Here is a 56,661-nt window from a genome sequence, read left to right on the forward strand (position 1 = left end):
GGCTACACTGCATACAAGTAGTGCACCAACGACGATCGACCGTATTATCGATGTATTTCCACCGCATCAGCAGAGTCAAATTCGTGTGCAGCTTGCGAATGTACTACAAGGGATTGTTTCTCAGCGTTTATTTGTACGTAAGGATGTAAAAGGGCGTATTGCTGCGACAGAAATTTTAGTACAGGCACCTGCTATTTCAAATTTAATTCGTAACGAAAAAATTCACCAAATTCCAAGTGTGATGCAGACAAGTAAAGCTTTGGGTATGCACACATTGGAATATTCGATGCAGCACCTAATTACGACAGGTAAGATTTCACTAGAGGATGCAAGACCATATATGAACGCTGGTGATTATAGTTGACGATATTTCGTTATAGTGGTCGTACCAAAACAGGAGCACCTAAAAAGGGCATTATCGAGGCACCGAATAAAAAGGTGGCCATGGAAAAGCTTCGAGCACAAGGAATTAATGCAAGAGAACTTCAAGAATCAAATAGCATTTTACATAAAGATATTGCTTTTGGGACAAAAGTGAAGCACCAGGAATTTGTTATTTATTGTCGGCAATATGCGACATTAATTCGTGCGGGCGTTCCTGTCGTTGAAGCAACCCATATTTTGGGTGAGCAAACACGGAGTAAACCACTAAAGCGAGCATTAATGCAGGTTGAAGAGGATATTCGAAATGGTATGGCATTTTCAGATGCAGCAGGCAAACACCCCAAAGTGTTCCCATTGCTATTTGTCAATATGATGCGTGCTGGTGAGGCTACAGGGAATGTCGACGATACATTAGATCGTCTTGCAAGCACACTTGAGAAGCAATACAACATTAAGAAAAAAATTCAATCTGCGATGACCTATCCAGCGATTTTATCGCTTTTAACACTAGTGGTTGGTATGTTTTTAATGGTGTTCATTGTGCCAACCTTTATGGATGCATTTAAGGAAATGAATTTGGAAATGCCGTTAATAACGGTCATTGTAGTGGGTATTAGTGATTGGCTCATTCAGTTTTGGTACCTTGTGATTTTAGGGCTATTGGTATTAGTAGTGGGTCTACACTATTTCTATAAAAATAATAAAGAGTTTCATTATGCCGTCAATGTATTTTTACTGCGTATGCCAATCTTTGGACAGCTTTTGCAAAAGGATATTATCGCGAGAATGACAAGAACCTTGTCAACACTCTTTAGCAGCTCCGTACCAATCTTACAAGCCCTAACGATTGTCGAAAAGGTTGGTGGTAATCCTGTAATGGGGAAAGTAGTACTGGAAGCGCGCGATAATTTAGAAAAGGGTGGCACATTATCAGAGCCACTTGAAAAAAGCTGGCTATTTCCACCACTCGTTACACAAATGACCTCAATTGGTGAGAAAACAGGCTCCTTGGATTACATGCTTGAAAAGATCGCTGATTTTTATGAAGAGGAAGTAAACCGTGCTGTCGATACCATGAAGTCACTCATTGAGCCTTTAATGATTGTGGTACTGGCTCTAGTTGTAGGAGTGATCGTTGCGGCTATATTCTTACCAATGTTCCAACTATATGAAAATATGTAATGTTTACAATATTGATATGGATGCCCTTTTGTTCCGCTTAATGGGAAATATCTACTTAGATTTGCTAACAAAAGGAAGCGGCAAGTAGGTATCTTCATGGTTAAGTATTAAAGGAGAGACTGGACATGGAAATGAGGGTAATGAACGAAAAGGGCTTGACATTAGTCGAGTTATTGGCAGTCATTGTTATTCTAGCTATCATTGCTGCCATTGCAATTCCAGCTATAAGTAATGTCATTGATAATTCACGTTATAAGGCATTAAAGGCAGATGCTATCAATGTCATTCATGCCGCGCAGTTCTATTTTATGGAGCATCCAACCGCCGATCAATGGCAGATGGTTGAAGTGGGAAAATTAGTATCTGATGGTTATTTAGACAGTGCAGGCAAAATATTAGAGGCAGATAAAGAAGGTCAGAATGCCAATGTCCAATTTATCGAGGGCACCTACTATTTCAATGCACATGCGATTTATTACAGCAATGGCAAATATATTAATTTTGATAATGCCACCTTACAGCATATTGCAGACGATATTCGTAAGGGCAGCAAGGGAACTGGTGGCAAATGTATTGGGCGAGATTGTGCAGCTTCGCCATAATGTTCAGAAGCGCGTGTACACACACTTCATATAAAACTATTAAGGAGGATTTCATTATGTTAAAAAAATGGAAAAATAAAAAACTATTGAAAAATGAGAAAGGTTTAACATTAGTTGAACTATTAGCTGTAATTGTTATCCTAGCAATTATCGCAGCAATCGCTGTACCTGCAATTGGTAATATTATTAATAAGTCGAAGGACCGTGCAATTTTAGCGGAGGCATCAAATATTCTAGCAGGTGCTAAAATTGCTTATATTGATGGGGCATGTACTGATGGGAAATGTAATGCAAAGGCATTAGAACCATTTGTAGACGGTATTGATTTGAAAGATTCAGCAGCTGCATATGACGGTAAGGATTGGACTATAACTTATGATAGATTCGAAGAACTGAAAACAAAAGAGTTCCAAATTACTGGGAAAGAAATAACGGAAAAAGATCTAAATAAATTATTAACAAGCGCAGGAGAAAAGCCTGCAACTACTCCAGATACAACAACGCCATAATCAGTCCTCCCAACCCACTCAGAAGCGCAAGAAAATTTGCGTTTCTGGCTGGGAAATGGATGACTAATTGAAAAAATCATTTATACTGAATAGGATAAGGAGGTCTTTTCACATGTTTAAGAGAAAAAGAAAGTCGCATGTTTCGATTGAACTGAAGGATTATGTGCTACGTGCGATTGTGGCGAAAGGACCAGAGCCTAATCAGTGGCAGGGCTATGAATACCCCTTAGCAGCTGGAATCGTTGAAAATGGGACAATAATCGACGAGGTAGCTCTTTTTGAGGTGATTAAAGAGCAAGTAATGAAATGGACAGGGAAAAAACAGGCTGTTCGCATGTTTGTCCCTGATACGACGGTTCTATTAAAAAACTTTGAGCACCCTAAAGATGTAAAGCCTCAGGAATTAAGAGGATATGCTGAAATGGAATTGGGACATTCCATTCATTTACCATTTCAGGACCCTTTAATTGATGTGTATGATGCAGATGCCGAGGATGGCAAGGCTATCTTATTTGCTGCGCCTTCTGAAGAGATTACGAAACTAGTAGGGATGCTGTTAGATGTTTCATTAGAACCCGAAGCTGCCGATATTCGTGCGCTTTGTAATATACGCTTATTAGAGCACATGTCCTTATTAATGCCTAATAAAACATATTTAATAGCAGAATGGTCGATTAATGAACTCTCTATCAGTATTTTTTCCAATGGCCAAGTGGAGTTTTTGCGCTATCAAACCATTGAAGTAGATATGACGCAATGGCAGGGGAAGAAGGAGAATGAGTTTAGCTATCAATTTATTTATAATGGCGAATCAGAGAATTATCAAATGGTCGTAATGGATCAGGTTCTAGAGATTGATCGGATGATGAATTTCTTTAAGTTTTCTTTACATAAAGGTGAAAAAACAGTGGATGAAATTATCATGCTTGGCGATAACCCACTATTGAAATCAATTGGGAACTTACTCGCTTCTAATTTAGAACCACCACTGAGGGTTGTCGATGGGAAAAAAATTGAGAAATCGTTTCCTCGCTTTAAGCGAGAATTTTCAACGTTGCTTGGCTTAGCTTTGAAGGAGGTTCGTTAATGGTTCCAGATATAAACCTCTTACCACAACTTGAAAAAAGAACAACCTCTCCCAAGCTTTTTTATAGCTTGGTGATTGTCATTGTGGGACTTATTGTAGCTTATTTCCTTTTTTTATTTTTTACATCCAAAAGTGAATTGTCTCGATTGACTGCAGAGGAACAGGCATTAACAACACAGCTTGATCAATTGCAGCAAGAGCTAGACGCACGACAAAGTGTCGATCAGGGTTCGTTGGAAGAGTCTGTGACTTTTATTCAAAGCGTTTCTTATCCTGTAACACCGTTAATTGATGAAACAAAAACTTTATTACCAACTCATTCCTATTTACGTAGCTACGTTTTCGGAGAGAACACAGTGAATATTGAAGTGGATTTTGAAACGATGACAGATATATCGAAATATGTGGAGCGACTTTTAATGAGTAGCTATTTTACAGATGCTCAAATTAACACTGTCTCAAACTTTGAAATAGAGCTAGGTGAACAAAGGGCGCTAACACCCCAACAAAAATTTAAAGAAGTACCGCGATATTCAGTGTCCATCACAGCAACAATCGATTTTATGTATTTAGCTGGAGGACGACGCTCATGAATAAATTAACGAGTAGTAAAAATTCATCTATGATCTTGTTACTGGCGTTGATAGCTGCTATTTTATTTGCGCTGTATTATTATTTGCTGTCACCAAAATTGGATGAGGTGAATGAAAAAGAGAGTAATGTATTGCAGGTGCAGCAAGAATTAGCTAATGTCAAAGAACAACTAGCACAATTAGACAAGGAGCAGGGACAGCCTACTATCAATATATTAGCCTTAAGAAAAAAGCTACCTGCAACAAGAGCCGTTGAAAAGATTATTCTTGATTTAGCTGAGATTGAAGAGGTGACAGGAACTCGTATACTGTCTTTAACGGTTCAAGGTGAAGACGGCACTGTGACACCTTCTGATGTATCGAATGATCTCAATATGTTGGAGCAGGCTGAAGCAGAGGTCAATGGTCATCAGCAGAACAAGGAGAGTACTACACCGATTGCATCTCTTTCGGAGGACTCTTTACCAACTAATCTAAAGCTTATTACTTTTATATTAGAGGTGGGTGCGCTTGATTTTAATTCTCTTGAAAGCTTTTTACAGGAGGTTGAACAATTAGAGCGTGTCATGAAAACCGATAAGATTGAATTTAAATTGCCAGGAGAGCAGGCACAGCTTGAGAAAGATGCAGATCTTACGTTAAAGGCAACAGTGCAAGTGACGACGTTCTATTACGAAGAACAACAATAAAACTTTATTGATAGGCGCACCATACTTCATTTGTATGGGCGCCTATTGGTTTAGGAGGACATAAAATTGGAAATGGCTTATACGATCTTTATTTTTTTATTTGGACTTGTCTTTGGCTCTTTTTATAATGTAGTTGGCTTACGTGTACCACAGAAGGAGTCGATTGTACATCCTCCTTCACATTGTCCAAAATGCCAGAGACGACTAACGGCGCTTGATTTAGTACCAGTTTTGTCTTATGTATTTTTAGGAGGAAAATGTCGGGGTTGTGGCAATAAAATTTCTTGGGTTTACCCAGTCATAGAATTAATGACAGGTGTATTATTTGCCTTTGCTTATTGGCAGCTAGGCTTGGGCATAGAATTGATAGTAGCGTTCCTTTTTATCTCCTTATTAGTTATTATCGTTGTGTCAGATTTGGCCTATATGCTAATTCCAGATAAGGTGTTAGTATTCTTTTTACCTTTGCTAGCTATTGGACGAGTGCTGTCACCATTAACACCGTGGTGGGACTCTCTTGTGGGTGCAGTGATTGGTTTTGGCATATTATATATCATAGCTGTGCTATCAAACGGTGGCATGGGTGGAGGCGATATTAAATTATTCTTTTTAATTGGTCTCGTTCTGGGTACGATTGATACACTGTTAACGCTATTTTTAGCAGCAGTGATTGGTATGATTGTCGGGATTACCATGTTATCGAAAAACAAACAGGGGAGAAAAACACCCATTCCGTTTGGGCCATCTATTGCATTGGCCGCAGTTATTGTTTATTTCTATGGCGATCGATTAATCAATTGGTATCTAGGCTTTTGGTAATTGTTCAATTTTCAAGAATGTGGAGGGAAGCAAGTGAAACCTATTATTGGTATTACAGCCTTTGTTGAAGATGATTTGTCCTCTCGATTAAATGCCGCTTACAGCAAAAGCATCATTGAAGCAGGTGGTATTCCACTGATTATTCCAATGGGAGTAGAAGAAGAGGCAGCACAGATATTAGCCCTTACGGACGGTTTATTATTATCTGGTGGTCATGATGTGCACCCATTTCTATTCGGGGCTGAGCCTTCATTAAAACTTGGAAAAATTCATCCAGCGCGAGATACGGTCGAGTTAGCATTAATTGAAGCCGCATTCCAACGGAAGATGCCTATTTTCGGGATCTGTCGAGGAATTCAAATATTAAATGTTGCTTTAGGCGGTACTTTATATCAGGATATTGATAGTGATCATTTTAGCACTAAATTACTTCAACATATGCAGCAATCAGGTCGAGCTGTAGCTACCCATTCTGTTCAGGTTATTGCTGACAATCTATTAGCGACTATCGTTGAACAAGAGAAGATTGCAGTGAATTCATTTCATCATCAAGCGGTGAATGTGTTAGCAGAAAAATTAAAAGTAGCAGCAAAATCCAGCGACGGTATTATCGAAGCGGTAGTTCATGAGGAGATGCCATTTTGCTTAGCTGTTCAGTGGCATCCTGAGGAACTAGCCATAGCAGGAGATGAGAGTGCTCAAAAGCTATTTTCAGCCTTTATTGAAGCGAGCTTAAAATTTAAGAAGGAAGCTTAGAAGGGGCATTATACAAAGAATCCAATCGTATATGGATTCTTTTTTGCGTAAAAAAGAGGATACATGCTCTTAGAAGGAACATAATCCTCAAAACCTGCTTTAATCGTTAATGTACACGTCTGTAAAGACCTACAACTTGTCCTAAAATAGAAACTTGATCGACAATAATAGGTTCCATAGAAGAATTTTCAGGTTGTAAACGGAAATGGTTTTTCTCTTTAAAGAAACGTTTTACAGTTGCTTCATCCTCAGCTGTCATAGCTACAACAATATCCCCATTATTAGCTGTTGCCTTTTGTTTGACAATGACTAAATCTCCATCTAAAATCCCAGCTTCAATCATTGATTCCCCCATGATTTCTAGCATGAACAATTGATCTTCACTTGTGCCATACGTATCGGGTAATGGGAAGTATTCTTCAATATTTTCAATTGCTGTAATTGGAGAACCAGCTGTAACCTTCCCGACAAGTGGGACATGGATCACCTGTTGCTTTTGAATGGATTCTTCAGGCTCTAAAATTTCAATTGCGCGTGGCTTTGTTGGATCTCGACGAATAAAGCCTTTTTGTTCTAATCGAGCTAAATGTCCATGAACAGTTGAACTGGAAGCAAGTCCAACTGCTTCACCAATTTCACGTACTGATGGTGGATATCCTTTAGCTCGTACCTCTTCCTTAATGAAAGCTAAAATGTCCTCTTGTCTTTTCGAAACTTTTTTCATGAGTGCTCACCTCTTTTTTCTAATATCATTCTTCTTATTTGATAGTATAACAGAATGCGAACATGTATGCAAACATAGGTTCGAAAAGTGTTTGACAAAAACGTTTGTTCGCTTTATTATGGGAACATACATTCCGAACAAACATTCTTAAAAAGGGGTAATGATTATGACATGGTTGAAGAAAAACACACATATCTCAATTTTAATAGGAGCTTGTTTACTATTTGCAGCATACCTTTACATTACTGATCCAGGAAAAGTTAGTTACGCAGAAATTCAAATTGAACATGGAGATAGCTTGTGGTCGTTAGCTGAGCAATATCGTGGTAAAATGAGTACTGATGATTGGATAAAGCTTGTAAAAACGGAAAATGAACTAGCAGATATTAAAATTGTAGCGGGAAAATCTCTAGTTATTCCTGTAGTGAGTGATCAAGCCAGTCCCATCAATACTATCGAAATTGCGAGAAATGAACAATGATAAATAATCAACTATCGGCTGTTGTCTATTGTCGCGTAAGTACTGAAAAAGAAACACAAAGCTCCTCATTAGAGCGCCAGCAGGAAGAGTTGCTGCGCTATGCTAAAGAGCAAGGCTATGCGGTGAAGGGCGTGTTTAAAGATCAACATAGTGGCTATGATGTAGAACGTGAAGGCTTACTAGAAATGCTTGATTTTATAAAAGATAAGAACATTAATGCTCTTTTTGTCCAAGATGAAACTCGTTTAGGACGAGGCAATGCAAGGATGGCTGTATTACATTTATTACAAAAGTCAGCAACTGACGTTTTTTCGATGCGTGATGCAGGCCCAGTTCAATTAAATGAAATGGATACGATGCTGCTTGAAATTTTAGCGATTGTAGAGGAGTATCAGCGTAGAATCCATAATGCTAAAATTCGACGAGGTATGCGACGTGCTGTAGAAAACGGCTATCGTCCAGAAAATAATTTATCGAACCGAGGTAATCCGCAGGGGCAGGAGCGAAAAGATCTACCTGTAGAGGAAATTGTGAAGCTCCGCAAACGTGGATTTACCTTTGAAGAAATTTCTATAACGCTTAGAGGGTTAGGCTTTGAGGTAAGTAAGGCGACTGTACATCGTCGTTTCCAAGAGCACCAAGAAAGATTAGCAGGAAAATAATATTCCTGCTAATTTTTTTTCTGTAAAAAACTACTGAAGCGAAGAAAAGCTTTCGATGATAACATGATTAGGCAGTTGGAAAGGGTGCTCTTTATTTATTCGATCATAAAACATGATGCCATTTAAATGATCGATTTCATGCTGTACAACGATGGCCCCATAGCCCTGTAACTGTACAATGATTTCATGTCCATCGATGTCGTAAGCTTTGACTTTAATTCTCTCATATCTCGGTACAAAACCAGGGACAGGTCGATTTACAGATAGACAGCCTTCTCCCTCCGGTAGATAAATCATATTAAGGGAATGACTCATTATTTTAGGGTTAATCAGCATCATTTCTTGGTCATCAAAGAGTACAGCAAACATTCGTTTATCTACGCCAATTTGATTAGCAGAGAGCCCACTCCCAGGGCGAAGCTTATATTTTTTTGCTAGCGTTGGATTTTGGCTATTTTTCAGATATTGTAGCATGGCTAGGAGGGTATTTCGGTCCTCATTGGTCACGGGTATCGATACTTCTTGAGTTTGTTTTCTTAAAATTGCTGAGTGTTCTTTCACGAAGTCCTTCATTGTAATCATATAATTTGGGTGAAATTTAGTCATAGATAAACACCTCATCAATTCGGCTATTGAGAACCTTAGCAATCTTAAAAGCTAATTCTAGGGTCGGATCATATTTATCATTTTCAATACTATTAATGGTCTGTCTCACAACTCCACACTCTTTTGCAAGAGCAGCTTGTGTTATGCCTAATTTTTTTCTTAAAATTTTGATGATGTTCTTCAGAATTATCCCTCCATTTTGTCCAAAGTATTAGACATATATCGTAAGATAAGAATTAAAAAATGTCCAACTAATTGGACATCTTTTGGTGTGAAAAACAAAACAGTCAATTGAAGGGGAGAAATGGATTTCCGTTGCAGGCTGCTTGCTTTCTTGTAGCACACTGACGGAACGGAAATCACCCTACAGCCTTGTTAAAAATTCTCATTCTACTAATGACATCATCTTTTTCAACAACATGAAATGCCCGATTAATTGGACATTTGGGTTTTAAATCATCACTTAATACCAATTTTCATCAAAATTTAGCTTTAACGCATGCCCGAAACAAATACCGAAAGGAATAAAACCTCTTCCTCTTGCTGTAATGATATTTCCATCTTGTACCACTAGTTCATCTGAATAGTTATGAAGTTCAAAGCATCCTAACTGCTCCATACCATCTAAAGGTAGTCCTACTGTATATTTTTTGTTCTTTAAGACCCCTGCTTTTGCTAATAGGTAAGGGGAGCTAGAAATACTTGCAATCATTCCTCCTTTTGCAGATAGAAGATGAATGAAGTCTAGTAAGCTCTCTTCAAGTTGTAATGTAGAAATATCCATACAGCCTGGTAATAGTAGACTATCAATATCGTCAAGCTCTACCTCATTCACGGATAAATCAGCTATACAATTTAAACCAGATTCTCCTCTGATAGGTTTGGTATTCGATGCAAGTGTGATGATGGGTTTACCGCCTTGCATTAATATGGACAAAGCAACACTCAATTCATATTCACTAAATTGTGGGTATAATAACACCGCAGTTTTCTTCATTTCATACACCTCTTACCTTTTGAGTGTTCCATTCTTCCTCTAAAATAGCGTAATAGTATTCATCCCACCAAGTCTCTCCATGAGGAATGCATTTTTTGAAAAATCCTTCTTGGCGCATTCCGATTTTTTCCATGACTCGGTAAGAAGCGATATTTTCTGGCTGGCATGTGGCAATAATTCGATGAAGTTTCATTTTATTAAAGCCGTGATCTAATAGGGCCTTAGCAGCTTCAGAAGCATAGCCATGATTGTGATAGGCAGGATTCATAACCCATCCAATTTCATACGTATGATCGCCAAAGTATTTGTGGAAAACAAGATGACCAATGACTCGCTGTTGTTCACGTAAAACAATGGCGAAATGTTTTGCTTGCTCGTTGCTATTCTCTGTTATGAAATTTTGAACCTGATCTTCATTCAACACACCCTCTGGCATATAGTGCATGACCGTTTTGTCGGACATATAGCTATAAACGGCCTGCCAATCTGAGGCTTCAAATGTTCGAATAAGTAATCTAGGTGTTGTGATGTTCATGATAGCTCCTCCTAATATCTATCAAATTTTTCCTTTTATTATTAGTTATACACCTCTAACTTCTGGAAGTCATGTAAATAATGGCTAAGAAGTGTTTTTAAGGGTTGGTATAACTGCATTTTAAGGGAAACCATGCTATACTTTGCATACTGAGGTCATTAAGCTAGGTACTGAAAGGTGTGTAACCATGTTATCAAAGGAAAAAATTAACCGAATTAATGAATTATCTGCTAAAGCAAAAAGCGGACAATTAACAGAGGAAGAAGCAAAGGAGCGAACAGCGCTTCGCAAGGAGTATTTAGATACGTTTAGAGCAACTATGCGAGATACGATTGAAAACGTTAAAGTGGTAGATGCAGAAGGAAATGATGTAACTCCTGAGAAGGTAAAACAAGCACAAAAAAATAAATTTCTAAATTAATGTGACACAATTCAATAAAGTATGTATGAAAACGCAAATAGTATAACAAAAAGCATTGTTTTCTAAAGCAATGTTGACTAAACTGTAAAAGAACAATATATAGGACGAGAAAGGATGTCACAATATAATGACTCAACACGCGGATCTTTTAGCAATTAATGCTATCCGAACTTTGTCAATCGATGCTATTGAAAAAGCAAATTCTGGTCACCCAGGTTTACCAATGGGAGCAGCGCCAATGGCTTATACGCTTTGGACAAAACAATTACGCCATAATCCAGCAAATCCAAAATGGTTTAACCGTGATCGTTTTGTACTATCAGCAGGTCATGGTTCAATGCTTTTATACAGCTTACTTCACCTTGGAGGCTATGGTTTACCAATGGAAGAAATTCAAAACTTCCGCCAATGGGATTCATTAACACCAGGACATCCTGAATATGGTCATACAGTAGGGGTAGAGGCAACAACTGGTCCTCTTGGACAAGGAATCGCTATGACTGTTGGTATGGCAATGGCTGAGCGCCATTTAGCCGCTACTTACAATAAACCAGGTCATGACATTGTTGACCACTACACATTTGCGTTATGTGGCGATGGGGACTTAATGGAAGGTGTAGCAGCAGAGGCGATTTCATTAGCTGGTCACTTAAAACTTGAAAAATTAATCGTACTTTACGATTCTAATGATATTTCTTTAGATGGTGACTTAGAAAAGTCATTTTCAGAAAACGTTCAAAAACGCTTTGAATCTTATGGTTGGAATTATTTAAAAGTGGCAGATGGTACAGATGTAGATGCTATTAATGCAGCCATTGAAGAAGCCAAAAAATCTACTGGCAAGCCAACATTAATTGAAGTGAAAACAGTGATTGGTTTTGGTTCTCCAAATAAATCTGGTAAAGCAGATTCTCACGGTGCACCACTTGGTACAGATGAAGTTGTCTTAACGAAGGCTGCCTATGAGTGGGCACATGAACCATTCCAAATTCCTGCAGAAGTTTACGATACATTTAATGCGGCTGCTGAAGTGCAAGGCGCACAACCAGAGGAAGCTTGGAATGCAAAATTTGCTGCATACAAAGAAGAATTCCCAGCGTTAGCAGCTCAATTCGAGAAAGCGATGAATGGTGAATTACCAGAAGACTTTGCTTCTGAGTTACCTGTATATGAAGCTGGTAAATCTGTAGCAACTCGTTCTTCTTCAGGCGATGCAATTAATGCTATTGCGAAGAAAACACCTTCATTCTTTGGGGGTTCAGCTGACCTTGCTGGCTCCAATAAAACAACGATGAAGGGTGCAGGAGATTTCTCAGCAGACGACTATGCTGGACGTAACATCTGGTTCGGTGTTCGTGAATTTGCAATGGGTGCTGCTATGAACGGAATGGCTCTTCACGGTGGTTTAAATGTATTCGGTGGTACATTCTTCGTATTCTCTGATTACGTTCGTCCTGCAATTCGTCTATCTGCATTAATGGGTCTTCCTGTAACATATGTATTCACACATGATTCGATTGCAGTAGGGGAAGATGGTCCAACACATGAACCAATCGAACACCTTGCATCATTACGTGCAATGCCAAACCTATCTGTTATTCGCCCTGCGGATGCAAATGAATCAGCAGTTGCGTGGGAGCTTGCAGTAGCAGCAGAAAAAACACCAACTGTTCTTGTATTATCTCGTCAAAACTTACCTGTTCTTGACGCTTCTATTGAAACAGTACGTGAGGGCGTAGCAAAGGGTGCTTACACAGTGTCTCCAGCTACAAAAGAAGTGGCAGATGCTATTTTAATTGCAACAGGCTCTGAGGTTTCCCTTGCTGTCGAAGCACAAAAAGCATTAAAAGCAGACGGTATAGATGTAGCAGTTGTTTCTATGCCATCTATGGATCGCTTCGAAAAACAAGACGCCGCTTACAAAGAATCTGTTCTACCAAAAGCTGTTACAAAACGTCTTGCAATTGAAATGGGGGCATCTTTCGGCTGGCATAAATATACTGGCTTTGAAGGCGATGTTCTAGCAATTGATAAGTTCGGTGCATCTGCTCCAGGTGAATTAGTAATGGAAAAATACGGCTTCACTGTTGAAAACGTAGTAGCAAAAGTGAAAGCATTATAATTTATAATAAATACCACAACACTCAGCGAAATAAACATCGCATGAGTGTTGTGGTACTTTTTTTAGCGGCAAACACAATATGTAAAAACTTCATAAAAAGGGTGAGTAAATGAAGAACTATAAAGTTGTGTTATTTGACTTAGATGGAACATTATCTGATCCTAAAATAGGAATCACTAAATCAGTGCAGTATGCTTTACAGAAAGCGGACGTCATGGTGAATGATTTGGATGAACTGGAACCATTCATCGGACCACCATTACAAGTATCTTTTCAAGAAATCTATGGATTCAATGATGCACAAATAACGCAAGCAATTGGTGATTACCGAGAACGATTTACGGAAAGGGGAATGTTTGAAAATAAACTCTATGAAGATATTCCAGCTTTGTTAGCTCATTTAAAGCAACAAGGATATATACTAATTATTGCCACCTCAAAACCAACTGTCTTTGCGGAACAAATCATAAAGTATTTTCAGCTAGAGTCCTATTTCGATCTTGTCGTAGGAAGTCACTTAGATGGTTCCCGTTCTGCCAAAGGTGAGATTATTGCAGAGGTGCTTCAACAGTTTGATTCCTATCCAAAAGAGCAATTTATTATGATTGGGGATCGAAAATATGATTTGATTGGCGCTCGTGAAAATCAAATCGATGCCATCGGTGTGACATATGGTTTTGGGTCGCTAGAAGAATTAAAAAATGAAGAGCCTACATATATTGTGGACCATGTAAATGATCTCCTAAAATACCTCTAAAAACACGAAAAACTGCATGTCAGCATGCAGTTTTTTTATGTAGGATTATTTAGCAAGCCCATTTTGGAAGGCGTAGACGACGGCTTGAGTACGATCTTGAACTTCTAGCTTTGCTAAAATATTACTAACATGTGTTTTTACTGTTTTCAAGGCAATATATAGCTCATCAGCGATTTCCTGATTGGCTTTACCCTGGGCCATTAGCAATAATACTTCCATTTCACGTTCAGTCAATTGTTCGTATAGTGGCGTACTATTGCCGTGGCGCATGCGGTGCATCATTTTGGAAGTGACCTCTGGCTCTAATACCGTTTCGCCACCCATCGTTTTTCGAATAGCATCTGCAATTTGTTTGGCATTAGATGTTTTTAAAATATAGCTTACCGCGCCAGCCTCTAAGGCAGGATATACTTTATCATCATCTAAAAAGCTAGTCACCATCATGATTTTTGCCTCAGGCCATGCTGCTAATATTTCCACTGTTGCCTCTGCTCCTGTCATAACAGGCATCACATTATCCATTAAAATAATATCAGGCCTTAGCGCTAGGGCACGTTCCACTGCCTCTTTACCGTTCTCAGCCTCACCTACAACCGTAATATCCGGCTGTGCTGAAAGATAGGCTGACACACCAATCCGTACCATTTCATGATCATCCACTATGAGCACTTGTATCATCGACATTGACCTCCTCCTTTTGTAAAGGAATTTTAACCTCTACAATTGTTCCTTCACCAGGCACTGATACAATTTTATAGGTGCAGCCAATTTCAACTGCTCGTTCAGCTATATTTTGTAAACCGTATGATGTGGATTTATCTTCCTCCACATCAAAGCCTAAACCATTATCTTGAATTCGTAAAATAGCTAAGTCGTCTCGTGCCACAAGAAGTAATTCCACCTCACTTGCTTTGGCATGACGCAGCGTATTGGAGAGTGCTTCCTGTGCAATACGAAATAAATGATCTTCCTCTGCTTTAGTTAAGGCCATTTCTTCTAATTCATATTCTATATGGAAATAAACTTTTTGCTGAAGTTCAATAATCAATTCCTCTAAGCCTTGTGCCAATGTTTTATTGTGTAAAGCTACAGGCCGTAAGTGTAGCAGTAATGCACGCATTTCTAGCTGGGCCTGCTGAACGATTTTCTCAACCTGTTTTAAGCTAGTAGCATGTTCGTCATTTTCAGTTAATGCAGATAGTAACATAGAGGCAGCAAATAGTTGCTGTGACACAGAATCATGGAGTTCTCTAGCTAGTCGTTGGCGTTCAGCAATAATACGCTCCTGAATAATTTTATCATTGGCCTCAGCCCGTTCATTGGACAAACGCTGTAAACTTTTACGTTGCGTATCAATTAATTCACTCGTTTGGACAAGTGCCTTTTTTAACGATTTCGGAAGAGCTTGTTTTTTAGGAAAAACAAAATCAGGCTCGATCAGTTGTTTCACTATTCGTGTTGCCTGCGCTTCTCGTGCCCTTGCAGTCATACTGATCCAGCTGGCAAACAGGAAGCTAAGTATAAACAGGCTAACTATGATGATGCCACCTAGAGGGATATTATCGTAATTCTGCTGCCATAAGGGCTCCCATGTTTTTTCATCAGGATTGCCCCATAGTGCAACAAGAAGACCGAAAACAGCACTCATTAAAATAAAAAATAATGTAAATAATCTTGAGATAAAGGCAATCATTTTCGTAGCACCTCCAAATCTCCAAGCCAGGTTGCGACATGAATAATCAGTACACGTTTAGCATCCTCAGGGTTGCCGTCTGAGAAAGTAATACTTTCATTTACTATACGTTGCGGCCCTACATGTAAGCAGGAGAGCTCACCAAATAACGTCGTATACTGTAAACGGAATGGAATTTCATAAGGAATATAAATTTGAACTTTACCAATACCTTGTCGAATTGTAATAAGACTAGTGCCAGCTGGTAAAATCGTTTGCGTTGTATCGATGGTAATATCTCCAGCGAGGCGCTGAATTTGTACATCTTGCCATTTATAAGCTTCTATAGGCGCTGGCATTGTACCAATTAGGTCATTTTTAATCGCAGGGAGTTTTTCAAAAAGCTCTGCGCCAACTACTTTTGGCTCGTTTTCTCTTTGCAAGTATTGATAGAGCATATATAAGAGCATGATGACGATAAATAAACGTAAGCTCCACATCGTGAACAAAGCAATGGCAATAAAGAAAATTCCTGTCCATTTAAAAAATCGAACTTTTTTGGAAAAACTCAAATAAAGAAGTACAGCCCCAATCAATAAACAGAAGGCACCACCATTATTAAATATAGTTAGCTCCACAAAGACGAGTAAAAAGAAGCAAAGAACCCAAAATGTGAGCTTATTTGTTGTGAAATTTTGCATGAGGGTCACCCTTCCTTCTAGAAATTGATGTGAGAAGCTAAACTTCTCTACATGCTTTAATACCTTTCAAGCATTTTTTTCAATGTGTCATTTATTAGTGTGACATCAAGTTTGTTTGGATAGTGAGCAGAGTGTTGTAATGTGATAAACTCCTTGCCATTTGGTGCATCTAAAATCTCGTAATATTGTTTAGATAATTCATAATTTGCCTGTTTATCATATATTCCATGAATAAGATAAACAGGGATTTCTATAGTTTTAACAGTTTCAAAAAAATTAGTAAGGATAATTTCTTTTTTTAATTCCTTGCTTTCGATAAGACTAAATTGGGGACCAGAAATAAATGCATGATAAATATCTTGTAAAGAATAGTCAGGTGAAATGAAAGCCCCTTTGATTAAATTAAAAAGGTTCACCTTTTCTATGGTATCATCAGAATAATTCATTCCTTTATATTGATTGATAAGTTTACTAAACTGGTCTTCATCTTCTTCAAGATAGGGTTTTTTATCAAAACTCTCCAAAATTCTAAGAGTTTTCTCATCGTCAATTGCTTGGGCTTCGTTCTTTAGCCACTCATAACCAAGTTCCTGTCCCTTTGTTGGATTCGTTAATTGAGAAATGCCTAAATAAGCGTGAAACTTTTCGGGATATTTAGCTATTAATTGTGTTCCGATTACTGTTCCAAAAGATTGCCCAATGATAAAGATCTTTTCCTGTTTGTAATGTACTCTTATAAAATCCACAATACTATTTGCATCTTCTGTGAATTGAGCTAAGTTCATTGTGTTTAATGATAAGTTTTTATTATAACTTTTACCAGACCCCCGTTGATCATAAAATACAGCTACGCAGTTCTCTGTAATCTCAGGAAACAGCGTTCTAGCACTTACCCCATATGGAAATGGAGAGCCAGGGCCACCATGAAGGAATAAACAAAATGGTCTTTCTTTATCTTGCCCCTCTACTAGTATAAATTGTTTATCTCCATTGACAGTTATTTCTTTTAGTTCACTAATACCACCATTTTCAATAATGGCCGTACTTTGTTGCTTTATCTGCTGTTGAACAATGGAACGATAACACAATAAACAGATTGAAAGTACGAGGAGAAAAATTAAAACAAAAAGGCAGATTTTAATCATATGATGGACCCACTTTTTAATTTTCATCTTAGTTAATTCCTTTTCCAGTATTAATCGCCAGTAAAATCACATATTAAGGATTTGGAAGAGAAAAGCTCCTATAAACTAAACTGTTTTTCTTCAAAGAAATGGGATGCTTCCTAAATAGAGGCATCCCTTATCTGTTTATATTATACCATGTTATTTATTTTCAATTAGCAGTGGTGAGCTTTCTTCTACTGCTTTTTTTTCTAATTCTGCCAGTCTTGCCTCAAAAGTTGTAAGCTCATGGTCTTTATCGATTTGATAAGCTAATTTATCGATATATGCTTCTAAATCTTCAAAGTTTGTTTTATTATTTTTGGCAATCATTCCATCCATTTGATGATGGGCACGAGTTACATTTTCTTTCCCCATCAGCTGTAATTGACGCACTTTCATATCTTTAATTTTATGCTTCATTGTTTCAAATTTACGCTCGAGCTCGAAGTATTCACGAGTACTTGCTTCAATGCTAGCTTGTAATGTAAGGTTACGAGCTGAATAAGCTGTTACTTCATCCGTAGCGAAATCAATTAAGTCCTGCTCTCCGCTAGATTTTGCTAATGCTAATTGAGATTCACGTTTCGCTAGTAAATCTGCGTTTTCTTTATATTCTTGCTCTAGCTTTTCTTTTAATTGCCCTTGTCGCTCTAATAATTTGCCTGTTTGTTCTGTTTGTTTTTCTGCTTCACGAATGTATTGATTTAACATCGCAATCGGATTTTTTTGTTCCTTCTTATCAAATAATTGGTGTAAGTCTGCCTCTATTGTATATCTAAAACGTTGAAATAAGTTCATTTAAAATCGCTCCTTTTATTTTGTTAAATTTGACCATTCTTTTTCAAAGTTTGTAAACGGATCTTCTTCTTTTTTTCCTTCAATTGTAGGGATTTTTACATCTTCGCCATTCCATTTTTTATAGATAACATAGATAATGGCGATGGCAGCAAGACCTACCATTGCTGGAATGTTAGACACTGCTGATAGGACACCGATTAGACCAACTGTAAACCAGAAAATTTTACCGAAAGATGACTTACTAGCAATGTAGAAGTGCATGCCCAGTGCTACAAATAATCCAGAGAATAATAACCCCGCCAGTGGTCCAATTAACGCTAGTGCAACACATGCTGCAATGACGCCTCCAGTTAATAAAAGAAATTTTTTCATTTGTTTTAGCTCCTTTCGTTTGTACCTTTATGTTACCTATTTACAAGATTGTCTAAAACGGACTCGAAATTGATTTTGAACTAGGTCTTGAGGCTGAGATTCATCTAAGCAGCCAAAATAGAAGCTTTTTAGCCGTGTTTAATAAGACTTTTTCTTGTTTTTGGAAAAATATTAATTATTTTTGGTTGGAAATACCATTTGTCATAAAGTCATTTATAGACCCGAAACTAGAATTTTTTCGACAAAAATAGAAGAGAGATCCCTCCTTCGTTTGACAAATAAACAAGATTGAATGAGCTATACTTATGAAAAAGAAACTGAGCGAAGGAGGATTTCTGGTGAGAACCTATTCTATATATAAGATAAAAGAAGAGCATTTAACGTTTATTTTTGGCAGAGAGCGTAAGTTGTTAGAGATGATGCAAGGTTGTGAAGATGCCAATGAGAAATCCTTAAAAGAGCTTGCATATATATGTGAATCCGTTCGTTTTGAGGAGATTGCAGCCATGTTAGAGCATCAACTTGATTCCAAATATGCACACCTAGAAAGAGCTCGTAATGCTTTGTTTTTAGAACATCCGATCAAAGGTAAAATGGCTATTTATTTAGTAGATCGTAAAATTTGTGTTTACTGTGAAGGTTCGCGAATGCTAGATTTAGATTTATTTCAAATGCTTGCTAAAATGAGTGAACGTTTTATTGCTTTTAATAAACAGGATAATGAGTGTGGGTGGTTAAAGCCGATGAAGTATACAATGCACTAGGAAAATTCACTACAATATATAGTAACACGCTATTATTTGGTGTATAATGGAGCGTGGAGAGTTTTTCTCGGTATATTGTAGTGGAGGAGGTTGGTTGTATGCCTACATGGGGCTGGATTATTATCGTAATTATCGCATTAGCAGCGGGCGCAGCACTTGGTTTCTATTTCGCTCGTCAAGCTATGATGAAATATTTGAAAGAAAACCCACCTATTAATGAGCAAATGATTCGTATGATGATGGCGCAAATGGGTCGTACGCCGTCTGAAAAGCAAGTACGTCAAATGATGGCGCAAATGAATAAATTCCAGAAGTAATTTGGAATGTTCCGAGCAACTAGTTCAAGCTTAACTAGTTGTTTTTTTATTTTTAATAGTATTTAAATAATTCTTAAAAATCATACAACTCTATCGGGAAACTATGTATAATGGAGTTACTATACGGAAGGGAGTAGTGTATATTGCAAAAAGAAAAAACAAATGTAGAAAGTTTTGATCTAGATCATACAAAAGTAAAGGCACCTTATGTTCGTTTAGCAGGTGTGAAAACGGGCAAAAATGGCGATGAGGTATATAAATACGATATTCGCTTTAAACAGCCAAATAAGGAGCATATGGAAATGCCTGCATTGCATTCTTTGGAGCATTTATCTGCTGACATTATCCGTAATTACTCTGATCATATTGTTGATTTCAGTCCAATGGGTTGTCAAACAGGCTTCTATGTGTCCTTGATCAATCATAATGATTATGAGGATTTATTAGCTATTTTAGAGAACACATTTACAGATGTGACAAAGGCAACCGCAGTGCCTGCCTGCAATGAAGTGCAATGTGGCTGGGCTGCTAGCCATAGTTTAGAAGGGGCCCAAGCATTAGCGAAAGAGTTTTTAGCGAAACGTGATGAATGGCATATTATTTTTGAAGATTAAATAAAATAAAAACCTTGCGAGTAAAATAACGCAAGGTTTTTCATTGCCCTAAAAATGGAATGGAATGACATTCGAAGAAGAGGAATCCCGATTGATTTTTTGATAAATAAAATTGTCTAAAAAATCATGAATTAAATCCTCATATTCATCCATATTTTCATTAAAGGATTGTGCATGTGCCCCCGTATCAAAAAGTTTTAATTTTTTTGGACCGGTTTTTTTATTGTAGAGATCGAGTGACATGGAAGCTGGAATAAACGTATCTGGAATACTATGGATAAAGAGCACAGGTTTTTCAATATGTGTGACGGCTTCGGCAGGTGTTACACTTTTAAATGAGTAACCATCTCTGAGACGAACAAAAAAGTCAGCAAAACGAATAGGAATAATGGAGCCATATTTAAATTCAGTTTTTGCAATTTGTTTGAGTAACATAGAAAAGTCGGAGAACGCGCAATCTGAGATATAAAAATCAGCGCCATCCTCGACTGTTCCTGCATAGAGGAGCATGGTTGCAGCACCCATCGATTCACCGTGAATGCCAAGTATAGCATCCTCTCCAATCATGGCTTTGACTGTTTTCACCACGGCATCAAGATCGTTTTTCTCATAGTAGCCATAGCTTGTAGTCTTGCCTCCAGATTCACCATGGCGACGGTGGTCAAATATAACAGAATTATAGCCAAGTCTTTCAAAAAGGCGAGCATATTTCACGGAATTTATTTTATTTTCGGTGACACCGTGGCAAATGATGATCGTGTTATTTGTTTGCAATGGCTGAAACATAATGCCTCGAATTGTATAGCCATTTGGAGAATCAATATTCAGTTTACATTTCAAGTTTTTATTGTACCAAGCCTCATCAAAGCGTTTTGCGGTCGTTTCTCGTTCCCGTATAAATTCAGGGTCTTTTTGTTGGATATACATTAATTTATTGGAAAGCGCGAAGCCGAACAGACCTGTTGCAGCGGCGGCTAGCGTTGTTGTAATACCAGAGAATAAAAGCATCTTCTTTTTCATCATAAAACACCTCCACATGCTGTTTCTTATTTGTAATGTTCCCAACTAAGATTGTTTAAAACACGTCAACATTTTACAATATCTTTGGCAAAACTGCGATTATTTCTATTATCGAAAATCGTCATAATATTTGTTAAAATATACATATCTGCTAGTAGCATATGCATGCAGTGTTGATTCTTGAACGGGGAAAAGGGGAGAATGATTATGACAAACGAGGTAGTAATCGTGAGCGCGGTGCGTACTGCAATCGGCTCATTTCAGGGGACATTAAAAGATGTACCAGCGACAACGTTAGGTAGCATTGTCATTAAAGAAGCATTAGCGCGTGCTGGCGTAGCAGGAGAACAGGTTGATGAGGTCATTATGGGGAATGTTTTATCGGCTGGACTTGGACAAAATCCAGCGCGACAAGCGGCAATTAAAGCGGGGTTACCTCAAGAGGTATCAGCCTTAACAATTAATAAAGTATGTGGATCGGGTTTAAAGGCTGTTCATTTAGCAACACAGGCGATTTTAGCGGGAGATGCAGAGATTGTTGTTGCAGGTGGATTTGAAAATATGAGCCAGGCTCCATACGTATTAAAAAATGCACGAGAAGGCTTCCGAATGGGCGACCAAAAGATAGTAGATACAATGATTCATGATGGCCTATGGTGTGCTTTTAACGATTATCATATGGGCATTACAGCTGAGAATTTATGTGATATGTATCAAATTTCTCGAGAAGAGCAGGATGCTTTTGCAGCTCGTTCTCAGCAACGCGCAGAGGCAGCAATTGCAGCGGGCAAGTTTGAAAATGAAATCGTTGCTGTTGAGATTCCACAGCGCAAGGGAGAGCCACTGCTTTTCAATAAAGATGAATTTCCACGAGCAGGTGTGACAGCAGAATCATTAGGTAAGCTACGACCAGCATTTAAAAAGGATGGCTCTGTCACAGCAGCGAACGCGTCTGGTATTAATGATGGTGCGGCAGCGGTAGTGGTGATGTCAAAGGAAAAAGCACAAGAGCTAGGCATTCAACCAATGGCGATCATTTCAGCGAATGCTAGTGCTGGTGTAGATCCTGCAATTATGGGTACAGGTCCTGTAAAAGCAGTACAAAAAGCGCTGACAAAGGCTGAGATTACTTTAAACGATATCGATTTAATTGAAGCAAATGAAGCATTTGCAGCACAATCAATTGCTGTAGATCGTGAATTAAGCTTTAATCATGATAAACTAAATGTTAACGGGGGTGCCATTGCTCTTGGTCACCCAATCGGTGCTAGTGGTGCTCGGATTTTGGTAACGCTATTACATGAGATGGAAAAGCGTGATGTGAAAACGGGCTTAGCCACATTATGTATCGGCGGTGGACAAGGCGTAGCAACAGTTGTGAAGCGCCCTTGATGTCAATAAGAAGGTGATTAGAAATGGGAAAGAAACGAAAACAGCAACAACATACCGACAATAGTGTAACAGCTAGTCTACCTAAGCAAGAGGCCGTTACATTAGCAGATCAGCTAGGTGGCGATGTGCTAGCAAAATTAAAAGCAGCGAAGCAAGATTTAACTGCTAAAGAGCAGGCGGCAGAAGAAGAACGTCAAGCAAAACTGGCCTTTGAACGTAAACAACGAGAAAAAAACAAATCGTTTGAAGAACTTTTGAACGAATACGGCGATAAAGGTACTAAATATTAAGAGAGAACAGTGAATTCACATAGGTGGGTTCACTGTTTTATATTTACAGCATAAAATTTATACGGTTGTGGTCGATATATAAGGAGAGATTTTTGAAATTAATGGAACGGGAGACGCTGCCAATAACATATACCTAATTGTAATTTAGTATCAATTAAATTATGTTAGGAGACCAACATGGTAGAATTACAAACAGAAAGAATAAGATTAATTCCTTTAAACGCTAAGTATCTTAATTTACTAATAGCGCATGAGGAGCAAATGGCGGCGGAGTTGTCATTAAGTAAAGGTGTAGGGAGTTTAGATGACGAGCTTAAACAAGCGTTGTATTTTAGACTTTCCAAAGTATTAAAAGACGAGCAAAATTATCTGTGGCACACGAATTGGTTACTTGTCTTAAAAGAAAAAAATTGTGCTGTTGGTGGCATAATGCTAAAAGGTACGCCAAATGAGCAAGAGGAAGTGGTGATCGGGTATTATACTTTGCCTCCTTATTGGAGGCAGGGCTATATGACAGAATCAATCATAGCTCTTAAAGACTGGTTACTCCATCAGCCAAATGTAAAATACGTTATCGCTGACACGGAAAAAGAAAATATGGCTTCCCATCGAGTTTTGGAAAAAGCAGGGGCTGTCTTGTTTAAAGAAACGAAGTCCCTCTATTTTTGGCGGTTCCACCTTTAAAATAAAAGACAAAAGGCTATAATTGAGCCTTTTGTCTTTTATTTTTGAGTATTTTTCTTACTGCAACAATGAGACTAACAAAAACAATGGCTCCAGCTGTATCGACAAGCACATCTTGAGCACTCATTGTACGACCTGGCGTAAAGCCTTGACGAAATTCATCAAGCACCGCAATTATAGCTGTTCCACCGATAGCAATACTTGCTGCAAAACGTCTTTTTCCCCAGGCAAAGTAAAGGCCAAGTGCGATGCATCCAAATCCCATGAAGTGTGTCAATTTACGAATTAAAAACTCTACAAATGGAAAATAACCTCGCTCTTCCACTGAAACGATGTTTCCCCAATAGGGAATTTTTAAAATAGATAGTTGTTCTTCGAAAGGTTTATTGGCGAGCAAATCTTCTAATTCTGGTAGTATACTTTGTTGCTCATAGGTCATACTAGAGGAGATTACTAGTACAACTAGACAAATGAGTAAAATTAGCCATTTTTTCATCGATGTTCTTGATAGTACTCATTTTTTGTTAGCACATTAGCTACCTTGAAATCTGTTATTGAATTAATTTTCTCGTAGGAAGCAAGCGTTTGTGCTAGTTGTTGTTGTGAGCTTGCACCAATGACCGTAGAAGCGATTGTTGGCTCTTTCAGATTAAAAGCGATAGCCAAAGCATGCAAATCATCATAGTGTATAGCTAAGTCTGTTAACGTTGATGTTAACTCCTCAGCAGTATAGGTGTTAAAACCATTTACATGTTGTAAACGTTGTTGCCAGCTATTCGTTAATAAGCCCTTTGCCACTGTGCCACGTGTTACAACAGAAGCACCCTGTTTCGCAATAAAGTTAAACCATTCTTCAGGGCGGCGATCGAGGGCACTGTATTGCATCATGACGCTTCTAGCGGAGCTTGCAGGTAAAAATCGCTGCAATACATTAGGACGTATGGAGGATATACCATATTCACGAATAAGCCCTTCTTTTTTCAGTCCTTCAAATGTGTCAATTATCCCGTCCCAATCATCTTCGATTGTGCCACCGTGTAATTGATATACATCAATGTAGTCTGTTCCTAAACGTCGTAAGCTAGCATGGACAGCTTCTTTTATATAGGATGGTGATGCATCCCAATGCCAGCCATCTATCCCTTCTGCCCACCGATTACCTACCTTTGTTGCTAGAATGATATCATGACGACGCTTACCTAACGTTGTACCGATAATCTCTTCATTTGCACCATAATCATATAAATCCGCTGTATCAATATAGTTAATGCCAGCATCTAATGCCATATCGACAATGGCAGCTGCTTGTGTTTTATCTGTCGAAAGAGACATGCCTCCTAAACTAATCTCTGAAATAAACAATTCACTTGTACCAAGCTGTCTTTTTTTCATACGAATGACCTCCTTCGATTTCTCTACTTGTAATGGTACAATGAACATATCTGAAGAACAAGCGAGGTTATCGTCAATGAAAAAGTTTGAGGAAAAAACAACGAAAACGACACCGATCTATGACGGTAGAATAATAAAACTACAAATTGATGATGTCACTTTACCAAATGGACAGGATGCAAAACGTGAAATAATAAAGCATCCAGGTGCAGTAGCAGTGATTGCTGTTACGGACGAGGGTAAACTAGTGTTAGTAGAGCAATATCGCAAAGCACTGGAGCGTTCTATTATTGAAATTCCGGCTGGAAAGCTTGAGCCAGGTGAGGAGCCAGTGATGACAGCACGTCGAGAATTAGAGGAAGAGACAGGTTATGGCGCACATCAACTTACTTTTTTACAAACATTTGCAACATCACCAGGCTTTGCGGATGAAGTTATTCATTTGTTTGTGGCGAAGGGATTATATACAATAGACAATAAAGCAGATTTAGATGAGGATGAATTTGTCGAACTATTAGAAGTTTCGTTGGAAGAAGCACAAGTAATGGTGGCTGACCAGCGTATATATGATGCTAAAACAGCATTCGCAGTGCTATGGCTAGCTGCAAATTTAGAAAATAATCTTTTAGCATAATAGAGACGGACGAGCATAAGCTGTACAAACCTTGATAGAAAAGGAGCATGTTTATGTCTCGTACGGTGTCTATTTTTTATCACGCTTCCATCATTGCAGTAAGTTTTGTTTGTGGCGTTATTTTCTTTCATATTATTGGTGGACCGAAAGCGGAACCCTTTCTATTATTTATAGAGCCTCGTTTAGCAGATGGGGACAGGCAATCCATTTTTCGTTTAGTACTGCCTGTTGCTATTTCCATAGGTCTTATATTATTACTAGCAACACATAGCGTCTTAAAGGTGTTAGTGCGTGTGACGGTAGCCATGCGTGCCACTTTTTTTGGCTTTAGTTCGGTTTTTTTATTACAAAAACTTGAAGCTTTTTGGCTTTATACGATTTGGTGGTTTCCATTTCAGCTCATCTATTGTATATTGTTGCTAGTCCTATGCAATTTACTTGTACCCGCTTGGTCAAAGCGAAAAATCGGGAAACAAGTATCTGGTCGGACAATTTTGTTGAATTTTATCGCATTTTTCATCATAATAGTTGCTGAGTTTATTGTTATTTCTTATGTGTTAAAATGATGGATTGAATAGATCAAAATTGTGATCAGATAAAAAAGTAGAAGCATGTTAGAAATCTATTCACTATCTTGTAATAGGATTTACTCCTTTGGTATAATGGAAAGAGTTTAGGGGGGCGTCACATGGAGAGCCGAATTGATCGTATAAAAAAACAGTTGCATAGTGCTAGTTACAAGCTGACGCCGCAGCGAGAAGCGACAGTTGCTGTTTTGCTTGAGCACGAAGAGGACCACCTAAGTGCTGAAGATGTTTATCTTTTAGTAAAAGAAAAAGCACCTGAGATTGGTCTAGCTACTGTTTATAGAACGTTAGAATTATTAACTGAGCTCAAAATTGTCGACAAAATCAACTTTGGCGATGGCGTATCGCGCTATGATTTACGCCAAGAGGGAGCTGCCCATTTCCACCATCATCTTGTTTGTATCGAATGTGGTGCTGTTGATGAAATTCAAGAAGATTTACTTGAAGATGTGGAAGCCGTTGTTGAAAAACGTTGGAACTTTATCATAAAAGATCACCGACTAACTTTCCACGGCATATGCTGGCGCTGTCATGATAAAAACGACGAATCGAATGAAGAAAAATAACGAAAAACTGTCTGTTTTAATCTTTGGTATAGATTGAATCGGGCAGTTTTTTGTTATTTTATTGAAGTATAGACACCATTAGGGTTGGTGGTTTATGTCGAATGGAGGGTCCTTTAGCACATTTCTTAAGGCCATGCTAAAATAGAGAATAATTGACAGTGAGGGGGCGTTGTGATGAATGAATTTCAATATGCAGTAGAGGACTATATCCATTTTATTCAGGTGGAAAGGCAGTTATCTGTTAATACATTAGCATCCTATCGCCGAGATTTAGAAAGCTATGTACATTTTTTAAAGGAAGCAGAAGGTATGTCTGATTTTAGTGTGGTAGAACGGACAACTATATTACGCCATTTAGAGCAATTGCGGGCACAGGGAAAGACAAGTCGTACCGTTGCCCGTCATATTTCTTCGATTCGGAGTTTCCACCAATTTTTACTACGAGAAAAGCGCGCAGAAACTGATCCGACAGTCCATTTGGAGATGCCGACAATTGAGCAAAAGTTGCCTAATATTTTATCTATCCAAGAGATTGAAGCTTTACTAACAGCTCCTAATAAAAGTAAGCCACAAGGTATACGTGATCTTGCCATGCTGGAGTTATTATATGGCTCTGGTATGCGCATCAGTGAACTTATTGCACTGGATTTAGCTGATATTCATATAACAATGGGTTTTGTACGTGTATTTGGGAAGGGTGGCAAGGAGCGAATCATTCCACTCGGCAAAAGCGCACTTTCGGCAATAAATGCCTATTTAAATGGTGCTCGTAGTCAATTACAGGGAAAGTACCCCAAAACAGATGCGTTTTTTATTAATCAAAGAGGGAAACGTTTAACAAGGCAGGGTTGTTGGAAATTAATGAAGGAGCATGCGCTAAAGGCAGGCATCCAACATGAATTAACACCACATACATTGCGTCATTCCTTTGCCACTCATTTGGTTGAAAATGGAGCCGATTTACGAGCGGTGCAGGAGATGCTTGGTCATGCAGATATTTCTACTACGCAGATTTATACACATATTAGCAAAACAAGATTATCTGAGGTCTATAAGCAATTCCATCCACGGGCTTAAAAGTTAATAGGAAAAAATTATATTTCAGTCGGATGTCTGACCTTTATTTTTCGCATTTTTTTGGTAAAATAGAGTCATGAGATTAGGAGGCAACCATTATGAATAAACCATTTAACAAAATCCATGTTGTTGTCATGGATTCCGTAGGTATTGGTGAAGCGCCAGACGCTGCAAAATTTGGGGATGTTGGCGCACATACACTAGGACATATCGCTGAAAAAATGAATGGGCTTACAATGCCAGTAATGGAGTCATTTGGTTTAGCGAATATTGAACCATTGCATGGAATGCATGCAACTACTGACCCTAAAGCATACTACGGTAAAATGCAAGAAGCATCAGTTGGTAAAGATACGATGACAGGCCATTGGGAAATCATGGGGTTAAATATTGATAAACCCTTTAAAGTGTATCCAGATGGGTTTCCAGCAGAGCTAATTGATGAGCTAGAGAAACGTACAGGTCGGAAAGTGCTATGCAATCAGCCAGCAAGTGGTACACAAGTAATTGAAGATTTCGGGAAGGAGCATATGGAAACAGGTGCGATTATTGTCTATACATCAGCCGATCCTGTTTTACAAATTGCTGCTCATGAAGAAATCATTCCGTTAGAAGAGTTATATAAAATTTGCGAAATTGCTCGTGAATTAACATTACAGCCTGAATATTTAGTAGGTCGCGTCATCGCACGACCATTTGTTGGTACGCCTGGAAACTTTACTCGTACATCCAATCGTCATGATTATGCGTTAAAGCCATTTGGTCGTACAACAATGAATGTTTTGAAGGACGCGGGATTAGATGTGATTGCAATTGGAAAAATCTCAGATATTTTCAATGGTGAAGGTGTGACAGATTCTGTACGTACAAAAAATAATATGGATGGTATGGATCAATTTGCAGAAGTTGTACGTCGTGACTTCCGTGGTCTAAGCTTTTTAAATTTAGTCGACTTTGATGCCAATTACGGCCATCGACGTGATCCTCTAGGCTATGGACAGGCATTACAAGAATTTGATGCACGTCTACCAGAAATTCTAGAGGCAATGTCAGAAGACGATCTATTAATTATTACAGCAGATCACGGCAATGATCCAACCTTTCCAGGAACAGATCATACACGCGAATATGTACCACTAATTGTCTATTCACCACGTTTTAAAGGTGGTGCGGAACTTGCGCTTCGTGAAACCTTTGCAGATATTGCAGCAACAGTTGCAGAAAACTTTCATGTAGACGCACCGCCATTCGGTAAAAGTTTCTTACATGATTTGAAATAAGGGGGTTTTTTGTATGAATATGGTTCAATTGTTTGAAAAGAAAAAACAAGGATTAGAGCTTTCTCAAGCTGAAATTCAGTATTTTGTTGAAGGCTATACGACAGGCTCTATCCCAGATTATCAAGCAAGTTCTTTATTAATGGCGATACGTTTATTAGGCATGTCTGATGATGAGACATTTTATTTAACTAAGGCAATGATCGAATCAGGCGATGTCATTGATTTAACATCTATTGAAGGCTTTAAAATTGATAAACACTCAACTGGAGGGGTTGGTGACAAGGTTACACTTGTTGTTACGCCAATTATTGCTGCTCTAGGAATTCCTGTTGCGAAATTTAGCGGTAAAGGCTTAGGGATTACTGGTGGGACAATTGATAAACTTGAATCCATTCAGGGCTTTAAAACAGAGCTTTCATCACAGGAGTTCATTGATAATGTCAATCAGCATAAAATTGCCGTTGCTGGACAAACAGGTAATCTAGTACCAGCCGACAAAAAATTATATGCATTGCGTGATGTGACAGGTACTGTCGATTCTATTCCATTAATCGCAGCGTCGATTATGAGTAAAAAAATTGCAAGTGGTGCCGATGGTATAGTCCTCGATGTAAAATGTGGCTCAGGTGCGTTTATGAAGACGCAGGAAGAAGCACAGCGTTTAGCAGATACAATGACGGCTATTGGAGAAAAACTTGGCCGTAAAGTCATCGCACACATCAGTGATATGGATAATCCGTTAGGGAAAATGATTGGTAATAAGCTTGAGGTAGTGGAGGCTTATGCCCTATTAAGTGGACGTATGGAAGAAACGCATGAAGATTTGGTTGATGAATGTGTTGTCATCTCTTCCTTGATGTACCAAATTGCGGCAGGTGTGAATGAAGCGGAAGCAACAGCTGCTGTTAAGCGAGTGCTAGCAGATGGCTCTGCAGCTGCAAAATTCGAGGAGTTTATTGTGGCGCAAGGAGGAGTAGTCTCTGATATTGTTCAAAATGACACAGCTCATAAAGTAGCAGTGACAGCGGTTTCAGAGGGCACGGTGGAGACGATTAATGCTTTATTAGTTGGAGAAGCAAGTGTTAGTCTAGGCGCTGGACGTTTAACGAAGGAATCAAAGCTTGATTATGATGCAGGAATTCAGCTAATCGCCAAAAAAGGTGATCATGTCAATAATGGCGATACGATTGCTTATTTGTATTCCAATCAGCCAATTGATGAAGAGACAATTAATAAAATTCAGCAAGCTTATACAATTGCATAAAGATTATTAGCGAGAGCCCTCACTTATAAGGGTTCTCGCTTTTTTGTGCGTTCGATGAATCGCCAAAATTTAGAGCTCGATAGCGTTTAGAAATTGTAGATTTATCCCATACTGCACATAACCTAAAAAGCTATAAGTATGTCGATTAGACACTATTTCGGAAGACTTTGCACTAGTTCTGTCAGCCACAAGGATTCAACCTATTGAATGTGGAATTGCACGAGGAGGAGGCGATGTTCATGCATTATCAATTAGAAATGGTCACAAGAGAGACAGTCGTTATACGTTTGTTTGGGGAGCTCGATCATCATGCCGTTGAACAAATTCGAGCGAAAATTTCTGCAGCAATTTTTCAAGGCACTGTGACGACCATCATTTGGAACTTGGAAGGACTATCTTTCATGGATAGTTCGGGAGTTGGATTAGTGCTTGGTCGTATGCGTGAGTTAGAGGCAGTTGCTGGGCGAACTATATTATTGAATCCATCGCCAACAATGCGAAAAGTATTTCAATTTTCAGGTTTAGGACCGTGGATGATGGATGCAACAGAGGAACAAGCGATTGATCGCGTAAGGGGGATTGTAAATGGATAACGAAATGACATTAACTTTTTTGGCAATTAGTGAAAATGAAGCTTTAGCGCGTGTAGCTGTTACAGGCTTTATTGCTCAATTAGATCCAACTATTGATGAGCTATCAGAATTTAAAACAGTTGTCTCAGAAGCAGTTTCCAATGCTATTATTCATGGCTATGAAGAAGATGGTAAGGGTGTTGTGACAGTTCATGCTAAACGTGAGGATGATATTGTGACAGTATCTGTCATGGATAAAGGGATAGGAATTGAAGACGTTAGTCGAGCAATGGAGCCATTATTTACAACAAAAAGTATGATGGAGCGTTCGGGTATGGGCTTCACGATTATGGATAGCTTCTCAGATCAGCTGACAGTTATATCAAAATGGCAAGAAGGAACAACTGTAACATTCACGAAGAAATTTTACACAGTTCGCACAGCGGTAATGTGAGGTTAAACCCGTGAAGCCGTTAGAACAGTCGTCCGATAAGCTATTGTCTCAGGAGGAAATGCGTGATTTAATTGCACGCGCACAGCAGGGCGATCATGAGGCTCGTAAACGAATGGTAGAAGGCAATACGAGACTTGTGTGGTCCATTGTTCAACGTTTTACAACGAGAGGTGTTGAGCTTGAGGATTTATTCCAGATTGGCTGCATAGGGCTCATGAAATCTGTGGATAAATTTGATTTAACCTATGATGTGAAATTTTCAACCTATGCTGTACCGATGATCATTGGAGAAATTCAGCGCTTTTTAAGGGATGATGGCATGGTGAAGGTGAGCCGCTCTATTCGTGAGCTCAATTTTAAAATCCGTCATGCTACAGATGAATTTATTAAAAAGAATGAACATCCACCAACCATTCAAGAGCTTGCTCAGGTGCTTGGTGTGACAACAGAGGAAATTGTTACCGCATCCGATGCACTGAGAGACCCTGCCTCTCTTCATGAGCAATTGTATGAGAGTGAAGGGGATTCCATTACACTAATGGATCAAATGAAGGATGAAAAATCGGAGCAACCCTTTGATTACATCCCATTAAAAGAAGTACTAACGAGACTTGAGCCAAGAGAGCAGTCTATCATATATCTTCGCTATTTTTCAGATTGCACGCAAACTGAAATTGCAAATAGATTAGGTATTTCGCAGGTACAGGTTTCCCGTTTAGAGAAAAAAATCCTTGCCCAGCTGAAAAGTTGGATGGCAACAAGTGCAACAGTGGAGCAGGAAGCAATAAAAAAAGACATCTAAGAAAATGGTGACAGCATGACAAATAAATTATTTAACAGCTTAGAAGAAGCCGAAGATTTTCTTATAGAACAATTTGGTGACGGCGAATCGTTTGACGTTGGTATTAAACACTTATTTGTCAAAGATTTGCCGGTCCTTTGTGCATATATTAGTGGGCTTGTAGATGGAGAAGCTTTAACACAGTTACTATCTAGCATGCTTCCAGAAGAGGACATTGAAATTGATGTAGAGGATGAGAAGGAATATTTTGAGTCTTACTTTAATTTCCATGGACGTTCAGAAGAAACAGAGCGTAAAGCCTATTTACTAGCCATTTTAAGTGGACAAGTCACCTTTATTACTAAAAGTGGCTATTGCTATGTTGCGGAGCTTAGAAACTATCCAGGTCGTTCTCCAGAAGAGCCGGATAATGAAAAAGTTATCCGTGGATCAAGGGATGGCTTTACAGAAGGGATTTCTCAAAACACTGCCTTAATACGTAGGCGAATTCGTAATAGTAATCTACGTTTCGAGCTACATAAAATATCCAAAATCGGTCAAACCGACGTGGCGATCGCGTTTATGAAGGATGTTGCCAATGAAGATATGCTCGAAAGTTTACGACAGCGTCTTGGACAAATAAATCATGATGGCTTGACGATGGCCGATAAATCATTAGAAGAATGGCTCTTTAAACAAAAGTTCCACCCAGTTCCATTTGTACGTTATACGGAGAGACCTGATATTGCTGCAGCGCATCTACTTGAAGGGCATATAGCTATATTAGTCGATACTTCTCCATCCGTTATTTTAGTACCTGTTACAGTGTTTCATTTATTGCAGCATGCAGAGGAATATCGTCAAGCACCCACAGTAGGGACGTTCGTACGTTTTATGCGATATTTTGGCTCTGTAATGGGTTTACTTTTATTGCCATTGTGGTATGTATTTGCAACGAATGAATCCCTACTTCCAGATGCCCTCTCCTTTTTAGGTACGGAGGAGAAATCGCATGTACCTTTATTACTACAAATTTTGATTGCAGATATTGGAATAGAATTTTTGAGGATGGCCGCCATTCATACTCCGTCACCACTGTCCACAGCGATGGGGTTGGTTGCGGGGGTAATCATTGGTCAAATTGCCATAGATGTTGGATTATTCTCTTCAGAGGTGGTCCTCTATACAGCGGTGGCAGCCATTCTTATTTTCATTATTCCATCCTATGAGCTTAGTATCTCCATTAAAATTTTTAGGTTACTGTTACTTCTGATGACGGGTCTCTGGGGTGTCAATGGGTTATTTATTGGTTTATTTTTATTGTTTACGTATTTATGTTCATTGCGACCAATGCAGGCACCTTATTTATGGCCGCTTGTTCCATTCTTTCCAACAGCGATGCTTCGTGTCATTATTCGCTTCCCAATGACAGCGGATGCACTAAGACCTTATGTAGTCGCTTCCAAACAGCGAAAAAGATCATAGGAGCCGTTGCACTCGTTTTTTTCATGTGATAAAGTTCACATATAGTATTTTGTGATTTTTGCAAAAATTATTTTCATTCAAGAAAAAGTAAGAACTATACATTTGTTTTTTATAGTTGAGGGAAATAATTTTTTGATGGAATGGTTCTAATGTAGTAAAGAACCATTCCACTTTCAAATCGTAAAAATAACAAGATGGAACGATGTGAAAAGGGAGAGATGCACATGCATTTATATGGAACACAAGCGATTTCTGAAGATGGTCATTTAACAATTGGACAGGTAGACACATTAGAGCTAGCAAAAGAGTATGGTACACCACTTTTCGTGTATGATACTGCACTTATTCGTAAGCGTGCGCGTAGCTTTATCGATACGTTTAAAAAACTAGGTGTAAAAGCAGAAGTAGCTTATGCTTCAAAAGCATTTGCATGTGTAGCAGTGTATCAATTAGCAGCAGAAGAAAATTTATCATTGGATGTTGTATCTGGTGGCGAATTATTTACGGCCTTAAAGGCTGGTTTCCCTGCAGAGCGCATTCATTTTCATGGTAACAATAAAAGCATTGCTGAATTAGAGCTAGCTTTTGACTCCAAGATTGGATGTATTGTTGTAGATAATTTCTATGAAATACAGCTTTTAAAAGATATTTCGGAGCGCCGTCAGCAAAAAATGCGTATATTATTACGTGTTACACCAGGTGTGGAAGCACATACGCATGATTTCATCACGACAGGTCAAGCAGATTCAAAATTCGGCTTTGACTTAAACAATGGTCAAGCAGATGAAGCATTCCAACAAACATTTAACCATGAATTCCTAGAGCTTCTTGGTTTACATTGCCATATTGGCTCACAAATTTTTGACACTGCCGGCTTTGGGTTAGCTGGAGAAAAATTGATTGACAAAATTTCTGATTGGAACAAGACTCACGGATTTACATGTACTGTGTTAAACTTAGGTGGGGGCTTTGGTATTCGTTATACTGAAGAAGATGCACCGCTTGAACCACAAGTATATGTAGAGGATATGATTACAGTTGTCAAAAATAAAGCAACTGTTCTTGGACTGAAGATGCCGGAAATTTGGATTGAACCAGGTCGATCACTTGTAGGTGATGCAGGAACATCTCTTTATACAATCGGTTCACAAAAAACTGTGCCAGATGTGCGGAAATATATTGCTGTTGATGGAGGTATGAGCGATAATATCCGTCCCGCATTATACGACGCTAAGTATGAGGCAGTCATTGCAAGTAAGGCGAACGAGCCGAAAGATGAACTTTATACAGTTGCTGGTAAATTATGTGAATCTGGCGATAAATTAATTATTGATGCTAAACTACAAGATGCTGCTTCAGGTGATGTATTAGCCATCTTCTGTACAGGTGCGTATGGTTATTCGATGGCTAGTAACTATAATCGTGTGCCAAGACCTGCAGTTGTATTTGTAGAGGATGGACAGCATCAACTAGCTATTCGCCGCGAAAGTTATGAAGATATTGTGCAAAACGATCTCCCGCTAACTTTAAAAAAGGGTGAGTAAATTTGAGGAAAAATAAGTGGGTATTACTAGCGTCCATTACAACATTTATTTTATTATGGGGCGTAGTCTATTGGGTGTTGGCGTCGAAAGGTATTCTCGGACCTGGTTCGTAAGACAGAAATTGGCTTGCGGTAAAAGTACAAATCGTGTAGGATAGTCAAAGATTATGTACAGCTAGAAAAAGAGGGAATAGACAAATATGTTAATTCGATATAAAAAAGCTTTAGAGAAAATAGCAATGGGGCTACTTTCATTTATGCCTAACGAAAAAGACGTAAAAAAGCTTACAGAAACCATCCACTCCTATGAAAATGACGATAATTGGGTTTTATACTTATGGAAAAAGAATGATGAATATGTTGGCATTGTAGGGCTTGTTGTTGATGAGCATAATATAGCCACAATCCAGCACGTGTCGGTGATCCCTTCCTATAGAGGAGAGGGCGTAGCAACGGAGATGCTTCAAGAAGTGGCGGAACTTGGCCAATATGAAAGTGTACGCGCTACAGATGAAACACGTAGTTTTGTTCAAAAATGTATTCATTGTATCGATGAAAAAGCAGACGATTAACAACGTCTGCTTTTTCTTTGTTTGCTTTCTTGTCGCTCTGCAAGAATATGTGAGCGATCTCGAAGCATATGTTTATGAAGAAGATAATTTGAGCTATTTGATGGCAAAAGCTTTATACGTACTAGGGCTAAATCCAGCAAGTGAGGTGAGAGAGGAAGCTGGAAAGATTGAAAGGACTTGCCCATTTCAATCGAAGTGATAGCTTTTGTTATTTGTGTTAGGAGTTCAAGATAATCAATTTCTTGGAAAAAAACATGCCCTTCATTTACTTGAAAGTTATGAAGTGCTTTTTCTAAAATTCGTTTAGCACCAGTATTGTTACCACGTCGCCAATGATAGAAACCTGTTGCCAGCTGCACATAGCCGACAAGCGGATGCATTTTATCGCCAGGTGCAATTTCCTTCCAATATTCCTCTAGCACTTCATGGCATTCAAAAAAATCTTGATTGCCATTAAAATAGGCACAGTAATCTATAAATAAAGTATGATGCTGTGGATGCATTTTGGACTCCTTTCCACTATACTAAAAGAACATAGAATCTCAGGGTGGTAAAATAATGTCTTATGAAGTAAAATTAGAAGCCTTTTCAGGGCCTCTTGATTTATTATTGCATTTAATTCACAGATTGGAAATTGATATCTATGATATCCCAATGGCTGAAATTACACAACAATATATCGACCATATACATGCAATGCAAGTATTAGAGTTAAATGAAGCAAGTGAATATTTAGTAATGGCAGCAACGTTACTGGCAATTAAAAGCCGCATGTTATTGCCAATTCACGAAGGAGAGATGGAGGACGCAGAATTAGAAGTGGACGGCCCTGACCCTCGTGAAGAACTGGTGCAACGCTTAATCGAATATAAAAAATACAAGGAAGCAGCTAGTAATTTGCAAGAGCTTGAAACAGACCGAGCACAGGTATTTACGAGGCCACCTGCTGATTTAACAGGATTAGCCTCAGAAGAACAGATGGCTTTATTTGATTTGAATGTGAATATCTATGATATGCTTGGAGCATTTCAGAAATTAATGCGTCGCAAAAAATTAAAAAAACCATTAAAAACTACTGTAGCAAGGCAGGAACGATCAGTAAAAGATCAAATGCGCTCTGTTGTGGATTCTTTACGATTAACAGGTGGACGTGCATCATTTTTCGAGCTTTTTCCCTTTGAAGATAAGCCAACACTTATTCTGACGTTTGTATCTCTTCTTGAACTGATGAAACGTCAGGTCGTCATCGTAGAGCAAGATGGTAACTTTGAAGAATTAACGGTTACCTTACAGAAGGAGGAATGGGAAGATGACGAAAACATTGATGTTACAGAGTAGAATTGAAGCCTTATTATTTGTTGTAGGAGATGATGGCTTAACGATTAAACAACTTTCACAACTCTTAGGAGAGCAGGAAGAGCTGATTCTGCAAACAATGAATACCTTGAGAGAAACCTACGAAGAAGATTTAACAAGAGGAATCACGGTGAAAGAAATTGCAGGCGTTTATCAGCTCATTACAAAATCTGAGTTTGCCGATACGATTCAAAGATTAGTAGAAAATCCAACCGCACAATCCTTATCTCAAGCCTCCCTCGAAGTGTTGGCAATCGTGGCATACAAACAGCCCATTACCCGTGTAGCAATAGAAGATTTGCGTGGTGTCAAGTGTGAGCGTCCCATCCAAACATTAGTTTCACGAGGATTAATTAAAGAAGTAGGACGGTCAGAAGGGACTGGACGTGCCATCTTATATGGAACAACCAAAGAATTTTTACATTATTTTGGCTTAAATAGTATAGAAGAAATGCCTCCTCTACCTGAAGAGGATCTTGTTGATACAGAACAAGAAACAGATTTATTTATGACAAAGTTCCAAGAGACATTTAGCGTGGCAAAATAATGGGTATAATGGTTGGCCTTCAACATAAATATAAATCTATAATTTCCTATCACATTGAATAAGGAGTGGCTCGTTGCTTCGGTTATTTCGTTTAACACTGTTTATGATCATTGTGTTAATGGTAATGCTTCCTCAGACTAGCTTTGCAAGAGGAGGAAGCGGCTATGCTGTCTTAGATGGCGATACTGGACGGATTTTAATAGGGTCCAATAGCGATGAACGATTACCTATTGCTAGTCTAACGAAAATTTGGACAGCACTTGTGGCAATTGAAAATAGTGACTTGCAGGATGAAGTTGTAATATCTCCGAAGGCTGCTATGGCTGAGGGAAGCTCTATTTACCTACAGGCTGGTGAAACGGTGACAGTTGAAACGTTATTGTATGGCTTAATGCTGCGTTCCGGCAATGATGCTGCAACAGCTTTAGCCGAACATGTAGGAGGCTCTGTAGAGGGTTTTGTCAAATTAATGAATGAACGAGCTGTTATTGCAGGTCTTACCAATACCGTCTTTATGAATCCTTCTGGTCTTCATCATGATGAGCATTTATCGTCTGCAAGAGATACTGCTGAGATGTTAAGACTTGCTTTGCAAAATAAAACCTTTGAGAAAATTGCTTCAACGGTACTTTATCGGGCAAATACAGTAAACGGAATGCTATGGGAAAATAAACACCGTCTATTAAGAGAAGGCTCAGGAATGGCGGCAGATATAGATGATGAGACAGAACAGCCTGTTAGTTCCTTAAAGTCAGCCACTGGTACTGCTTTCGCTGGGAAAACGGGCTTTACTAAGGTTGCTGGACGAACACTTGCAACGGCCTTTCAAAAGGACGGGCAAATCTGCATTGTCGTCACATTAAATGAATCAGATGATTGGAATGTACATCGAGGCTTATCTAATAAAGTATGGCAAGATTATAGTCTTGAAACAGTAGTGAAAAAGGGTAAATACAATGTCAATAAAAAGTTAGCTATTCGTTTACAAGAGCCCGTTCGACTACAGTTAAATAAAGAGGAGAAAGAACAAGTGAGGCAAGTATTACATGTTTCAAGGAAACGCCAAGAAGCAGTTTTGTCGATCTTTATAGGAGAAGAACGGATTTATGCAACGCCAGTAAAAGTTGAATCAGCGGATCGTTAAAAACGATTTGCTGATTTTTTTACATTATTTGATCAATTGATGTTAAATTTGGTAAAATGATAATGAGTGTAAAAATTCTTAATTTTCTTAAAAAGGGGGTGCATAAATTGAGGAAAGCTTCAATGGAAAGTAATGGTAGGCAAATTCAATTTGGGCTAATCATTATCTTATTTTTATCAAGTTTAATTGTCCCTGTCATTCTACTATATCCAATTCAAGAGATACTATATCGACCAAATGAATTTTATTATTTTGCACCTTATTTTAATGCTTATATTATCTTTATGGTCTCTTTATTTGTCATGGCCCTCGTACTACTAATCAATTATTTGATCATACCTAAAACGAAAAAAAGAAAGAATATTCAACGTGGTCTAGTGTCTACTTCCTTATTAATTGCCTTAGGTTTCATCGCATTAAGCTTTAATACTTATAAATGGATAGATTCAAGCGGTATTCATATGAATCCATTTTTTAGTTTAAAAGTAAATTTTGTCGAGTGGGAAGAAATAGTGAAAGTTGAGCAGGTTAATCTAGAAAAAAGTGGTGTGACAAAGCCTGATCATCTGGTTTTTACAATTCAAGATGGTTCCACAATTGAGGAACCTTTGGCAGGCAACATGGTACTGGCTAAAAACTATATAGCCAATGAGTTAAAGCAGCGTGGCCTAACAATTGAAAATGTATACAAATAAAAGCTGCCGAATGGTAGCTTTTTTTGTGTCAAAATAAACATTTTACAATCGATTCGCATGATTATCAAATGAGTATACTGCTAGTAAACAAAACAAAATCTCGGTTCAAATGTTAAGAAATTAACGAATGAGAAATTAGTCGGAATACTTAATTAAAAAATGTGAAATTTGTTTTTCTTTAATAATGTCTAAAAGTATGACATAATTTTCACAGATTAGCGGGAAAAATAACCCTATTCATTGGATCGAAATCGAATGATGACGAACGTGTCAATGTGAAAGAAAACTAGAGGTGAAGAAATGGAAAGATTACAAAAGGTCATTGCCTATGCAGGCGTTGCATCAAGGCGCAAGGCAGAGCAATTGATTTTAGAAGGTAAAGTTAAAGTAAATGGTGTAGTGGTTCGTGAGTTAGGAACAAAGGTATCTAATTCCGATACAATTGAAGTAGAAGGTGTGAAATTAGAAAAAGAAGATAAGGTATATTTCTTACTTTACAAACCACGTGGAACAATTTCTGCAGTTACAGACGATAAAGGACGCAAAACTGTCACAGATTTATTTCATCATATTCCGCAACGTATTTTCCCAGTTGGTCGTCTTGATTATGATACATCTGGATTATTGCTATTGACAAATGATGGAGAATTTTCCTATATGTTGACACATCCGAAATTTAAAATTGACAAAACATATATCGCTCGTGTCAAAGGTGTGCCAACAATTGAAGGACTTAAAAAGCTTCAACGTGGGATCAAATTAGAAGATGGTAAGACAGCACCTGCTAAGGTAAGCATGACATCTTTCGATGAAAAAGCGGGCAAAGCTATTTGCGAAATTACGATTCATGAAGGGCGCAATCGCCAAGTTCGTCGTATGTTTGAAGCGATTGGAACACCCGTTGTTAAATTAAAACGCGAACGCTTTGCTTTCTTAGATTTATTTGGCCTTACTCCAGGAGAATACCGTGAATTATCAAAGCATGAAGTAAAGCAACTACGTGTGTTAGCAGAAACAGGAAAGCTTGATTAATGCAATTTTGCCAGAAGAAAGTGTGGATACCACAAGAGGTATTTGGATGTTTACACTTTCTTTGTGGTGAAATCGTTCATAAATCATTCATAATTAATAGCTAAGTGTTTTTGTATCATTTTGCTATAATAGGTGAGAATAGTACACCTAGTAGCAGTTTGTTCAAAAAAGCTGTAACACATTTAATCCGGTATTGTTGACGTCAATGTGAAAGAAGCTTTTACATATTTATAGACGTATAGAGAGTGAAAAAGTTCTATTTGTTTCTTCAATATGTAAAAGCAACGCAAGCCGTAATTGATAGGGGGTTTATTAACTTGGAGAAAAAGAAAAAACGTCTTGTACTGCGAACTGTCATTTTAGCTGTGTTAGCGTTGGCAATCGGGTACACAGTATATGGAACAGCAACAAAGGAAAAAGTAGAGTTAGTAGCAGTAGGCTCTGAGGCACCTGACTTCACGTTAGTAGATTTAAACGGTGAAAAACATAAATTGTCGGATTATAAAGGGCAAGGGGTATTTTTAAATTTCTGGGGAACTTGGTGTAAGCCTTGTGAGAAGGAAATGCCCGCAATGGACAATCAGTATCAAGAATTTAAAGATCACGGTGTACAAACATTAGCTGTCAATATTGCTCAAACAGATTTTGAAGTACAGAATTTTGTCGATCGATATGGGTTGTCATTTCCAGTAGTTATCGACAAAACAAAAAGTGTTATGACTGCTTATAATGTAGGACAATTACCTGCAACAGTGTTAATTGATCCAGAAGGCAAAGTGGCCAAAATTATTACAGGTGAAATGACGGAGAAAGATATTGCTTCGTACATGGAATTAGTGAAGCCAAATAAGGAGTAAATGACGATGGAAAAAATCATTTGTGCTTGTGGTCATAGTAATCCATACGGCACGAAGCTTTGTGAGAAATGTGGTCGTCCTTTAACCGAAGAAGAAAAACAAAATAAAGTTGTTGATATGCGCTATGATGGTATGGCCATTCGCTCCAAAACATATAACAAATCATTTGTTGATAAAATATGGAATTTCTTCTCAAGTGTTAAAGTTGGTATATCCTTAATTATTATCACATTAATTGCTGCTTCAGTCGGAACATTACTACCGCAAGAGTTTTACGTAAAAGCTTCTGATATGGAGAAGGGGGCTTATTACGCAGACGTATATGGTACATTCGGTAAAATCTATTATACGTTGGGGCTTTCGGATTTATATAGCTCATGGTGGTTCCAGATTTTAGTTGGTATGCTAGCAGTTTCAATTATAGTGGCAAGTCTTGACCGAGGCATTCCACTTTATAAATCATTAAAGAATCAACGTGTTAAAAGACATGAAAGCTTTATGAAGCGTCAGCGCATTGTTGCAGAAGGACAAGTGTCAGCGAGTGCGGAGGAAACGCTTGATAAAGTGGCTCAAAAAATGACTGAGATGAAGTATTCTGTTCGTCGAGATGGTAGCGCTCTCTTAGCTGAAAAAGGACGCTTTTCTCGTTACGGTCCGTACATAAACCATGTAGGTCTCATCATTTTTTTAGGTGGGGTCATGCTACGTCTAGTTCCAGGCTTCTATGTTGATGAATCGATATGGGTGCGTGAAGGTGAAACACGAGCTATCACTGGAATGGAAGGCTATTTCATTGAAAACCGTGACTTTATTTTAGAAACACATGATAATACACCACAAGGTGAGCAAGTTAAACAGGGTGTGAATGTAGTGGCTAAAAACTTCCAGACCGATATTACACTTTACAAGCAACCTGAAGATGCATTGCCTGGGGATACGGAAAATCTAGAAAAAGTAAAAGACTATTCTATTCGTGTAAACCATCCTTTGAAAGAAGATGGCTTTGCCCTTTACCAGATGGATTATCGTCTAAATGAATTAAAACAGATGAACTTTGAATTAATTAATAAGACGACAGAGAAATCATTAGGTAAGGTAGAGATTGATTTAACAAATCCTAAAAAAGAATATGATTTAGGGAATGGTTCATCCGTTCAAATTCTTGTCTATACACCTGATTTTGATGGATTTGAAAATGGAGAACCTCAGACTAAAACGTCTATTCCAAATAATCCTGCATTTTTATTTAAAATGACTACACCAGAAACTCCTGAAGGAGAAGTAAGCTTTGTTGAAATTATGCAGCCTCCTTTAGAACCACTGGGTGAAAATAAATACAGAATGAAATTTGCTAGTGCAGAGATGCGTGATATGTCAGGTATTACGGTGCGAAAAGATAGTACCATCCCTATTCTGTTTGTTGGTGGGGTCATCTTTATGATCGGTGTTGCCATTGGCTCTTACTGGAATCATCGTCGTTTATGGCTTCAAGTGGAGCCAGACGGCCGTGTGTTAATGGCTGCCCATGTCAACAAAAATATGTTCAGCATGAAAAAGGATTTAGATGCTGTTACAACATTTGCTGCATTGCCTCCGTATAAAGATCAGTTAGAGAAAGATGAGGCTAGCGAAGAGTCCACTACTGGTGGCATTAAAGAAAAGGAAGGTGACAACACCTTATGAGTTTGATTGACTTAAGTGGAAACTTACTATTTGTAGCGTTTATTGCTTATCTAGTTGCGACATTATTATTTGGTGGTTCAATTAAGCAAGGTAATGCTACTGGTAAAAATACTGGCAAATGGGGCAAGCTTGCCATTGTGGTTACTATAATTGGTTTCCTATCACAGCTTGGCTATTTTATTACGCGTTGGATATATACAGGACATGCGCCAGTAAGTAATATGTTCGAATTTACAACTGCCTTTGGTATGTTCATTGTCGGCGCGTTTATCTTAATTTATTTTATTTATCGTTTGACGGCACTTGGATTAGTGGCATTGCCTGTTGCGCTTTTGATTATTGCTTATGCAGCAATGTTCCCGAAAGAAGTAAGTCCTTTAGTGCCTTCATTACAAAGTCATTGGTTAACAATTCACGTTATTACAGCAGCATTAGGGCAATCTATTTTAGCCATTAGTGCTGTGGCAGGACTTATTTACTTATTAAAAGTAGTAGATTTAACAAAGCCCTCTAAACAACGTTTTTGGTTAGAAGCCGTTATGTACTGTCTTGTAGTCGTTGTTGGATTTGTCGCGGTAACATCTACATTTAGTGCGATGGATTACGAGTCTAGCTATAATTATGTGGATAAAGAAGGAACTACTCGTAAAATTATTTACAATTTACCTCCAGTATTCGGTATGAATGAATATGAAGTGATAGAAGAACATGGCATGTCGCCATTAGTAGAAATGCCAGCGTTAATCAATGCTAAAAAATTAACAACCGTTGTTTGGTCATTATTGGTAGGATCTGTGTTGTATTTATTAATTCGTTTAATTGCTCGCCGTCGAATTAGTGCCATTTTCCAACCACTTGTTAAACGTGTCAATTTACAATTACTTGATGAAATTGGTTATCGTTCAGTGCTGATTGGTTTCCCTGTATTCTCCCTTGGTGCTTTAATCTTTGCGATGATTTGGGCACAAATTGCTTGGAGTCGTTTCTGGGGTTGGGATCCAAAAGAAGTATGGGCTCTTATTACATGGTTATTCTATGCAGCATTCCTGCATTTACGTCTATCAAAAGGCTGGGAAGGTCGAAAATCTGCTTGGTTAGCACTAATTGGTTTTGGGATTATTTTATTCAACCTAATTGCTGTTAACTTAATTCTTGCAGGTTTACACTCCTACGCGTAACCTGTGAAGCAACAAGCCTTTTCGCTGTAGCGAAGAGGCTTTCTTTTCTTTTCAATATGTGTCACACCATGTACAATAGAAGTTAGAGAAAGATGGAAGAGAGGGATCGTGAAAGTGTCAGAAAATATTTCAGTATTAGTAGTAGATGACGAGGATCGTATTCGCCGCTTATTAAAAATGTATCTTGAGCGAGAAGGATACCTTGTTGACGAGGCCGAAAATGGAGAACAAGCGATCGAGAAATCTTTAGAAAAAGAATATCACTGTATTTTACTTGATATTATGATGCCTGAAAAAGATGGGCTAGAAGTGTGTGCAGAAATTCGAGAGCGCGCAGCAACACCTATTATTTTATTAACTGCTAAAGGCGAAGAAGCGAACCGTGTACAAGGCTTTGAGCTTGGTGCAGATGACTATATCGTTAAACCATTTAGTCCTCGTGAGGTTGTGTTACGTGTGAAGGCTATTCTACGTCGTTCACAGGCTTTCTCACCAACGACTAATGCATCTTCTTCAAAAGATTTAGTGGTGTTCCAACACTTAATGATTGATCATGATGCACACCGTGTGACTGCAGAGGGCATTGAGGTTAATTTAACACCGAAAGAGTATGAATTGCTGTACTTTTTAGCGAAATCGCCAGACAAAGTATTTGACCGTGAACAACTACTAAAAGAGGTATGGCATTATGACTTCTTTGGTGATTTACGTACAGTGGATACACATGTAAAACGTTTACGTGAAAAACTCAACCGAGTTTCTGAAAACGCTGCTAAAATGATTGTGACGGTTTGGGGCGTTGGATACAAATTTGAGGTTGTCAATGAATAGAATATGGAATAGTGTTGTCGGGAAGCTATGGGTAACCATATTGCTTCTCGTTTCATTTGTATTATTTGTTTTCACGGTATTAATGCTGGAATTTCTTCAAAATTACCATATGCAGCAAGCAGAAATTTCATTGCGACAAACAGCAGCAACAGTAGCAAGTATAGTAGATGACAATGAAACAGCCGAATCTACCTCGGAATTATTAAAAGATATTTTACCTACAGGGACCAATGCATTGATCGCTATCAGTCATGTTGAAGTGTCCTTTGCGATGCAAGAGGGTGTCAACAAAAAAGAAATACAAGATACTATTTTAGCCAATAAATCTTTTCATGAAGTGTTTCAATCAGATGAACCGATTATTAAAGAAATGATGATGCCTTCTTCAACTGATCAAGAAAAGATGGAATCTTATGTCGTACTTGGTTTTCCCCTAAATGTTGAAAATGCAGTACATGGAGCTGTCTTCATCTACCAAAGCCCAGATGCGTTACATAAAACGTCTAAGGAAACAACGAAAATTGTCTTTTTAGCAGCCTTCATTGCATTTGTGTTGACGACATTCTTCGCATTCTTCCTTTCTTCACGGATAACTTCGCCATTAAGAAAAATGCGTGAATTAGCTTTTGAAATTGCAAAAGGGAATTTTGAAGCGAAAATGCCCACTACTCAAAATGATGAAATTGGTCAGCTTGCCGTTGCCTTCAACCAAATGGGCCGTCAATTAAAGCATAATTTAGAGGTTATCAATCAAGAAAACGAACAGCTTTCTAATATTTTGACATCTATGACAGATGCAGTGATAACATTTAATCGGGATCGTACAATATTATTAAGTAATCCACCAGCTGAACGTCTAATGCAAAAATGGTTTGTGAATAAAGGCTCACAAAGTGCAAAACCTATTCCGCCAGAGCTGTATCATATGCTTGATCATGTACTGATGTTTGAGGATAAACTAGAAGAGGAAATTGAAATGGATGGCAGCTATTATACATTTACTATTAGTCCTCTATATAGTGGTGAAATGATACGTGGCGCTGTGGCTGTTATTCGTGATATGACTGAACAGCATCGCTTGGAAAAACTAAGATCCGATTTTATTGCCAATGTCTCTCATGAGCTTCGAACACCGATTGCCATGCTTCAAGGTTACTCGGAAGCATTAATGGATGATGATTTTATTCAGGATCAGGAAGAGCGAAATGAGATTACCAAAATTATTTATGATGAATCGAAGCGAATGGGTCGCCTTGTGACAGATCTATTAGATTTGGCACGCATGGAATCAGGGCATATGACGCTTTATAAAGATGAATTACCAATTAATTCTACATTCGAACGTATTACACAAAAGTTTGCACAGGTAGCAAAAGAAAAGCATGTTCGTCTGTTGTTTGAAAGTGAATTTAATGACGAGGCCATGATTAATATAGATGAGGATCGCATTGAACAAGTGCTTACAAATTTAGTCGACAATGCCCTGAGACATACAGATGAAGGGTCTGTAACTGTGAAAATAGAGCAGGAGCCGACCTTTGCTAAAATATCTGTTCAAGATACAGGACATGGCATTCCTCAAGAGGACTTACCCTATGTCTTTGAACGTTTTTATAAAGCCGATAAGGCACGTACTCGTTCCAAGGGTGGAACTGGTCTTGGCTTAGCCATTGCTAGAAATATTGTGAAGGCTCACTCAGGTAATATAATGGTAGACAGTGTGTTGAAAGAGGGTACGACCTTCACGTTTTATTTACCGTTCGATTAATAACAAGTATTGCTATTAATTGGCTGTAACTTCTATGAATGTAAGACGACAAATATTATAGAACGGGGGTGGAGTGCTTTGAATGACTCCGTGTTCCATCGACTATACGATGCATATCACCAAGACGTGTTTCAGTTTTTAATATATTTAGTAAAAAACCGTACACTTGCCGAAGATTTAGCACATGAAGTTTATGTACGAGTGTTGCGCTCATATGATCAATTTGCAGGCAATAGTAGTGAGAAAACTTGGCTATTTGCTATTGCTAAAAATGTAGCGATTGATCATTTTAGAAAGCAAGCTGTACGTCAAAAGCATTCACATGATTTCTTTGACTGGGAAACGGAACAGCTCCATTCAACCACACCATCACCGGAAGATATGCTACAGGCCAGTGATGAATTTATGCAGGTAGAATCAGCACTTGAAAACTGTACAGGCGACCAAAAAATGGTCATTATTATGCGCTATTTTCAAGATTTATCGATTGCAGAAACAGCGCAAATACTAGATTGGACAGAAGCTAAGGTAAAAACGACCCAGCATCGAGCCATTAAATTTTTAAGGCAACAGCTACAGCCGATTAGAGAACAGGAGGCGAAACGGCAATGACGCATAAGCCATTTGATGATGAACAGCTTGAACATGTCTTGAACAATGCCCCTAAGCTTTCTGACCGCCGTTCAAAAGAAGAAATATTAAATCGGTTAATGGCAGATGCTCGCTTGCAGGATAATAGTCACCTTCAAGAAGCGATACAACAACCCATAGAGAATGAAGAAGCACAACAAGAAAGTAAACCTTTAATTCAAGATGAACGACCATCACGATTTAAGTTCCGTAAAATGTCGATTTTTACGAGTGTAGCAGCAGTTTTCGCGATAACGGTACTCGTTGGCTTCATGTTGATGAATAATGACGCTAGCCAAAAAGATTTAGCTAGTACGCCAGAAACGGCTAATTACTCTACGTTACAGGAAGATCGTTCTGCCAAAGAAGCAGCTACCCAGGATGAGGCACTTCAATCCAGTATTGTATCGGAGCATGAGCGTATGTTATCTTTACGGTCATCTGTCTATGAGGAAGATGTGAAAGATGCTGTCGTATTTCGTATTGGTTTGGCAGGACGCGATGCAGAAAGTGTCCCAATGACATATGTGATACCAAATGAGCGTGTAGCAACTGATTTTGGAACAGAAAAACCTTCTACCTTACAGATGTATGAAAAATATGCTCCTCAAATAGATGAAGAAGCCAAAGGGTTTACGGATTATCATCCATTTAAAGGTGAACTGAAGGAGAAGGAAGACAAGCTTGTCCACGTTTTACCAAAGGACAATGACTATGATATTGCATCAGCTACCGTTAATGAGTACAAAGGGACTTTAGAGGATACCTTCTCGGATTCTGAATATACGGAAGTTGAGATTCAAAATGAAGATGGCACACCTTATGAGTTTTCTCAAGAGGGTGAGCCAAGTCAAGCCATGTCATTAACAAACGCCAAGCATTTTAATTATTACTTATACCAAGATGAGAATGGGGCAGAATATCTGTCACCAGATTTCCGTCAAACATTTGCTAATATTACAGAAGCACTTACACTAATGAAAAACAAAAATGATGATGTTTATGTAACAGTGGTTCCTGAAAACGTAACATATACCGTGAAAGAGGAAGCGGAAGGTGTAGTCGTAACATTCGACATTCCCTTAGATTTAGCATCGATGGAGCCAATTCGCGCTACCCAATTGATTGAAGCGATGATGTTAACTGCTGCTAGCTTTGACCAACAATTACGCTTAGATAATGTGGTCCAAGAAAGTTGGGAAGGATTCGATTTAAAAAATTATTTGCCAAAGCCTGTGGGGCCAAATAAACAATATATGCCTTAGGCAGAATCAAAAATGGAGCATTCCTGTAACATGGAATGCTCCATTTTTACAATACATACAAATCTAATCGGATTTTTTTAAGCAGAACTGTTTACTTTTTCTTGATAATTAATTATAGTAAGGTTGTAGTATAAAATAATATGATTCATCTTCGGGGCAGGGTGAAAATCCCGACCGGCGGTAATAGAGTGGTGAACCGTTAATGTTTCCATTAACTCGAATGGTTTATGCTTCGCTCTTCAGCCCGCGACCTGTGCAAATTTATTTGCATGGCTGACTTGGTGTGATTCCGAGGCCGACAGTTAAAGTCTGGATGGGAGAAGATGGAGGTACGATCGTCATTCATTGTTATGAAATAAACTATAAACGAGCGCTTTTTTGTATGGCTTTTTAAACGGTGCTCAAAAATAGTTTAAATTGACGCTTATTCGTCATGCCTTTCTCCCTTGTGCTCTTCATGCATAAGGGTTTTTTGTGCTAACATTGAAAGATCGTCACCTTTCTTCTTGCGAGATTGAATCAGCAAAGAGGAGAGAGTTTTCTATGAAGAAAAATGTTAAACTTCAATCGTTTATTACGATTGGCATGCTGAGCAGTATTTCGTTTTTATTAATGCTTTTTAATTTTCCAATTCCACCATTTCCAGCATTCTTGGAAGTCGACTTTAGTGATATGCCTGCATTAATAGCAGCCATCACAATGGGGCCTGTAGCTGGTATTTTAGTAGAATTATTTAAAAATGTATTGGATTGGATTTTCTCTGGAACGCCAACAGGTGTGCCAGTAGGTCATATTGCCAACTTTGCAACAGGTATTTTATTTATTTTGCCAGTAAGCCTTATTTTTAATCGCTTTAAAACAATTGCTGGTCTTGTTGGAGGTTTAGCGACAGGAACAGTCGTAATGGCAGTAGGCATGAGTATTTTAAACTACGCTGTATTTTTACCGATGTACACATACTTCTTAGGAATGGAACCTGTTGTAGGTGACTCACTTTATAAAATGATTATCGCTGGGATTTTACCATTTAACATTGTAAAAGGTATTTTATTAACGGCTATTATGGCGTTTTTATTTACTACTATGCGCAAGTGGATCGACCGCCAGCGTTCTATCTATATAACAAAATAATTTTTACTAACCTCGGGTGAACATACCTGAGGTTTTTTGTTGGAAGGAATGATGGATAGAGAAAGGTGTGAAGAATAATAAATATAGAAAAAAGTAATAGGGTAAAACAGCTAACTAGTACTTTATAAGTATAATCTAGTCGAAAGCTATATTTTCATGTAAAATAGAGAAGAGTTTAGAATGTTTGAGGAGTTTGAAGAGATGAGTGGAAAAAAAGGACAGTGGTCTAGTAAATTAGGTTTTATTTTAGCATCAGCTGGTGCGGCGATCGGACTAGGAGCAATTTGGAAACTTCCCTATGTAACGGGACAAAGTGGTGGAGGAGCATTTTTCCTTATCTTTGTGTTATTTACCTTGTTAATAGGACTACCAATGTTATTGTCCGAGTATGTGTTAGGACGTGGTACACAATCCGAGGCTGTAACAGCGTATAAAAAAATTGCCCCAACTAAGCCAGGCTGGGCTTGGATTGGTCGAATGGGCGTGCTAGGCTGTTTTTTATTATTAACTTTTTATAGCGTAGTCGGAGGTTGGATCTTTATTTATAGCGGGCTAGGTGTAGCTGGCGCGGTAATTGATCCAGCAGTAGATCCAGCTGAATTATTTGGAAAAATTATAGGCACGCCATGGATTACACTAGTTGGTCTAGTGTTGTTTACATTAGCCAACGTACTTGTGATTTCATTAGGTGTACAAAATGGGATTGAAAAAGCCAATAAATGGATGATGCCGTTACTTTTCATAATGTTCATTGTCCTTGTTGTGCGTGCTGTTACATTAGATGGGGCAATGGAAGGGGTAAAATTCTTCTTATGGCCTGATTTCTCGAATATTACGGGTAAGGCATTATTAGAAGCCCTCGGGCAATCGTTCTTTGGGTTAGCAGTTGGCTTTTCTTGTCTAGTTACATATAGCTCTTATCTAAAAAAAGATGTCAGTCTTCCGAATTCAGCAGGTTCTGTAGTGTTGTTAACCGTGCTCGTTTCATTTTTAGCAGGTTTAGCGATTTTCCCTGTTGTGTTCGCCTTTGATTTAGAGCCAGCAGCGGGTCCAGGTTTGCTATTTATGGTACTACCAACAGCATTTAGTCAAATGCCATTCGGTGAAGTGTTTTTAGCCATGTTTTTATTGCTATTTTTATTTGCTACATTAACGTCATCATTTAGTTTATATGAGATTATCGTCGCAGCATTTATGGAGCATAGTCAGAAATCCCGTCCCATGTGGACACTTATACTTGGTATAGTCGTATTTATTGCAGCTATTCCAGCAGCGCTTTCTTCGAGTGTTTTATCGGATATAATGATTTTCGAGAAAAGTATCTTTGATGCAACCGATTTTTTAGTGTCGAATATCATGCTTCCACTAGGGAATTTATTCATTGCTATTTTTATTGCCTATGTAGTAGATAAAGAATTTGTGAAGAGAGAATTGCTAACGGGTAGTCAAATGGGACAAGGGTATTATTCGACATATCGTATGTTAATGTTAGTTGTTGTACCGTTTATCATTCTAGTTGTGTTTGTTAATATGCTACTGCAGTATTAAAGAAAAAGAAAAGGGTGTATTCCATAATAGGAAATACACCTTTTCTTAGTGTTACAAAACAAAACAAAACAGTCAATTGAAAGGTAGAAATGGATTTCTGTTGCTGGCTGCATGCTTTTCTATGGACGAGCGCCGAACTGCTTCCGCTCCATGTAGGGGCTCGCCTGTCTAGTTATCCCATGGAAGTCAAATACCTTCCACTTCAATCCAAAAAACTAATCTTTTTAGCGAAGGTTTTATAAAGTATAAGAGTTCATTACTCTTTATGAAGAGGTGTTGTCACTCAGCACTTCACTTCACCACATTGAAAATAAGAGCCTATCTCCTCTAAGAATACAGATAATGGGTAGATTTGATCGCTATGCTACTATGAGGTAAAGCCTGCTTTGTAGAATGGTTGATAGCGTCACTCCTATGGGATTTAACGGCTCATCGGACGCCCTCCTGGAAAGGACGCTGGCAGAACGGAAATCAACCTCTCGCCTTGTAAAGTTACTATTTCTACCGTTGACATCTTCTTTTTTAACAACATAAAAAGGTGTATTCCGTTAATAGGAATACACCTTTTATTATGCTTATAGAGATTAATAATCGTTAAGTGATAGTTCACCTAGCCAATCTTCTTTAATAATCTTCCTTGCTTGTTCTTCACTTTCGGCAATAGGGAATACTTTATCAACCTGTGAAATAGCGAATAAGTTGCGAATGAAATCATCGACGACAATAATGGCGATTTTCTTATCTTTTACAGACACCTTCTTAGCAAAATTAACGATCATCCCGAATCCAGTACTATCAATATTTGTTACCCTTTGCATATCGATAATGTATCCGTGTTTTGTGTCTAAGCTAAGTGTTTGCAGCTCTGACTTTATTTCTTCAATCATCCCGTATTCTAAATCGCCTGTAAACGCAATCACAATATAATCAGCCTTTGTGTCAATACTCATTGCAATTTTCTTCTGATTCATCCTATAGCGCCTCCATTTTTCTTTTCTTGTTTGGGGATTTATTCAAACTTAAATTTATTCACTTCATTTTGTAATTTATCAGCAATTGATGATAACTCATCTGAGCTTTGTGTAATTTCGGCAACAGTCGCATATTGCTCTTCTGAGGTTGCGGCAATCTCTTCTGTAGCTGCTGCAGCGTCCTCGATGATGCGAGAAATATCTTGAATGGCTTGTTGCACATCTAGGGAGTTGTCGTTAACATGTGTAAATGCCACTTTCATTTGTTCGACACCTTCTTCAGTTTCGACCACTTTCTCCACGATTTCTTTTAAGGCACTTCCACCTTTATTAATGATCGTTACTTGCTCCTCAACAGCTAGTAAATTACTTTCCATTGTCCGTACAGTCACAGAAGTTTCCGCTTGGATATCATTAATAAGATTAGTAATTTGTCCAGCTGCTAAACTTGACTGTTCAGCTAACTGACGAACCTCTGATGCAACGACAGCAAAACCTTTTCCTTGATCACCTGCTCGTGCCGCCTCGATGGCCGCATTGAGTGCTAACAGATTTGTTTGTTCTGCGATGCCAGTAATAACGGTAATAATACCACCAATTTCTTCTGAGCGCTTTCCTAATTTTTGGATAGAATCAGTTGCATAAGACACTGTTTTCGTAACATCACTTAGATGCATAATCGCTTCGGTGATGGCTTCTTCTCCTTTACGTGCGATATGAGTGGACTCGATAGCACTGTTTAAAGTGATTTCGGCTTTTTGTAAGCTCTTTGATACTTCCTCAATCGTTTTTTGCATCATTGAAACTATTCGTTCAGCCTGATCAGATTGAGTGGTAGTACCAACGGCGATTTCATTCATTGTTAGTGCAATCTGATTAGATGCTTCGCTTGTTTGATGAGATGATTCTGCCAAAGTGTGTGACGACTTTGCAATTTGATGTGCACTACCAGCCACAATCTTTATCGTCTCTGTTAAATGATTTTTCATACTACTAAATGCACGTGCTAATTCAGCGATTTCGTCTTTGCCTTTAGGGTTTAACAGTTTAACATTTAAATTTAGGTCTGCTAGTTCCTTGGCATTGGTACTTAGAATGTTAATAGGATTAACAATTTGCTTTTGTAAGAACCAACTAATTCCTCCGATCATTACAATGGCGATCACTAAGGAAATCGCTACATTCTCCAGTGCAGATTTTGTGGCAATGCCTATATAAGGAGCGGTAGGGACAGCGGTTGCCCATACACCGATAACCTCGCCTTGACTATTTACAATCGGATCATAGGCTGCTTGATGCAAACTTCCTAAGACATTGGCAGAACCGATAAAGCGTTTTTTTTCTCCCAGTACAACAGTAGCAACCTCGTCAGAAACCTTTGTATTTAAAGCGCGTTGACCATTATCCACTATATTGGTACTTATACGCGTATCGTTTTGAAAGATGGATACAGCATTTCCATTTGTGAGTTCTCCAACTTTATCAGCTACCTCAAAGTTTTCTACCATATTGATATCGCCCTTATAGAGTTGGTTGTTTTTAATGGACCATTCTCCAGGATATTTAGCGTCTAAATATTCATAGCTCAACTGTATATCTGATAAAAGCTTTGTATCAGCACTTTCTAATAGATTGTTCTTGGCAACAAAAAAATTGACTCCTGCTAAAAGGGAAGTAAGTAAAATAATACAACCAAATATAAGCAGATTCATTTTCTTTCGTATAGATAACTTCATTAAAACGCCCCCAATTTTACGTTTACTTTTATAGATGAATCTTTTTGGAAATACCAACTAAAAATTTTGTTTCAGAAATATTTTCGAACCAAATATGGTCGACCATATTTTTGACAAAAAATAACCCGCGTCCACGATCAGCATAATCAAGTTTGTCTAAATCGAATTGAAGAACTTTGTCCCAGTCCTTTTCGTCAATGCCTTTTGCTTCGTCAGTGACTGTTATTTTTATTTCTTCGTTTGATGGAGTTACATGTATTTGAATCTCCTTTTGAGCGGGTATATCAATTTTTCCCATAGCCTCTACGGCATTGATGACTAGTTCATGAACAACAAATCTTAACTCTCGTTTATAAGGTAGATTATATAAATCTGTATAATTCTCCATAACTTGATCAATAAAGGCTATAGCTTGTGTATCAGGATTTACATTGAGTGTGAATTCCATCTTCAATCACCTACCCTTTAATGTAATTGTTATTGAAACGACTGTGATGTCATCGCTGTAATCATTATCAAATAAATTGTACTTTTGAGAAAATTTTTGTAGTGCATAGCTGTTATCCTGTGAAGCATAAGTGTAGAAAAAGTCCATATCAATTGAGTTTTGCTCGTTCAATGTTAATAATCCATCCGTATAAAGAATAATACGATGCCAGCCTGATAAAGGTATTGTTTTTTTATTTATTTGAATAGTAGGGAATAGTCCGAGGATAGGCGTATTCGCTGGGAGGAAGACTGTTTCTCCATATTTTCCAAATAAAAAGCCAGAAGGGTGAGCCGCATTCACATAGTGCAAAGTGCCGTTTTTTGTATCGAGAAGTATGTAGATTGCTGTCATTAAAAAACGGTCCATATCTTCATCAGAAAATAGCTCGTAAATTTGGCGGTTAAGTTCTTGGATTACGGCTACTGGATCAATTAACTTAGTAATTATTCCTTTTAATAATGATCTGATGGACATAGTAACGAGTGATGCAGCTATGCCATGCCCCATTGCATCGTACAGAAGAATGGCGGTTAAATGGTCATTAATCTTAAACCAGCAGTACATGTCACCTCCTAGTGTATTGGATGTTACATAAAGACCATCAACCTGTATTTGCTCAAGATTTAATGGAGGAGATAGTGCGTTCTTTTGGAATTTTTTTGCAATAAACAAATCTTTTTGAATCATACTTTCTTGCTGCTTTCGAAGTTTGGCTTCCCTCTGATATTTTAAGGCTACTTGAATTCGAGTCTTAAAATGAGTAAAATCAAACGGCTTTAAAATAAAGTCGAAAATGCCTGCTTCAAAAACCCTATCGATTGTTATGTTTTTTTCGTAGGTAGTAGATAGTAGGATAGGGACATCTATCCAATTTTTAAGTGCATGAATGTGCTGACAAATTTCCTCGCAATTGCTGAGTGTCATTTTCGTGTCAAGTACGATTAATTCCAGCTCATCTTTCAAAGCTGAATCTACTAAATAGTTCATTGCTGCTTCCGTTGTTGAAAAGCAATGAATATTGGGGATGCTGATACGATGAAAATACTTTTGCAGACGTAGCACATCATTACTTACGCTGCCAATAATTAATACTGACATGCCTACTTAATTCACCGCCTTATGTATCTATAACTAAATATTTCCTGGAAGCCAACATAATGATTTCTAACCATAATTATATACTCCGTATTTACTTATAATATGAATAAATTAAAATTCTAATTTGCTATAAATTTACCAATAAATATCGCATTATACAAGGCTTTTGTGATATAAAGTAAAACTTAATCAATAGGATTTTTGACATCTTGGTTCTTGGATAGGGTTCACGGGTTATCTTTTTAACGATGTTCTTGATATATCTCCATTTGATGCATGTAGAAGTAGTGAATGCTTCGTCTCGTCATGATATAGGCTGTTTATTTTTAGAATGACGAAGAATTTTTATAAGACTAAAGGCCTTTTGTAGAAAGTGGTAGTTTTGCCCTTTTTTAAAGATGAAAGATCTCGCTATTTGAGATGGAAATAGGGTAAGAAAAATTAATCTAAAATAAGGATTAATATATTCTATAAAAGGTATGTCATAAAACCTTACATACACATTGCTTATTCTTCAAAAATAATGTATTTTTAGAACAGTTATAAAAAACGTGTTAATAAAAATTACATTGGAGTGGTGAAGAATGAAACATTATACCAAAGAAGATATTATACGCCGAGTGAAGGAAGAAAATGTGAAATTTATTCGCCTACAATTTACAGATATTTTAGGGACAATCAAAAATGTGGAAGTTCCCGTCAGTCAATTAGGAAAAGCGCTTGATAATAAAGTTATGTTTGACGGCTCTTCAATCGAAGGTTTTGTGCGTATTGAAGA

The 56,661-nt window shown here is 38.1% G+C and carries 66 protein-coding genes and 1 riboswitch (2 of these 67 cut by a window edge); of the genes, 47 read left to right on the forward strand and 19 right to left on the reverse strand.

What is annotated here, in order from left to right:
- From L6W14_RS05610 to L6W14_RS05650, 9 genes are all read left to right on the forward strand, one after another.
- A protein-coding gene (locus tag L6W14_RS05610; protein ID WP_016991992.1) for a type IV pilus twitching motility protein PilT crosses the window boundary here: on the forward strand, positions 1-364 show its end. The gene continues 683 nt to the left of window position 1, outside the view; only the last 364 of its 1,047 coding nucleotides appear in the window; its start codon lies beyond the left edge, outside the window; its stop codon occupies positions 362-364.
- Positions 361-1,566, forward strand: a complete 1,206-nt coding sequence (locus L6W14_RS05615) for a type II secretion system F family protein (protein ID WP_036080216.1) — start codon at positions 361-363, stop codon at positions 1,564-1,566. The genes L6W14_RS05610 and L6W14_RS05615 overlap by 4 nt, the downstream gene beginning before the upstream one ends.
- Positions 1,567-1,691: 125 nt before the next feature.
- Positions 1,692-2,168, forward strand: a complete 477-nt coding sequence (locus L6W14_RS05620; protein WP_131519504.1) for a prepilin-type N-terminal cleavage/methylation domain-containing protein — start codon at positions 1,692-1,694, stop codon at positions 2,166-2,168.
- Positions 2,169-2,224: 56 nt separating this feature from the next.
- Positions 2,225-2,677 (forward strand): prepilin-type N-terminal cleavage/methylation domain-containing protein, encoded by a 453-nt coding sequence (locus tag L6W14_RS05625; protein WP_237899793.1) that lies wholly within the window; start codon positions 2,225-2,227, stop codon positions 2,675-2,677.
- 112 nt (positions 2,678-2,789) lie between these two features.
- A complete protein-coding gene (gene pilM / locus L6W14_RS05630; RefSeq protein ID WP_131519506.1) occupies positions 2,790-3,764 on the forward strand; it encodes a type IV pilus biogenesis protein PilM in 975 nt (324 codons plus the stop codon).
- Positions 3,764-4,357, forward strand: a complete 594-nt coding sequence (locus L6W14_RS05635) for a PilN domain-containing protein (protein ID WP_237899796.1) — start codon at positions 3,764-3,766, stop codon at positions 4,355-4,357. Before pilM ends, L6W14_RS05635 begins: the two co-directional genes overlap by 1 nt.
- Positions 4,354-5,046 carry a hypothetical protein gene (locus L6W14_RS05640; RefSeq protein ID WP_237899797.1) on the forward strand — a complete coding sequence of 231 codons (693 nt, stop codon included), beginning with the start codon at positions 4,354-4,356 and terminating at the stop codon, positions 5,044-5,046. Before L6W14_RS05635 ends, L6W14_RS05640 begins: the two co-directional genes overlap by 4 nt.
- Positions 5,047-5,112: 66 nt before the next feature.
- On the forward strand, positions 5,113-5,865 hold the full coding sequence (locus L6W14_RS05645) for a prepilin peptidase (protein ID WP_237899799.1): 753 nt from the start codon (positions 5,113-5,115) through the stop codon (positions 5,863-5,865).
- Positions 5,866-5,898: 33 nt separating this feature from the next.
- Positions 5,899-6,621 carry a gamma-glutamyl-gamma-aminobutyrate hydrolase family protein gene (locus L6W14_RS05650; protein ID WP_237899801.1) on the forward strand — a complete coding sequence of 241 codons (723 nt, stop codon included), beginning with the start codon at positions 5,899-5,901 and terminating at the stop codon, positions 6,619-6,621.
- A 106-nt stretch (positions 6,622-6,727) separates the two neighbouring features.
- On the opposite strand, the gene lexA is transcribed toward L6W14_RS05650, so the two are convergent.
- On the reverse strand, positions 6,728-7,345 hold the full coding sequence (lexA, locus tag L6W14_RS05655; RefSeq protein ID WP_004232118.1) for a transcriptional repressor LexA: 618 nt from the start codon (positions 7,343-7,345) through the stop codon (positions 6,728-6,730).
- 166 nt (positions 7,346-7,511) lie between these two features.
- On the opposite strand from lexA, the gene L6W14_RS05660 reads away from it, so the two are divergent.
- Entirely contained in the window at positions 7,512-7,826 is a 315-nt protein-coding gene (locus L6W14_RS05660; protein WP_066036589.1) for a cell division suppressor protein YneA, read from the forward strand.
- A complete protein-coding gene (locus L6W14_RS05665; protein WP_004232122.1) occupies positions 7,823-8,488 on the forward strand; it encodes a YneB family resolvase-like protein in 666 nt (221 codons plus the stop codon). The genes L6W14_RS05660 and L6W14_RS05665 overlap by 4 nt, the downstream gene beginning before the upstream one ends.
- A 30-nt stretch (positions 8,489-8,518) precedes the next feature.
- Here L6W14_RS05665 and def read toward each other — a convergent pair whose 3' ends face one another.
- The 4 genes from def to L6W14_RS05685 form a co-directional block, all read right to left on the reverse strand.
- Positions 8,519-9,094 carry a peptide deformylase gene (def, locus tag L6W14_RS05670; RefSeq protein ID WP_131519511.1) on the reverse strand — a complete coding sequence of 192 codons (576 nt, stop codon included), beginning with the start codon at positions 9,092-9,094 and terminating at the stop codon, positions 8,519-8,521.
- The gene (locus L6W14_RS05675; protein WP_066036592.1) at positions 9,087-9,278 is read right to left on the reverse strand and encodes a helix-turn-helix transcriptional regulator; all 192 of its coding nucleotides are present in this window, start codon (positions 9,276-9,278) and stop codon (positions 9,087-9,089) included. Before L6W14_RS05675 ends, def begins: the two co-directional genes overlap by 8 nt.
- Positions 9,279-9,557: 279 nt before the next feature.
- Positions 9,558-10,091 carry a DJ-1/PfpI family protein gene (locus L6W14_RS05680; RefSeq protein WP_131519512.1) on the reverse strand — a complete coding sequence of 178 codons (534 nt, stop codon included), beginning with the start codon at positions 10,089-10,091 and terminating at the stop codon, positions 9,558-9,560.
- A gap of 1 nt (position 10,092) precedes the next feature.
- Entirely contained in the window at positions 10,093-10,626 is a 534-nt protein-coding gene (locus tag L6W14_RS05685) for a GNAT family N-acetyltransferase (protein ID WP_237899804.1), read from the reverse strand.
- 187 nt (positions 10,627-10,813) lie between these two features.
- Between L6W14_RS05685 and L6W14_RS05690 the strand changes: the two genes are divergently transcribed.
- The 3 genes from L6W14_RS05690 (at position 10,814) to L6W14_RS05700 (ending at position 13,926) form a co-directional block, all read left to right on the forward strand.
- Positions 10,814-11,047, forward strand: coding sequence for a DUF896 domain-containing protein (locus L6W14_RS05690; protein ID WP_004232132.1), 234 nt, complete (start codon positions 10,814-10,816; stop codon positions 11,045-11,047).
- A 127-nt stretch (positions 11,048-11,174) separates the two neighbouring features.
- Positions 11,175-13,169: a transketolase gene (tkt, locus tag L6W14_RS05695; RefSeq protein ID WP_103117634.1), complete on the forward strand. Its 1,995-nt coding sequence runs from the start codon at positions 11,175-11,177 to the stop codon at positions 13,167-13,169.
- Positions 13,170-13,278: 109 nt separating this feature from the next.
- Entirely contained in the window at positions 13,279-13,926 is a 648-nt protein-coding gene (locus L6W14_RS05700; RefSeq protein WP_237899806.1) for an HAD family hydrolase, read from the forward strand.
- 45 nt (positions 13,927-13,971) lie between these two features.
- On the opposite strand, the gene L6W14_RS05705 is transcribed toward L6W14_RS05700, so the two are convergent.
- The 6 genes from L6W14_RS05705 to L6W14_RS05730 form a co-directional block, all read right to left on the reverse strand.
- Complete coding sequence (locus L6W14_RS05705; protein WP_009370700.1) at positions 13,972-14,604, reverse strand: response regulator transcription factor; 633 nt, start codon at positions 14,602-14,604, stop codon at positions 13,972-13,974.
- Positions 14,579-15,619: a sensor histidine kinase gene (locus L6W14_RS05710; RefSeq protein WP_016992954.1), complete on the reverse strand. Its 1,041-nt coding sequence runs from the start codon at positions 15,617-15,619 to the stop codon at positions 14,579-14,581. Before L6W14_RS05710 ends, L6W14_RS05705 begins: the two co-directional genes overlap by 26 nt.
- Entirely contained in the window at positions 15,616-16,299 is a 684-nt protein-coding gene (liaF, locus tag L6W14_RS05715) for a cell wall-active antibiotics response protein LiaF (protein ID WP_066036595.1), read from the reverse strand. Before liaF ends, L6W14_RS05710 begins: the two co-directional genes overlap by 4 nt.
- 56 nt (positions 16,300-16,355) lie before the next feature.
- Entirely contained in the window at positions 16,356-17,471 is a 1,116-nt protein-coding gene (locus L6W14_RS05720; RefSeq protein WP_237899808.1) for an alpha/beta fold hydrolase, read from the reverse strand.
- A gap of 153 nt (positions 17,472-17,624) precedes the next feature.
- Positions 17,625-18,263, reverse strand: coding sequence for a PspA/IM30 family protein (locus tag L6W14_RS05725; RefSeq protein ID WP_131519519.1), 639 nt, complete (start codon positions 18,261-18,263; stop codon positions 17,625-17,627).
- Positions 18,264-18,278: 15 nt separating this feature from the next.
- Positions 18,279-18,635 (reverse strand): lmo0954 family membrane protein, encoded by a 357-nt coding sequence (locus L6W14_RS05730; RefSeq protein WP_048391315.1) that lies wholly within the window; start codon positions 18,633-18,635, stop codon positions 18,279-18,281.
- 338 nt (positions 18,636-18,973) lie between these two features.
- Between L6W14_RS05730 and sirA the strand changes: the two genes are divergently transcribed.
- From sirA to L6W14_RS05745, 3 genes are all read left to right on the forward strand, one after another.
- Positions 18,974-19,399 carry a sporulation inhibitor of replication protein SirA gene (gene sirA, locus L6W14_RS05735; RefSeq protein WP_004232148.1) on the forward strand — a complete coding sequence of 142 codons (426 nt, stop codon included), beginning with the start codon at positions 18,974-18,976 and terminating at the stop codon, positions 19,397-19,399.
- Positions 19,400-19,497: 98 nt separating this feature from the next.
- The gene (locus L6W14_RS05740; RefSeq protein WP_004232154.1) at positions 19,498-19,716 is read left to right on the forward strand and encodes a YneF family protein; all 219 of its coding nucleotides are present in this window, start codon (positions 19,498-19,500) and stop codon (positions 19,714-19,716) included.
- Positions 19,717-19,859: 143 nt separating this feature from the next.
- Entirely contained in the window at positions 19,860-20,330 is a 471-nt protein-coding gene (locus L6W14_RS05745) for an S-ribosylhomocysteine lyase (protein ID WP_004232156.1), read from the forward strand.
- 48 nt (positions 20,331-20,378) lie between these two features.
- Here L6W14_RS05745 and L6W14_RS05750 read toward each other — a convergent pair whose 3' ends face one another.
- Positions 20,379-21,350 (reverse strand): alpha/beta hydrolase, encoded by a 972-nt coding sequence (locus tag L6W14_RS05750; RefSeq protein WP_237900930.1) that lies wholly within the window; start codon positions 21,348-21,350, stop codon positions 20,379-20,381.
- 207 nt (positions 21,351-21,557) lie between these two features.
- On the opposite strand from L6W14_RS05750, the gene L6W14_RS05755 reads away from it, so the two are divergent.
- From L6W14_RS05755 to L6W14_RS05765, 3 genes are all read left to right on the forward strand, one after another.
- Positions 21,558-22,742, forward strand: coding sequence for an acetyl-CoA C-acetyltransferase (locus L6W14_RS05755; protein WP_193767295.1), 1,185 nt, complete (start codon positions 21,558-21,560; stop codon positions 22,740-22,742).
- Positions 22,743-22,765: 23 nt separating this feature from the next.
- Entirely contained in the window at positions 22,766-23,032 is a 267-nt protein-coding gene (locus tag L6W14_RS05760; RefSeq protein WP_036080173.1) for a YqkE family protein, read from the forward strand.
- 177 nt (positions 23,033-23,209) lie between these two features.
- The gene (locus L6W14_RS05765) at positions 23,210-23,716 is read left to right on the forward strand and encodes a GNAT family N-acetyltransferase (RefSeq protein ID WP_131519520.1); all 507 of its coding nucleotides are present in this window, start codon (positions 23,210-23,212) and stop codon (positions 23,714-23,716) included.
- A 16-nt stretch (positions 23,717-23,732) separates the two neighbouring features.
- Here the strand turns inward: L6W14_RS05765 and L6W14_RS05770 are convergent, their stop codons facing one another.
- Both L6W14_RS05770 and L6W14_RS05775 read right to left on the reverse strand, forming a co-directional pair.
- Positions 23,733-24,212 (reverse strand): VanZ family protein, encoded by a 480-nt coding sequence (locus tag L6W14_RS05770; protein ID WP_237899810.1) that lies wholly within the window; start codon positions 24,210-24,212, stop codon positions 23,733-23,735.
- Positions 24,209-25,108 (reverse strand): aldo/keto reductase, encoded by a 900-nt coding sequence (locus L6W14_RS05775; protein WP_131519522.1) that lies wholly within the window; start codon positions 25,106-25,108, stop codon positions 24,209-24,211. The genes L6W14_RS05770 and L6W14_RS05775 overlap by 4 nt, the downstream gene beginning before the upstream one ends.
- A gap of 76 nt (positions 25,109-25,184) precedes the next feature.
- Here L6W14_RS05775 and L6W14_RS05780 point away from each other — a divergent pair, with 76 nt between their 5' ends.
- From L6W14_RS05780 to L6W14_RS05835, 12 genes are all read left to right on the forward strand, one after another.
- The gene (locus tag L6W14_RS05780) at positions 25,185-25,742 is read left to right on the forward strand and encodes an NUDIX domain-containing protein (RefSeq protein WP_237899812.1); all 558 of its coding nucleotides are present in this window, start codon (positions 25,185-25,187) and stop codon (positions 25,740-25,742) included.
- 53 nt (positions 25,743-25,795) lie between these two features.
- Positions 25,796-26,308, forward strand: coding sequence for a hypothetical protein (locus L6W14_RS05785; protein WP_131519524.1), 513 nt, complete (start codon positions 25,796-25,798; stop codon positions 26,306-26,308).
- Positions 26,309-26,430: 122 nt separating this feature from the next.
- Positions 26,431-26,895, forward strand: a complete 465-nt coding sequence (locus tag L6W14_RS05790) for a ferric iron uptake transcriptional regulator (protein ID WP_004232171.1) — start codon at positions 26,431-26,433, stop codon at positions 26,893-26,895.
- Positions 26,896-27,069: 174 nt separating this feature from the next.
- The gene (xerD, locus tag L6W14_RS05795; protein ID WP_131519525.1) at positions 27,070-27,972 is read left to right on the forward strand and encodes a site-specific tyrosine recombinase XerD; all 903 of its coding nucleotides are present in this window, start codon (positions 27,070-27,072) and stop codon (positions 27,970-27,972) included.
- A 98-nt stretch (positions 27,973-28,070) separates the two neighbouring features.
- Positions 28,071-29,252: a phosphopentomutase gene (deoB, locus tag L6W14_RS05800; RefSeq protein WP_237899819.1), complete on the forward strand. Its 1,182-nt coding sequence runs from the start codon at positions 28,071-28,073 to the stop codon at positions 29,250-29,252.
- Positions 29,253-29,265: 13 nt separating this feature from the next.
- On the forward strand, positions 29,266-30,516 hold the full coding sequence (locus L6W14_RS05805; protein WP_048391297.1) for a thymidine phosphorylase: 1,251 nt from the start codon (positions 29,266-29,268) through the stop codon (positions 30,514-30,516).
- A gap of 239 nt (positions 30,517-30,755) precedes the next feature.
- Positions 30,756-31,109 (forward strand): anti-sigma F factor antagonist, encoded by a 354-nt coding sequence (gene spoIIAA / locus L6W14_RS05810; RefSeq protein ID WP_004232181.1) that lies wholly within the window; start codon positions 30,756-30,758, stop codon positions 31,107-31,109.
- The gene (gene spoIIAB, locus L6W14_RS05815) at positions 31,102-31,542 is read left to right on the forward strand and encodes an anti-sigma F factor (RefSeq protein ID WP_048391296.1); all 441 of its coding nucleotides are present in this window, start codon (positions 31,102-31,104) and stop codon (positions 31,540-31,542) included. Before spoIIAA ends, spoIIAB begins: the two co-directional genes overlap by 8 nt.
- A gap of 58 nt (positions 31,543-31,600) precedes the next feature.
- A complete protein-coding gene (gene sigF / locus L6W14_RS05820) occupies positions 31,601-32,344 on the forward strand; it encodes an RNA polymerase sporulation sigma factor SigF (protein ID WP_283778184.1) in 744 nt (247 codons plus the stop codon).
- A gap of 15 nt (positions 32,345-32,359) precedes the next feature.
- Complete coding sequence (locus L6W14_RS05825; RefSeq protein WP_131519528.1) at positions 32,360-33,808, forward strand: spore germination protein; 1,449 nt, start codon at positions 32,360-32,362, stop codon at positions 33,806-33,808.
- Between the two features lie 224 nt (positions 33,809-34,032).
- Complete coding sequence (gene lysA, locus L6W14_RS05830) at positions 34,033-35,352, forward strand: diaminopimelate decarboxylase (RefSeq protein ID WP_131519529.1); 1,320 nt, start codon at positions 34,033-34,035, stop codon at positions 35,350-35,352.
- A 199-nt stretch (positions 35,353-35,551) separates the two neighbouring features.
- On the forward strand, positions 35,552-35,923 hold the full coding sequence (locus L6W14_RS05835) for a GNAT family N-acetyltransferase (protein ID WP_004232192.1): 372 nt from the start codon (positions 35,552-35,554) through the stop codon (positions 35,921-35,923).
- On the opposite strand, the gene L6W14_RS05840 is transcribed toward L6W14_RS05835, so the two are convergent.
- Positions 35,920-36,426 carry a DUF309 domain-containing protein gene (locus tag L6W14_RS05840; RefSeq protein ID WP_237899821.1) on the reverse strand — a complete coding sequence of 169 codons (507 nt, stop codon included), beginning with the start codon at positions 36,424-36,426 and terminating at the stop codon, positions 35,920-35,922. The two genes, L6W14_RS05835 and L6W14_RS05840, sit on opposite strands and share 4 nt — an antisense overlap.
- A gap of 55 nt (positions 36,427-36,481) precedes the next feature.
- Here L6W14_RS05840 and L6W14_RS05845 point away from each other — a divergent pair, with 55 nt between their 5' ends.
- The 14 genes from L6W14_RS05845 (at position 36,482) to L6W14_RS05910 (ending at position 51,588) form a co-directional block, all read left to right on the forward strand.
- Positions 36,482-37,261: a segregation/condensation protein A gene (locus L6W14_RS05845; RefSeq protein ID WP_131519531.1), complete on the forward strand. Its 780-nt coding sequence runs from the start codon at positions 36,482-36,484 to the stop codon at positions 37,259-37,261.
- On the forward strand, positions 37,233-37,826 hold the full coding sequence (gene scpB / locus L6W14_RS05850; RefSeq protein ID WP_131519532.1) for an SMC-Scp complex subunit ScpB: 594 nt from the start codon (positions 37,233-37,235) through the stop codon (positions 37,824-37,826). The genes L6W14_RS05845 and scpB overlap by 29 nt, the downstream gene beginning before the upstream one ends.
- A gap of 73 nt (positions 37,827-37,899) precedes the next feature.
- Positions 37,900-38,970: a D-alanyl-D-alanine carboxypeptidase family protein gene (locus L6W14_RS05855; protein ID WP_131519533.1), complete on the forward strand. Its 1,071-nt coding sequence runs from the start codon at positions 37,900-37,902 to the stop codon at positions 38,968-38,970.
- Between the two features lie 107 nt (positions 38,971-39,077).
- Positions 39,078-39,665: an alkaline shock response membrane anchor protein AmaP gene (locus L6W14_RS05860; protein WP_227744819.1), complete on the forward strand. Its 588-nt coding sequence runs from the start codon at positions 39,078-39,080 to the stop codon at positions 39,663-39,665.
- A gap of 300 nt (positions 39,666-39,965) precedes the next feature.
- Positions 39,966-40,697, forward strand: a complete 732-nt coding sequence (locus L6W14_RS05865; RefSeq protein WP_131519534.1) for a pseudouridine synthase — start codon at positions 39,966-39,968, stop codon at positions 40,695-40,697.
- Between the two features lie 317 nt (positions 40,698-41,014).
- Positions 41,015-41,554: a thiol-disulfide oxidoreductase ResA gene (gene resA / locus L6W14_RS05870; protein WP_004232210.1), complete on the forward strand. Its 540-nt coding sequence runs from the start codon at positions 41,015-41,017 to the stop codon at positions 41,552-41,554.
- Between the two features lie 6 nt (positions 41,555-41,560).
- Complete coding sequence (locus L6W14_RS05875; RefSeq protein ID WP_131519535.1) at positions 41,561-43,237, forward strand: cytochrome c biogenesis protein ResB; 1,677 nt, start codon at positions 41,561-41,563, stop codon at positions 43,235-43,237.
- Complete coding sequence (gene ccsB, locus L6W14_RS05880; protein WP_048391290.1) at positions 43,234-44,415, forward strand: c-type cytochrome biogenesis protein CcsB; 1,182 nt, start codon at positions 43,234-43,236, stop codon at positions 44,413-44,415. Before L6W14_RS05875 ends, ccsB begins: the two co-directional genes overlap by 4 nt.
- Positions 44,416-44,529: 114 nt before the next feature.
- The gene (locus L6W14_RS05885; protein WP_004232215.1) at positions 44,530-45,246 is read left to right on the forward strand and encodes a response regulator transcription factor; all 717 of its coding nucleotides are present in this window, start codon (positions 44,530-44,532) and stop codon (positions 45,244-45,246) included.
- On the forward strand, positions 45,239-47,014 hold the full coding sequence (locus L6W14_RS05890; protein ID WP_131519536.1) for an ATP-binding protein: 1,776 nt from the start codon (positions 45,239-45,241) through the stop codon (positions 47,012-47,014). Before L6W14_RS05885 ends, L6W14_RS05890 begins: the two co-directional genes overlap by 8 nt.
- A 78-nt stretch (positions 47,015-47,092) precedes the next feature.
- Complete coding sequence (sigX, locus tag L6W14_RS05895; RefSeq protein WP_009370717.1) at positions 47,093-47,626, forward strand: RNA polymerase sigma factor SigX; 534 nt, start codon at positions 47,093-47,095, stop codon at positions 47,624-47,626.
- Complete coding sequence (locus L6W14_RS05900) at positions 47,623-48,909, forward strand: RNA polymerase subunit sigma (protein WP_237899823.1); 1,287 nt, start codon at positions 47,623-47,625, stop codon at positions 48,907-48,909. The genes sigX and L6W14_RS05900 overlap by 4 nt, the downstream gene beginning before the upstream one ends.
- Positions 48,910-49,052: 143 nt before the next feature.
- A riboswitch (FMN riboswitch) is annotated at positions 49,053-49,238 on the forward strand.
- A 214-nt stretch (positions 49,239-49,452) separates the two neighbouring features.
- Positions 49,453-50,040 carry an ECF transporter S component gene (locus L6W14_RS05905; protein ID WP_036080135.1) on the forward strand — a complete coding sequence of 196 codons (588 nt, stop codon included), beginning with the start codon at positions 49,453-49,455 and terminating at the stop codon, positions 50,038-50,040.
- A gap of 201 nt (positions 50,041-50,241) precedes the next feature.
- Positions 50,242-51,588 (forward strand): sodium-dependent transporter, encoded by a 1,347-nt coding sequence (locus tag L6W14_RS05910; RefSeq protein WP_227744820.1) that lies wholly within the window; start codon positions 50,242-50,244, stop codon positions 51,586-51,588.
- Positions 51,589-52,172: 584 nt separating this feature from the next.
- Here the strand turns inward: L6W14_RS05910 and L6W14_RS05915 are convergent.
- The 4 genes from L6W14_RS05915 to L6W14_RS05930 are packed head-to-tail and all read right to left on the reverse strand — an operon-like array spanning position 52,173 to position 55,883.
- Positions 52,173-52,559, reverse strand: a complete 387-nt coding sequence (locus tag L6W14_RS05915; RefSeq protein ID WP_237899825.1) for an STAS domain-containing protein — start codon at positions 52,557-52,559, stop codon at positions 52,173-52,175.
- A 38-nt stretch (positions 52,560-52,597) separates the two neighbouring features.
- Positions 52,598-54,295: a methyl-accepting chemotaxis protein gene (locus L6W14_RS05920; protein ID WP_131519539.1), complete on the reverse strand. Its 1,698-nt coding sequence runs from the start codon at positions 54,293-54,295 to the stop codon at positions 52,598-52,600.
- Positions 54,296-54,323: 28 nt separating this feature from the next.
- Entirely contained in the window at positions 54,324-54,743 is a 420-nt protein-coding gene (locus L6W14_RS05925) for an ATP-binding protein (RefSeq protein WP_131519540.1), read from the reverse strand.
- Positions 54,744-54,749: 6 nt separating this feature from the next.
- The gene (locus L6W14_RS05930) at positions 54,750-55,883 is read right to left on the reverse strand and encodes a SpoIIE family protein phosphatase (protein WP_131519541.1); all 1,134 of its coding nucleotides are present in this window, start codon (positions 55,881-55,883) and stop codon (positions 54,750-54,752) included.
- A 584-nt stretch (positions 55,884-56,467) separates the two neighbouring features.
- On the opposite strand from L6W14_RS05930, the gene glnA reads away from it, so the two are divergent.
- A protein-coding gene (gene glnA, locus L6W14_RS05935; protein WP_237899834.1) for a type I glutamate--ammonia ligase crosses the window boundary here: on the forward strand, positions 56,468-56,661 show its start. Its footprint extends 1,141 nt past the window's final position; 194 of the gene's 1,335 nt are visible here — the first part of the coding sequence; the start codon lies at positions 56,468-56,470; the stop codon falls past the right edge of the window.

This window comes from Lysinibacillus sp. ACHW1.5 (assembly GCF_022014815.1).
In the GTDB taxonomy this organism is placed as follows: Bacteria; Bacillota; Bacilli; order Bacillales_A; family Planococcaceae; genus Lysinibacillus; species Lysinibacillus capsici.

What these genes read in the sequence shown, in the direction of transcription:
- L6W14_RS05620 (WP_131519504.1), top strand. Translation starts at nt 1,692, where the DNA reads ATGGAAATGAGGGTAATGAACGAAAAGGGCTTGACATTAGTCGAGTTA.
- L6W14_RS05625 (WP_237899793.1), top strand. Translation starts at nt 2,225, where the DNA reads ATGTTAAAAAAATGGAAAAATAAAAAACTATTGAAAAATGAGAAAGGT.
- pilM (WP_131519506.1), top strand. Translation starts at nt 2,790, where the DNA reads ATGTTTAAGAGAAAAAGAAAGTCGCATGTTTCGATTGAACTGAAGGAT.
- L6W14_RS05635 (WP_237899796.1), top strand. Translation starts at nt 3,764, where the DNA reads ATGGTTCCAGATATAAACCTCTTACCACAACTTGAAAAAAGAACAACC.
- L6W14_RS05640 (WP_237899797.1), top strand. Translation starts at nt 4,354, where the DNA reads ATGAATAAATTAACGAGTAGTAAAAATTCATCTATGATCTTGTTACTG.
- lexA (WP_004232118.1), bottom strand. Translation starts at nt 7,345, where the DNA reads ATGAAAAAAGTTTCGAAAAGACAAGAGGACATTTTAGCTTTCATTAAG.
- L6W14_RS05660 (WP_066036589.1), top strand. Translation starts at nt 7,512, where the DNA reads ATGACATGGTTGAAGAAAAACACACATATCTCAATTTTAATAGGAGCT.
- L6W14_RS05665 (WP_004232122.1), top strand. Translation starts at nt 7,823, where the DNA reads ATGATAAATAATCAACTATCGGCTGTTGTCTATTGTCGCGTAAGTACT.
- def (WP_131519511.1), bottom strand. Translation starts at nt 9,094, where the DNA reads ATGACTAAATTTCACCCAAATTATATGATTACAATGAAGGACTTCGTG.
- L6W14_RS05680 (WP_131519512.1), bottom strand. Translation starts at nt 10,091, where the DNA reads ATGAAGAAAACTGCGGTGTTATTATACCCACAATTTAGTGAATATGAA.
- L6W14_RS05685 (WP_237899804.1), bottom strand. Translation starts at nt 10,626, where the DNA reads ATGAACATCACAACACCTAGATTACTTATTCGAACATTTGAAGCCTCA.
- L6W14_RS05690 (WP_004232132.1), top strand. Translation starts at nt 10,814, where the DNA reads ATGTTATCAAAGGAAAAAATTAACCGAATTAATGAATTATCTGCTAAA.
- tkt (WP_103117634.1), top strand. Translation starts at nt 11,175, where the DNA reads ATGACTCAACACGCGGATCTTTTAGCAATTAATGCTATCCGAACTTTG.
- L6W14_RS05700 (WP_237899806.1), top strand. Translation starts at nt 13,279, where the DNA reads ATGAAGAACTATAAAGTTGTGTTATTTGACTTAGATGGAACATTATCT.
- L6W14_RS05705 (WP_009370700.1), bottom strand. Translation starts at nt 14,604, where the DNA reads ATGATACAAGTGCTCATAGTGGATGATCATGAAATGGTACGGATTGGT.
- L6W14_RS05710 (WP_016992954.1), bottom strand. Translation starts at nt 15,619, where the DNA reads ATGATTGCCTTTATCTCAAGATTATTTACATTATTTTTTATTTTAATG.
- liaF (WP_066036595.1), bottom strand. Translation starts at nt 16,299, where the DNA reads ATGCAAAATTTCACAACAAATAAGCTCACATTTTGGGTTCTTTGCTTC.
- L6W14_RS05720 (WP_237899808.1), bottom strand. Translation starts at nt 17,471, where the DNA reads ATGAAAATTAAAAAGTGGGTCCATCATATGATTAAAATCTGCCTTTTT.
- L6W14_RS05725 (WP_131519519.1), bottom strand. Translation starts at nt 18,263, where the DNA reads ATGAACTTATTTCAACGTTTTAGATATACAATAGAGGCAGACTTACAC.
- L6W14_RS05730 (WP_048391315.1), bottom strand. Translation starts at nt 18,635, where the DNA reads ATGAAAAAATTTCTTTTATTAACTGGAGGCGTCATTGCAGCATGTGTT.
- L6W14_RS05740 (WP_004232154.1), top strand. Translation starts at nt 19,498, where the DNA reads ATGCCTACATGGGGCTGGATTATTATCGTAATTATCGCATTAGCAGCG.
- L6W14_RS05750 (WP_237900930.1), bottom strand. Translation starts at nt 21,350, where the DNA reads ATGAAAAAGAAGATGCTTTTATTCTCTGGTATTACAACAACGCTAGCC.
- L6W14_RS05755 (WP_193767295.1), top strand. Translation starts at nt 21,558, where the DNA reads ATGACAAACGAGGTAGTAATCGTGAGCGCGGTGCGTACTGCAATCGGC.
- L6W14_RS05760 (WP_036080173.1), top strand. Translation starts at nt 22,766, where the DNA reads ATGGGAAAGAAACGAAAACAGCAACAACATACCGACAATAGTGTAACA.
- L6W14_RS05765 (WP_131519520.1), top strand. Translation starts at nt 23,210, where the DNA reads ATGGTAGAATTACAAACAGAAAGAATAAGATTAATTCCTTTAAACGCT.
- L6W14_RS05770 (WP_237899810.1), bottom strand. Translation starts at nt 24,212, where the DNA reads ATGAAAAAATGGCTAATTTTACTCATTTGTCTAGTTGTACTAGTAATC.
- L6W14_RS05775 (WP_131519522.1), bottom strand. Translation starts at nt 25,108, where the DNA reads ATGAAAAAAAGACAGCTTGGTACAAGTGAATTGTTTATTTCAGAGATT.
- L6W14_RS05780 (WP_237899812.1), top strand. Translation starts at nt 25,185, where the DNA reads ATGAAAAAGTTTGAGGAAAAAACAACGAAAACGACACCGATCTATGAC.
- L6W14_RS05785 (WP_131519524.1), top strand. Translation starts at nt 25,796, where the DNA reads ATGTCTCGTACGGTGTCTATTTTTTATCACGCTTCCATCATTGCAGTA.
- L6W14_RS05790 (WP_004232171.1), top strand. Translation starts at nt 26,431, where the DNA reads ATGGAGAGCCGAATTGATCGTATAAAAAAACAGTTGCATAGTGCTAGT.
- xerD (WP_131519525.1), top strand. Translation starts at nt 27,070, where the DNA reads ATGAATGAATTTCAATATGCAGTAGAGGACTATATCCATTTTATTCAG.
- deoB (WP_237899819.1), top strand. Translation starts at nt 28,071, where the DNA reads ATGAATAAACCATTTAACAAAATCCATGTTGTTGTCATGGATTCCGTA.
- L6W14_RS05805 (WP_048391297.1), top strand. Translation starts at nt 29,266, where the DNA reads ATGAATATGGTTCAATTGTTTGAAAAGAAAAAACAAGGATTAGAGCTT.
- spoIIAA (WP_004232181.1), top strand. Translation starts at nt 30,756, where the DNA reads ATGCATTATCAATTAGAAATGGTCACAAGAGAGACAGTCGTTATACGT.
- spoIIAB (WP_048391296.1), top strand. Translation starts at nt 31,102, where the DNA reads ATGGATAACGAAATGACATTAACTTTTTTGGCAATTAGTGAAAATGAA.
- sigF (WP_283778184.1), top strand. Translation starts at nt 31,601, where the DNA reads ATGCGTGATTTAATTGCACGCGCACAGCAGGGCGATCATGAGGCTCGT.
- L6W14_RS05825 (WP_131519528.1), top strand. Translation starts at nt 32,360, where the DNA reads ATGACAAATAAATTATTTAACAGCTTAGAAGAAGCCGAAGATTTTCTT.
- lysA (WP_131519529.1), top strand. Translation starts at nt 34,033, where the DNA reads ATGCATTTATATGGAACACAAGCGATTTCTGAAGATGGTCATTTAACA.
- L6W14_RS05835 (WP_004232192.1), top strand. Translation starts at nt 35,552, where the DNA reads ATGTTAATTCGATATAAAAAAGCTTTAGAGAAAATAGCAATGGGGCTA.
- L6W14_RS05840 (WP_237899821.1), bottom strand. Translation starts at nt 36,426, where the DNA reads ATGCATCCACAGCATCATACTTTATTTATAGATTACTGTGCCTATTTT.
- L6W14_RS05845 (WP_131519531.1), top strand. Translation starts at nt 36,482, where the DNA reads ATGTCTTATGAAGTAAAATTAGAAGCCTTTTCAGGGCCTCTTGATTTA.
- scpB (WP_131519532.1), top strand. Translation starts at nt 37,233, where the DNA reads ATGACGAAAACATTGATGTTACAGAGTAGAATTGAAGCCTTATTATTT.
- L6W14_RS05865 (WP_131519534.1), top strand. Translation starts at nt 39,966, where the DNA reads ATGGAAAGATTACAAAAGGTCATTGCCTATGCAGGCGTTGCATCAAGG.
- L6W14_RS05875 (WP_131519535.1), top strand. Translation starts at nt 41,561, where the DNA reads ATGGAAAAAATCATTTGTGCTTGTGGTCATAGTAATCCATACGGCACG.
- ccsB (WP_048391290.1), top strand. Translation starts at nt 43,234, where the DNA reads ATGAGTTTGATTGACTTAAGTGGAAACTTACTATTTGTAGCGTTTATT.
- L6W14_RS05890 (WP_131519536.1), top strand. Translation starts at nt 45,239, where the DNA reads ATGAATAGAATATGGAATAGTGTTGTCGGGAAGCTATGGGTAACCATA.
- L6W14_RS05900 (WP_237899823.1), top strand. Translation starts at nt 47,623, where the DNA reads ATGACGCATAAGCCATTTGATGATGAACAGCTTGAACATGTCTTGAAC.
- L6W14_RS05905 (WP_036080135.1), top strand. Translation starts at nt 49,453, where the DNA reads ATGAAGAAAAATGTTAAACTTCAATCGTTTATTACGATTGGCATGCTG.
- L6W14_RS05910 (WP_227744820.1), top strand. Translation starts at nt 50,242, where the DNA reads ATGAGTGGAAAAAAAGGACAGTGGTCTAGTAAATTAGGTTTTATTTTA.
- L6W14_RS05915 (WP_237899825.1), bottom strand. Translation starts at nt 52,559, where the DNA reads ATGAATCAGAAGAAAATTGCAATGAGTATTGACACAAAGGCTGATTAT.
- L6W14_RS05920 (WP_131519539.1), bottom strand. Translation starts at nt 54,295, where the DNA reads ATGAAGTTATCTATACGAAAGAAAATGAATCTGCTTATATTTGGTTGT.
- L6W14_RS05925 (WP_131519540.1), bottom strand. Translation starts at nt 54,743, where the DNA reads ATGGAATTCACACTCAATGTAAATCCTGATACACAAGCTATAGCCTTT.
- L6W14_RS05930 (WP_131519541.1), bottom strand. Translation starts at nt 55,883, where the DNA reads ATGTCAGTATTAATTATTGGCAGCGTAAGTAATGATGTGCTACGTCTG.